Annotated in this window: 48 protein-coding genes (1 of these 48 only partly in view); 20 read left to right on the top strand and 28 right to left on the bottom strand. The window is 73.4% G+C overall.

Features of this window, described 5'->3' with window-relative positions; translation table 11 throughout:
* A protein-coding gene (locus tag ACIBEA_RS01305) for a methyltransferase domain-containing protein (RefSeq protein WP_399256633.1) crosses the window boundary here: on the top strand, positions 1-694 show its 3' portion. Its footprint begins 62 nt before the window's first position; 694 of the gene's 756 nt are visible here — the last part of the coding sequence; the start codon falls outside the window, past its left edge; it ends in the stop codon at positions 692-694.
* Positions 695-739: 45 nt separating this feature from the next.
* Here the strand turns inward: ACIBEA_RS01305 and ACIBEA_RS01300 are convergent, their stop codons facing one another.
* The 6 genes from ACIBEA_RS01300 to ACIBEA_RS01275 all read right to left on the bottom strand — a co-directional run bounded on the left by ACIBEA_RS01300 (position 740) and on the right by ACIBEA_RS01275 (position 8,249).
* Positions 740-1,396, bottom strand: a complete 657-nt coding sequence (locus tag ACIBEA_RS01300; RefSeq protein WP_399256631.1) for a hypothetical protein — start codon at positions 1,394-1,396, stop codon at positions 740-742.
* A gap of 230 nt (positions 1,397-1,626) precedes the next feature.
* On the bottom strand, positions 1,627-2,580 hold the full coding sequence (locus tag ACIBEA_RS01295) for an SDR family oxidoreductase (protein ID WP_399256629.1): 954 nt from the start codon (positions 2,578-2,580) through the stop codon (positions 1,627-1,629).
* A gap of 61 nt (positions 2,581-2,641) precedes the next feature.
* Positions 2,642-3,229 (bottom strand): TetR/AcrR family transcriptional regulator, encoded by a 588-nt coding sequence (locus ACIBEA_RS01290; RefSeq protein ID WP_399256627.1) that lies wholly within the window; start codon positions 3,227-3,229, stop codon positions 2,642-2,644.
* A gap of 79 nt (positions 3,230-3,308) precedes the next feature.
* A complete protein-coding gene (locus ACIBEA_RS01285) occupies positions 3,309-7,295 on the bottom strand; it encodes a hypothetical protein (protein ID WP_399256625.1) in 3,987 nt (1,328 codons plus the stop codon).
* A gap of 80 nt (positions 7,296-7,375) precedes the next feature.
* Positions 7,376-7,753 (bottom strand): hypothetical protein, encoded by a 378-nt coding sequence (locus ACIBEA_RS01280; protein WP_399256623.1) that lies wholly within the window; start codon positions 7,751-7,753, stop codon positions 7,376-7,378.
* A 157-nt stretch (positions 7,754-7,910) separates the two neighbouring features.
* The gene (locus ACIBEA_RS01275) at positions 7,911-8,249 is read right to left on the bottom strand and encodes a hypothetical protein (protein WP_399256622.1); all 339 of its coding nucleotides are present in this window, start codon (positions 8,247-8,249) and stop codon (positions 7,911-7,913) included.
* On the opposite strand from ACIBEA_RS01275, the gene ACIBEA_RS01270 reads away from it, so the two are divergent.
* Positions 8,248-8,589: a hypothetical protein gene (locus tag ACIBEA_RS01270; RefSeq protein ID WP_399256620.1), complete on the top strand. Its 342-nt coding sequence runs from the start codon at positions 8,248-8,250 to the stop codon at positions 8,587-8,589. The genes ACIBEA_RS01275 and ACIBEA_RS01270 overlap by 2 nt on opposite strands.
* A 103-nt stretch (positions 8,590-8,692) precedes the next feature.
* Here the strand turns inward: ACIBEA_RS01270 and ACIBEA_RS01265 are convergent, their stop codons facing one another.
* From ACIBEA_RS01265 to ACIBEA_RS01250, 4 genes are all read right to left on the bottom strand, one after another.
* Positions 8,693-9,253, bottom strand: coding sequence for a hypothetical protein (locus ACIBEA_RS01265; RefSeq protein ID WP_399256618.1), 561 nt, complete (start codon positions 9,251-9,253; stop codon positions 8,693-8,695).
* A 3-nt stretch (positions 9,254-9,256) separates the two neighbouring features.
* Positions 9,257-10,342, bottom strand: a complete 1,086-nt coding sequence (locus tag ACIBEA_RS01260) for an SCO0930 family lipoprotein (RefSeq protein ID WP_399256617.1) — start codon at positions 10,340-10,342, stop codon at positions 9,257-9,259.
* A gap of 176 nt (positions 10,343-10,518) precedes the next feature.
* On the bottom strand, positions 10,519-11,967 hold the full coding sequence (locus tag ACIBEA_RS01255; protein ID WP_399256616.1) for an NADH-ubiquinone oxidoreductase-F iron-sulfur binding region domain-containing protein: 1,449 nt from the start codon (positions 11,965-11,967) through the stop codon (positions 10,519-10,521).
* Positions 11,964-13,124: a hypothetical protein gene (locus ACIBEA_RS01250; RefSeq protein WP_399256614.1), complete on the bottom strand. Its 1,161-nt coding sequence runs from the start codon at positions 13,122-13,124 to the stop codon at positions 11,964-11,966. Before ACIBEA_RS01250 ends, ACIBEA_RS01255 begins: the two co-directional genes overlap by 4 nt.
* A gap of 355 nt (positions 13,125-13,479) precedes the next feature.
* Here ACIBEA_RS01250 and ACIBEA_RS01245 point away from each other — a divergent pair, with 355 nt between their 5' ends.
* Positions 13,480-14,646, top strand: coding sequence for a PucR family transcriptional regulator (locus tag ACIBEA_RS01245; protein ID WP_399256612.1), 1,167 nt, complete (start codon positions 13,480-13,482; stop codon positions 14,644-14,646).
* A gap of 156 nt (positions 14,647-14,802) precedes the next feature.
* Here ACIBEA_RS01245 and ACIBEA_RS01240 read toward each other — a convergent pair whose 3' ends face one another.
* Positions 14,803-16,197: a DUF1996 domain-containing protein gene (locus ACIBEA_RS01240; protein ID WP_399256610.1), complete on the bottom strand. Its 1,395-nt coding sequence runs from the start codon at positions 16,195-16,197 to the stop codon at positions 14,803-14,805.
* 14 nt (positions 16,198-16,211) lie between these two features.
* Positions 16,212-16,907 (bottom strand): DUF4142 domain-containing protein, encoded by a 696-nt coding sequence (locus tag ACIBEA_RS01235; protein ID WP_399257885.1) that lies wholly within the window; start codon positions 16,905-16,907, stop codon positions 16,212-16,214.
* A gap of 306 nt (positions 16,908-17,213) precedes the next feature.
* Between ACIBEA_RS01235 and ACIBEA_RS01230 the strand changes: the two genes are divergently transcribed.
* Both ACIBEA_RS01230 and ACIBEA_RS01225 read left to right on the top strand, forming a co-directional pair.
* Complete coding sequence (locus ACIBEA_RS01230; protein ID WP_399256608.1) at positions 17,214-17,846, top strand: hypothetical protein; 633 nt, start codon at positions 17,214-17,216, stop codon at positions 17,844-17,846.
* Between the two features lie 79 nt (positions 17,847-17,925).
* On the top strand, positions 17,926-18,600 hold the full coding sequence (locus ACIBEA_RS01225; RefSeq protein ID WP_399256606.1) for a DUF6445 family protein: 675 nt from the start codon (positions 17,926-17,928) through the stop codon (positions 18,598-18,600).
* Positions 18,601-18,658: 58 nt separating this feature from the next.
* Here ACIBEA_RS01225 and ACIBEA_RS01220 read toward each other — a convergent pair whose 3' ends face one another.
* A complete protein-coding gene (locus ACIBEA_RS01220) occupies positions 18,659-20,929 on the bottom strand; it encodes a HelD family protein (RefSeq protein WP_399256604.1) in 2,271 nt (756 codons plus the stop codon).
* A 180-nt stretch (positions 20,930-21,109) separates the two neighbouring features.
* Positions 21,110-21,544 (bottom strand): SH3 domain-containing protein, encoded by a 435-nt coding sequence (locus ACIBEA_RS01215; protein ID WP_399256602.1) that lies wholly within the window; start codon positions 21,542-21,544, stop codon positions 21,110-21,112.
* Between the two features lie 194 nt (positions 21,545-21,738).
* On the opposite strand from ACIBEA_RS01215, the gene ACIBEA_RS01210 reads away from it, so the two are divergent.
* A complete protein-coding gene (locus ACIBEA_RS01210; protein ID WP_399256600.1) occupies positions 21,739-23,445 on the top strand; it encodes an aspartate:alanine exchanger family transporter in 1,707 nt (568 codons plus the stop codon).
* 15 nt (positions 23,446-23,460) lie between these two features.
* Here ACIBEA_RS01210 and ACIBEA_RS01205 read toward each other — a convergent pair whose 3' ends face one another.
* Positions 23,461-24,729: a Gfo/Idh/MocA family protein gene (locus ACIBEA_RS01205; protein ID WP_399256598.1), complete on the bottom strand. Its 1,269-nt coding sequence runs from the start codon at positions 24,727-24,729 to the stop codon at positions 23,461-23,463.
* Positions 24,730-25,137: 408 nt separating this feature from the next.
* Between ACIBEA_RS01205 and ACIBEA_RS01200 the strand changes: the two genes are divergently transcribed.
* Both ACIBEA_RS01200 and ACIBEA_RS01195 read left to right on the top strand, forming a co-directional pair.
* Positions 25,138-25,770 (top strand): NADPH-dependent FMN reductase, encoded by a 633-nt coding sequence (locus tag ACIBEA_RS01200; protein WP_399257883.1) that lies wholly within the window; start codon positions 25,138-25,140, stop codon positions 25,768-25,770.
* 156 nt (positions 25,771-25,926) lie between these two features.
* Positions 25,927-29,355, top strand: coding sequence for an endo-alpha-N-acetylgalactosaminidase family protein (locus tag ACIBEA_RS01195; RefSeq protein ID WP_399256596.1), 3,429 nt, complete (start codon positions 25,927-25,929; stop codon positions 29,353-29,355).
* Positions 29,356-29,387: 32 nt separating this feature from the next.
* Here the strand turns inward: ACIBEA_RS01195 and ACIBEA_RS01190 are convergent, their stop codons facing one another.
* From ACIBEA_RS01190 to ACIBEA_RS01180, 3 genes are all read right to left on the bottom strand, one after another.
* Positions 29,388-30,209 carry an AraC family transcriptional regulator gene (locus tag ACIBEA_RS01190; RefSeq protein ID WP_399257881.1) on the bottom strand — a complete coding sequence of 274 codons (822 nt, stop codon included), beginning with the start codon at positions 30,207-30,209 and terminating at the stop codon, positions 29,388-29,390.
* A gap of 179 nt (positions 30,210-30,388) precedes the next feature.
* A complete protein-coding gene (locus ACIBEA_RS01185) occupies positions 30,389-31,354 on the bottom strand; it encodes an isopenicillin N synthase family dioxygenase (protein ID WP_399256594.1) in 966 nt (321 codons plus the stop codon).
* Positions 31,355-31,425: 71 nt separating this feature from the next.
* Positions 31,426-32,463 carry a PHP domain-containing protein gene (locus ACIBEA_RS01180; RefSeq protein ID WP_399256592.1) on the bottom strand — a complete coding sequence of 346 codons (1,038 nt, stop codon included), beginning with the start codon at positions 32,461-32,463 and terminating at the stop codon, positions 31,426-31,428.
* Positions 32,464-32,614: 151 nt separating this feature from the next.
* Here ACIBEA_RS01180 and ACIBEA_RS01175 point away from each other — a divergent pair, with 151 nt between their 5' ends.
* Positions 32,615-32,986 carry a cupin domain-containing protein gene (locus ACIBEA_RS01175; RefSeq protein WP_399256590.1) on the top strand — a complete coding sequence of 124 codons (372 nt, stop codon included), beginning with the start codon at positions 32,615-32,617 and terminating at the stop codon, positions 32,984-32,986.
* On the opposite strand, the gene ACIBEA_RS01170 is transcribed toward ACIBEA_RS01175, so the two are convergent.
* Both ACIBEA_RS01170 and ACIBEA_RS01165 read right to left on the bottom strand, forming a co-directional pair.
* Positions 32,968-33,390: a PaaI family thioesterase gene (locus ACIBEA_RS01170; RefSeq protein ID WP_399256588.1), complete on the bottom strand. Its 423-nt coding sequence runs from the start codon at positions 33,388-33,390 to the stop codon at positions 32,968-32,970. The two genes, ACIBEA_RS01175 and ACIBEA_RS01170, sit on opposite strands and share 19 nt — an antisense overlap.
* Positions 33,391-33,449: 59 nt before the next feature.
* Positions 33,450-35,465: an FAD-dependent oxidoreductase gene (locus ACIBEA_RS01165; protein ID WP_399256586.1), complete on the bottom strand. Its 2,016-nt coding sequence runs from the start codon at positions 35,463-35,465 to the stop codon at positions 33,450-33,452.
* Between the two features lie 179 nt (positions 35,466-35,644).
* Here ACIBEA_RS01165 and ACIBEA_RS01160 point away from each other — a divergent pair, with 179 nt between their 5' ends.
* Complete coding sequence (locus ACIBEA_RS01160) at positions 35,645-36,766, top strand: Ig-like domain-containing protein (RefSeq protein ID WP_399256584.1); 1,122 nt, start codon at positions 35,645-35,647, stop codon at positions 36,764-36,766.
* Between the two features lie 122 nt (positions 36,767-36,888).
* Here the strand turns inward: ACIBEA_RS01160 and ACIBEA_RS01155 are convergent, their stop codons facing one another.
* The 5 genes from ACIBEA_RS01155 to ACIBEA_RS01135 form a co-directional block, all read right to left on the bottom strand.
* Positions 36,889-39,915: an alpha-mannosidase gene (locus ACIBEA_RS01155; RefSeq protein ID WP_399256582.1), complete on the bottom strand. Its 3,027-nt coding sequence runs from the start codon at positions 39,913-39,915 to the stop codon at positions 36,889-36,891.
* A gap of 83 nt (positions 39,916-39,998) precedes the next feature.
* Positions 39,999-40,970 (bottom strand): carbohydrate ABC transporter permease, encoded by a 972-nt coding sequence (locus ACIBEA_RS01150; RefSeq protein ID WP_399256580.1) that lies wholly within the window; start codon positions 40,968-40,970, stop codon positions 39,999-40,001.
* Positions 40,967-41,938, bottom strand: coding sequence for a carbohydrate ABC transporter permease (locus ACIBEA_RS01145; RefSeq protein ID WP_399256578.1), 972 nt, complete (start codon positions 41,936-41,938; stop codon positions 40,967-40,969). Before ACIBEA_RS01145 ends, ACIBEA_RS01150 begins: the two co-directional genes overlap by 4 nt.
* Positions 41,935-43,257 (bottom strand): ABC transporter substrate-binding protein, encoded by a 1,323-nt coding sequence (locus ACIBEA_RS01140; protein ID WP_399256576.1) that lies wholly within the window; start codon positions 43,255-43,257, stop codon positions 41,935-41,937. The genes ACIBEA_RS01145 and ACIBEA_RS01140 overlap by 4 nt, the downstream gene beginning before the upstream one ends.
* Positions 43,258-43,583: 326 nt before the next feature.
* A complete protein-coding gene (locus ACIBEA_RS01135; protein ID WP_399256574.1) occupies positions 43,584-43,979 on the bottom strand; it encodes a hypothetical protein in 396 nt (131 codons plus the stop codon).
* A 236-nt stretch (positions 43,980-44,215) separates the two neighbouring features.
* On the opposite strand from ACIBEA_RS01135, the gene ACIBEA_RS01130 reads away from it, so the two are divergent.
* Positions 44,216-44,686, top strand: coding sequence for a universal stress protein (locus tag ACIBEA_RS01130; RefSeq protein ID WP_399256572.1), 471 nt, complete (start codon positions 44,216-44,218; stop codon positions 44,684-44,686).
* A 43-nt stretch (positions 44,687-44,729) separates the two neighbouring features.
* On the opposite strand, the gene ACIBEA_RS01125 is transcribed toward ACIBEA_RS01130, so the two are convergent.
* The 3 genes from ACIBEA_RS01125 to ACIBEA_RS01115 form a co-directional block, all read right to left on the bottom strand.
* On the bottom strand, positions 44,730-45,650 hold the full coding sequence (locus tag ACIBEA_RS01125; protein ID WP_399256570.1) for a serine/threonine dehydratase: 921 nt from the start codon (positions 45,648-45,650) through the stop codon (positions 44,730-44,732).
* Between the two features lie 102 nt (positions 45,651-45,752).
* On the bottom strand, positions 45,753-46,400 hold the full coding sequence (locus tag ACIBEA_RS01120) for a TetR/AcrR family transcriptional regulator (protein WP_399256568.1): 648 nt from the start codon (positions 46,398-46,400) through the stop codon (positions 45,753-45,755).
* Between the two features lie 224 nt (positions 46,401-46,624).
* A complete protein-coding gene (locus ACIBEA_RS01115; protein ID WP_399256566.1) occupies positions 46,625-47,047 on the bottom strand; it encodes a hypothetical protein in 423 nt (140 codons plus the stop codon).
* Between the two features lie 283 nt (positions 47,048-47,330).
* On the opposite strand from ACIBEA_RS01115, the gene ACIBEA_RS01110 reads away from it, so the two are divergent.
* The 9 genes from ACIBEA_RS01110 (at position 47,331) to ACIBEA_RS01070 (ending at position 56,864) form a co-directional block, all read left to right on the top strand.
* Positions 47,331-49,037 (top strand): ricin-type beta-trefoil lectin domain protein, encoded by a 1,707-nt coding sequence (locus tag ACIBEA_RS01110; protein ID WP_399256564.1) that lies wholly within the window; start codon positions 47,331-47,333, stop codon positions 49,035-49,037.
* Positions 49,038-49,314: 277 nt separating this feature from the next.
* Positions 49,315-49,635: a hypothetical protein gene (locus ACIBEA_RS01105; RefSeq protein ID WP_399256562.1), complete on the top strand. Its 321-nt coding sequence runs from the start codon at positions 49,315-49,317 to the stop codon at positions 49,633-49,635.
* Positions 49,628-50,659 (top strand): polyprenyl synthetase family protein, encoded by a 1,032-nt coding sequence (locus ACIBEA_RS01100; protein ID WP_399256560.1) that lies wholly within the window; start codon positions 49,628-49,630, stop codon positions 50,657-50,659. The genes ACIBEA_RS01105 and ACIBEA_RS01100 overlap by 8 nt, the downstream gene beginning before the upstream one ends.
* A 95-nt stretch (positions 50,660-50,754) precedes the next feature.
* Positions 50,755-51,945 carry an oxygenase MpaB family protein gene (locus tag ACIBEA_RS01095; RefSeq protein WP_399256558.1) on the top strand — a complete coding sequence of 397 codons (1,191 nt, stop codon included), beginning with the start codon at positions 50,755-50,757 and terminating at the stop codon, positions 51,943-51,945.
* A gap of 81 nt (positions 51,946-52,026) precedes the next feature.
* Positions 52,027-52,599, top strand: a complete 573-nt coding sequence (gene sigK / locus ACIBEA_RS01090; protein WP_399256556.1) for an ECF RNA polymerase sigma factor SigK — start codon at positions 52,027-52,029, stop codon at positions 52,597-52,599.
* Positions 52,596-53,426 carry an anti-sigma factor domain-containing protein gene (locus ACIBEA_RS01085; RefSeq protein ID WP_399256554.1) on the top strand — a complete coding sequence of 277 codons (831 nt, stop codon included), beginning with the start codon at positions 52,596-52,598 and terminating at the stop codon, positions 53,424-53,426. Before sigK ends, ACIBEA_RS01085 begins: the two co-directional genes overlap by 4 nt.
* Before the next feature lie 117 nt (positions 53,427-53,543).
* A complete protein-coding gene (locus ACIBEA_RS01080) occupies positions 53,544-55,148 on the top strand; it encodes a molybdopterin-dependent oxidoreductase (protein WP_399256552.1) in 1,605 nt (534 codons plus the stop codon).
* Positions 55,149-55,288: 140 nt separating this feature from the next.
* Entirely contained in the window at positions 55,289-56,413 is a 1,125-nt protein-coding gene (locus ACIBEA_RS01075) for an alpha/beta hydrolase (protein ID WP_399256550.1), read from the top strand.
* A 103-nt stretch (positions 56,414-56,516) separates the two neighbouring features.
* A complete protein-coding gene (locus tag ACIBEA_RS01070; protein WP_399256549.1) occupies positions 56,517-56,864 on the top strand; it encodes a hypothetical protein in 348 nt (115 codons plus the stop codon).
* The last annotated feature ends 90 nt before the right edge of the window (positions 56,865-56,954 follow it).

Genomic DNA, 56,954 nt, shown 5'->3' with positions numbered 1-56,954 from the left:
CGTGCGCAGCACCAACAGCCGGGGCGGGGTCGATGACTTCCTGCCCTTCGAGGCGACCGTGCGGGCCGCGCGGTCGGCCGGTCTGTCGGTCGGTGACTACATCGACGAGGTCATGAACGGCACTCCCGGCGCCACCCAGGCCACCATCGACGAGCTGCGCGCGCTCGGCGTCTTCGCGGCCGACCCCAGGACGGTGCTGGAGATCGGCCCCGGGTCCGGCCGGTACCTGGAGAAGACGCTCAAGGAGTGCTCTCCGGACCGTTACGAGATCTACGAGACGGCGGCGCCCTGGGCCGGTTACCTCGTGGACAGGTTCGAGGTGGTCGCCCGGCCGACGGCGGAGTGCAGCCTCGCTCCGACGCCCGACGGGAGCGTCGACCTCGTCCAGGCCCACAAGGTCTTCAACACCGTGACCTTCCTCAGCGCTTCGCGCTACTTCCTCGAAATGGCGCGCGTCACGCGGCCCGGCGGCCGGATCGTCTTCGACGTCATGACGGAGACCTGTCTGGACCCGGCCACGATGCGCGCCTGGGCGGCGCAGGGTGGTGCGGGACACGACTCCTACCCGGCCGCGATGCCCCGCCGGGCGTGCGTGGACCTCTTCGCGAGCCTCGGCTGCACCTTGGAGGCCAGCTTCCCGGCCCGCATGGGCTTCGCCTCCACCGAGGTCCTCGTGTTCGGCAAGGGGGCCTGACCCCGGACCGTGCAACGGTCCGGGGTCCCGGCCGATGGCGTCCGGTCAGACCTTGCGGATGTTGTACGACATACCGCTGCCGACACACCCGGAGTTCTGGTACGAGCCGGTGACGACCCACCCTGCCGGGATCGGGGAGAAGGAGCACACGGAGGCGTAGCTCGCGGCGGACACGTTGCTGATGCTGTAGGCCACACCCGAACCGGCGCAACCAGCGCTCGAATACGAGCTCGTGACCACCCAACCCGCCGGAATCGGCGAGAACGAACACACCGTCGCGTAGTTCGCAGCCGACACGTTGCTGATGCTGTACGCCACACCCGAACCGGCACAACCAGCACTCGAATACGAGCTCGTGACCACCCAACCCGCCGGAATCGGCGAGAACGAACACACCGTCGCATACTTGGCCGCGGCCATGTTGCCGATGCTGTACGCGACGCCCGAGCCGGCGCAACCAGCGCTCGAATAGGAGCTGGTGACGACCCAGCCCGCCGGGATCGGGGAGAAGGAGCAGACGGTGATGGCGTTCTGCCCGGCCGAATCGGCGATGGTGTAGGCGACGCCTGTGCCGGGACAGCCGGCGGATCTGTACGAGCTGGTGATGACCCACCCTGCCGGTATGGGGGAGTTGGAGCAGACGGTCGCGCTGGCGGTGATCTTCTGCGCTGCCGCCTGCGACGGCGCGGTCATGGCGGTCATCACGCCCAGCATCAACAACACGACCGTCACCAGGTGCGGGACGCGGTTCCGTAAGGTCTTCAAGGCCTGCCTCATGTCTTCTCTACGTTCTACGAATGCGTGGATGCGTGGATGCGTGTGAGATGAGGCGGGGGCTCGATGAGGACTCGGCCCAACAGCGGTCCATCTCGGGTGAGATGGTGTCAGAGTCACCCGAGGGGCACCAGTGGTGCCATGGGTACCAGAACCGGTCAGAGTGCCTCGCCCAGGGGCCCGAATTCGTCCTCCAGGTTCGCGGCCCAGTGCGCGGCGAAGTCGGGCTGGGTGCCGTCGGCATCGGTGAACCCGTACTCCTGGTACAGGCCCCATGTCGCCAGCGCCCGACCTGACTTGGCCATGACGTGGGGGTCGGCGGCGAGTGCGGCGACCGCGCGGCCGAGGTAGGCGGGGCTTTCGGAGTGCGCGAAGTTCGGGTCCTGCGCCGCGCCCTCGCGCCAGGTGTCCTCGGTGACGCCCAGGTGTTCGAGCATGGCTTCGGAGCGCAGGAAGCCGGGGGTGAGGGCGACGGCCGCCACGTCGTACGGCCTCAGCTCGGCGGCTTGGGCGACGGCGAGGCGGATCACGCTCGACTTGGCCAGGTCGTAGAAGAAGGAGCCCCGGTAGCGGGCGGTGTTGCCGTCGGTGACCTCGACGACCAGCCCGCTCCTGCGGGCGGTCATCAGGGGCAGGGCGTAGCGACTGGTGATCACGTGCGTGTCGACGGCCTGCCGCAGGAGCCGGAAGCCGGCGTCGAGGTCCTGCTCCCACAAGGGGTGTTGCCAGTCGGTCAGCGGGTCACCGCCCCAGACGCAGTTGACCAGCACGTCGAGCCGCCCGTCCTGCTCGGCCGAGATGCGCGCCACGAGGGCCTCGACCTCGTCGGCCCGGCTGTGGTCCACCCGGGCCGCGATGCCCCTGCCGCCGGCGGCGGAGACCCGGGCGGCGGTCTCCTCGATGGTCTCCGGACGGTCCAGGTCGGAGCGTCCGGCGGCGCTGCTGCGACCGGTCACGTAGACGGTCGCGCCGGCGGCGCCGAGTGCGAGGGCGATCCCCCGCCCCCCGCCCCGGGTTCCACCGGCGACCAGGGCCACCCGACCCGTGAGCGGCTGCGTGTGCGTGCCCGTGCCCGTGCCCGTGCCCGTGTCCGTGTCCGTGTCCGTCGTCATGATTCCTCCAGGTGTGACGTCATGCGGCCGAACGTCATGCGGCCGAACGTGATGCGCCGGATCACGCCGGTACGTGCGGGGACAGCGCGGTGTCCAGCTCCTGCCGCAGGCGCTGCGCGAGGCCGCCCTCGCGCACGACCGCCCAGGTCACGCCGGTACCCGCGATGACGACCTGGACCGTGCGGGCCAAGGCCGCCGCGTCCGTGCCGGGGCGCAGCTCGCCCGCGGCGACCGCCTCCGTCAGCAGGCCGAGGATCGCCTCCGTCTGGGCGCGGTGGACCGTGAGCGCGCGCTCGTACAGCTCCGGGTCCCCGAGGTCGGCGCACCAGAACGCGAGGTGGTGGGCGAAGGTCTCGGGGGTGTCCATGGCCGCGGTCCACTCCGCGATCAGGGACGCCAACGCGTCGAGCGCACCTTCGTGCACCGCACGGACCCGGGCGATCAGCTCACCGATGTCCTCGACCGTCCGGTCGGCCAGGGCCACCAGCAGACCGCGCTTGGACCCGAAGCGTTGGGTCAGCGTCGCCGGCACCAGGGCGACCTCGCGCGCCACGGCGGCCAGCGTGAAGCCGGCCGGACCCACCCGACCCATGACCTGGGTCGCCGCGCGCAGGATCGCCAGGTCGTCCACCCCGCGGGGTCGCGCCATCGCCGTCACCCCCGATTAATAAATGGCTGTTCATTTATTAAAACAGTCAGATCCCGCACACCACAAGCGGCGCGGCGGATCAGGCGTCCAGGACGTCCCGCACCAAGGTGCGCAGGGCGTGGGCGTCCATGGCGGCGAGGTGGGCGACGAGCGCCGGGTCGAACGAGAGGGCCAGGGCCTCCGCCAGCAAGCGGGGCTCGCCCGTGGCGCGGGAGATCCCGCCGAGGGCGCGCGCCCGGTGCCCGGGGTGGGGCAGCGCACGGGCGAGGGCGAGGGCCTCGGACGTCAGGCCCGCTCCGGCGAGCGCCACGGCGATGTCCGTCCGCGTGGCCTCCCGCAGCTTCGGGGGGAGGTCGAGGACGGTGTCGAGCGCCGCGCTCGACTCCCCCGCCGTCGCCGCGGCGACGGCGATGCCGGCGAACGCCTCGGCCCGGTCGTCCTCGTCGGTGAGGGTGCGGGTGACTTCGGCCGCCGCTGCGCGGTCCCCGGACTCCGCCGTGGCCACGGCGACGACCGCGAGCGCCTCGGCCCGCAGTTCGGCATGGGGGATGGTGTCGACCAGCGCGAACGCCTCCTCCTGCTCCCCCGCCGCCGCCACGCACCGTGCGACGGACGCCAGGGTCCGGGCCTGGAGGACCGGAAGGGTGAGGGTGGCGACGTGCGCGACGGCCGCATCGCGATCCCCGGACTCCGCCAGCGCCACGGCGATGAGGGCGCGCGCCTCCTGCCGCCGGGTCGGGTGGGTGAGCGCACCGGCGAGCGCGAGGGCCTCATCGACCTTCCCCGATCCGGCCATCGCCGCCGCGATGCGTCCGGTGGCGCGGGCCCGCCAGGAGGGGACGGAGATCAGGCCGGTGAGGTCGACCGCCGCCTCGTGCCGTCCCTTCGCGGCCAGGGCCACGGCCACGTCCTCGAACGCCCGGGCCCGGGCGTCGGCATGGGTGATCGCGCCGGCGAGTTCGACCGCGGTGTCCGCCGCGTCGGCCGCGGCCAGTGCCCCGGCGACGTCCGTCAGCGCCCAGGCCCACTGCTCGTGGTCGGAGGCGGCACCGGCAGAGCCGAGGACGGACGCGACGAGACCCGTGGTGTCGAGTGCGACGGGGGGCTCGGCCGCGGCCGACGCGGCCACGGCGACCGCCAGGAGCCGCAGTTGGTGCGTGGCGGCGCTGCTGTGGGCCAGCCGCGCCGTCGTCTCGGCCAGCTGTTCGGCGGCGGCCGCGTTGCCCTCCTCGGCCATCGTCTCGGCCGTGCGCCCGAGCACGTTGAGGTCGGTGACCAGATCGGTCACGAGATCGGTGACGAGGTCGGTCACGAGATCGGTCACGAGATCGGTGACGAGGTCGGTCACGAGATCGGTCACGAGATCGGTCACGCGACCAGTCGCCTCCCGGCCCGCGTCGACCTCCCGGCCCGCGTCCACCTCCGCGACTTCCGCGACCTCCGCGCCTTCCGCGACCTCCGCCCCGTCGTGGCCGGTCCTGGCCGCGGCCATGACGATGCCCTCGTACGCACTGGCCCGGGCATCGGCGTCGGTGATCGAGCGGGCGAGCGCCACCGCTGCGCCGCGGTCCCCGTTCTCGGCCATCGCCCGGGCGATTCCCGTCAGCGCCCACGCCTGCTGTTCGGGTTCGGCGATGGATCGGGCCAACTCGACGGCCCCGTCCCGTTCCCGGGCCGCCGCCATCACCCTGGCGACCTCGGCGAGCGCCCACACCCGTTGTTCGGGGACGGCGACGGTACGGGCCAACTCGACGCCCTCCTGGTGGTTCCCCGCCGCCGCCATCGCCCGGGCGACCTCGGCGAGCGCCCACGCCCGCTGTTCCGGATCGGTGATGCCACGGGCCAACTCGCTTGCCTTGCGACCCTGTTCGCCGGACCCCGCCATGGCGACGGCAATGCCCCTGATCGCCTGCGCACGTTGTTCGGGATGGCCCAGGGTGTGGGCGAGCTCGACCGCGGGACCGTACGCCCCACCGTCCGCCATGATCACCGCGATGCCGGAGAGCGCCCGGCCCCGCTGTCCGGGATCGGTGATGGCTCCGGCGAGTTCGACGGCGCCGCCGTGGTCGCCCCCTTCCACCACGATCCACGCCACGACCATGAGCGCCGTCGCGCGGTGCTCGGAGTCCGGGATCGTACGGGCCAGCTCCGCCGCGCCGCCGTGGTCGCCCGATTCCGCCATCGCCCCGGCCACGCTGGTGAGGGCCTGGGCCCGGAGCACGGGGTGGACCACGCTGCGGGCGAGCCCGGTCGCGGGCCCGAACTCGCCGGCCGCGCACATGGCCACGACGATGCTCGTCACGGCTCGGGCCGACTGGTCGGGATCGGTGACGGACGAGGCCAGCCCGATCGCCTCGTCCCACCGGGAGCCGGCCGCCAGGGCCTGGGCGATCTCCGACAGCGCCCGCTCCCGCGCCTGCGGGGTGGTGAGGGCCCCGGCCGCCTCGATGACCTGCTCCGTCGCCTCCGCGGTGGTGCCGGCCGCGGTCAGGATGCTGCCCAGCAGGGTCTGTCCCGGCGCCAGGGGCGGGTGGCTCCGGTGCGTGGCGGCGGTGATCGCCCGGCGCAGGTGCCCCAGCCGGGCCCAGGTGGTGATGACGGTCGCGGGCAGGACGTCGGCCGTGTGCTGGAGGCTCTCGCGGCGGTGGGCGAGTCGGACGCAAGGGACGAGGTCGGGGTCGTCCGGGGCCGCGAGGTGGAGCTGGAACGCGGCGGCGATCTCGCTGAACGCCTGGCTGTCGGTACCGGTCGTCTGCCACAGGCGTTCGTGCCGGGCCCGGTCGGTGGCCAGCGCGGTCAGACGTGCGGTGTCCGCACGTTCGTGGAGCAGCCGGGGATACCCGCTCAGCAGGTAGTCGGCGCAGGCGGCCGGCCACGCGTCCTGTCGGGCCCGTTCGGCCCAGGCGTGGACGCGGGCCCGGTGGGCATCCAGCTCCGCGGGGTCGAGGAGGCCGCGGGCGCCGGTGAGGAGGTCCTGGTGGGCGAAGGAGTAGAGGGGCTCCACCCGGCCTTCGGCATCGGTGGCCCATTGGGCGGGCCGGTGCTGGAACGCCCGTCCGGTGCTGCCGCCGAGCACCAGCTCGACGCGTCGCCGCGAGGCGGTGGTCAGGTCGGCGAAGTCGGCGGGGCTCAGACCGCCGCCGGCGGCGGCCGTGAGGCCGACGAGTTCCAGGCCGAGGCCGCCGGAGGCGATGAGGGCCTCCAGGTTCCGTTCGGCATCGGCGCGCACCGCCTGCGCGGCGGGTGACACGGCGAGGGGGTGGTCGATGGCGGTCGTCAGGAGCGGGCCGGTCCGGACGTCGGCGGGGACCGGCGGGTGGGGGCGGCCGGCGAGGACGACCCGCATGCCGGGCGGCGGCACCTGCGGCAGGCAGGCCGCGATGCTCTGGCCGCCCACCGCGGTGGGGACGCCCATGTCCTCGTCCATGCCGTCCACGACCAGTACGAGCCGGCGCCCCGCGCCGCGGGCCCGGGCGGCCGCCCGGTCGAGGCCGTCGAGGAACCCGCCGGGGGCGGTGCAGTCGACGTCGCCGTCCTGGAGGTAGGTGCGCAACTGCCCCTGGAGGGTGGTGAGGAAGGCGGTGCGGTCCGCCCGGCCGGTCATCCGCGCGGTGATGAAGAAGGCGAGCACGTCGACGCCGTCGGGTGGATGGAGGGCGAACTGGGCCATGAGCGCGGTCTTCCCGGCCCAGGCAGGCCCCAGCCACCGCCAGTACCCGCGGAGCCCCGCCGCGCCGTCGCCGTCCTCGCCGTCGCCGTCCTCGCCTTCGCCGTCCTCGCCTTCGCCGTCGTCCCCGCCGTCGTGGTCCCCGCCGTCCGGCGCGCTGGCGAAGGCGGCCATGGCCGCGAGTTCCTCGACCCGGCCCTCGAAGCGGGTGACGGCCGCGAGGTGGCGGATCTCCCGCCAGTACGCCGACCTCGGCTGCGCGGGCTGCTGGCCGAGGACCACGTCGCCGTCGATCCGGATGCGGTTGCCGTCTCCGCTGACCCCCAGCCCGATCGCACCGCCGGCGGCGATCGCGTGCTCACCGCCCACCACCGGTACGTACGCCGGCGCCCCCGGCACCCCTTGCGTCCCCTTCGGCAGGATCGCTACACGGGCGGGGGAAGGACTGCGCGGCCACCACCCCCGGGGTAACCAGCCGTTCACCGCTGTTCGTTCCCGTCGCCGGTGACCGCCTCACCGATGCCACCGGCGGCAGCGACACCCCGCTCCCCCGGAACGGGCGGCCCGGCGGGCGGAGCCACGGGCGGTAAGGACGCCGGGGCCGGCACCGCCGGGGCCGGACCGCGGAAGTGGTTGGCGTCACCGGTCACGGCGCGTCCGATGCCTTGGCCGGACTGCACCGAACGACTGCCGGCCGCCGCGGGACCGGTCCGCGCGGGGCGGCTCAACCCGTGCGCGGCGAGGGCCACGCCGCCGACGCCGGCCACCGCGCCGACCACGCTGGCCACGCGGTCTCCCGTGTCCAGGTCCACCACCAGGGCGACGATCACCAGGCCCACGGCCACCGCTGCCGACACCGCACAGACCGCTCGCCAGATCCACCGGTTCCCCGGACCAGCCATCCCCGCCACCCCTCTTGGCACACCGTCACCAGTGCGTCCCCACGAACGTCCGGCCTCAACCACGGGAGCACCGGCACGTGGACCGGCCGGCGCTGACCGTGCGGGAGGCGACCTAAGGAAGGTAGACCTCGTCCAGGGTGTCGATGACCCCGCCGGCGCCCAGGTGGTAGCGGAAGGGGAGGCCGGAGTTCGGGTGGGCGACGAGCCACGCGGTGAGCTCGTGCACCGTGACCGGCTTGCTCGCGGAGCCGGCGAGGATCGGGGCCGTCGCGGTGATCTTCGCGGTCTCCGCGAGCGGGAGGTACGTCTCCACGCCGACCGGGGCGAAGGAGGCTCCGTCCGCGTCCGGCGAGCCGCCGCAGGTCCAATTGCCGTACTTGACGATGAGACCGTGCGATCCGCCCTCGGGCGTGTAGCGGTAGAGCGCGATGGTGTCCGGCGAGATCGGCATGACGTGGTCACAACTGGGCTTCGGGGCGGCCGGGGTGGGCTTCTTCACCGGGGCCGCGCTCGCCGACCCCTTCGGTACGGGCGGTACGGACGACACGGCGGCGGACTTCGTCGGCGCGGGCCCGCCGCCGGCCGGGGTCGCGGGGACGGCCGTCGCGGCGGGCCCGGGCGGGGTGGCGCCGGGCTTCGCGCCCGGCGCCACCCCGTTGTCCTGGCAGCCGGTCAGCGCCACCACCCCGCACACGGCGAGGGCCGCCCACGCCCCGCTGGTCCGTCTCCGGCTCCGTACTGCCCGCATGGTCGTCTCCCTCTGCCGTGCCTGCGCGTCGGCAGCACCGTAGCAAGCGGGATCAGGCCATGGGGGCGGCCGGATCCGCATCGTCACCGGCTCGGGATCACGTTGTTGCGGAGTGCGGACGTCCGGACGTACCCGGCCGCGGCCTGTCAGGAGTGCCCCGCGTGCGAGGGCTGTACGGACCCCCCGCCCGCGGGGTCGGGGGACGCCGGGGCGGCGGAACCCGGTTCGGGGGACCCCGCGTGGGAGCCGGTGTGCGCGGCGCCGGAGCGGATGGTGCCGCCGAGGTGCTCGCGGGCCGGGGCCAGTGCCTCGGGCGAGGCGGCGGTGACGACCCAGCGCTCCCCCACGAGGTAGGTGCCGCCGTAGGCCTGCGATTCGGCCAGCCAGGCCGCCTGACCCGCGTCGGCGGTGAAGGTGGCCATGCGGTAGCCCTCCTTGCCCGCGCCGCAGGCGCCCTCGCGCAGTTCGTCCGCCTCGACCGTCACCTCCGCCGTGCAGCCGAGGGCCGCTGCGAGCTCCTGGATCGTGCGGGATCCGGACCCGGCGGGAGCGGCGGGCGCGGCGCGCACGACGGGCGCGGAGGACCCTTCGTGCGCGGCGGACCCTCCGTGCGCCGTGGGCGCACCGCAGGCGGCGCACAGGAGGGACAGGGACAGGGCGGTCGCCGCGAGGACACGGCGGCCGGTGGTGCGCGGCCGGTTCGGCACGGATCAGCCCGCCGCCGGGGCCTTCTTGCCCGCGTCGGTGACCGCGAACCAGAGCCCCTGCTTGTTGTGCCCGTTGGTCTGGCCGGGCGCGGTGTCACCGGTGAAGGTGTAGACGGGCCAGCAGTCGATCGTCAACTGCATCGAGCCGTCGGGCCGTTTCACCGATCCGACCAATGCCTCGGGAATTCCGTTCACCTTCTTCTTGTCCACCGCCGCGGCCGGCTTCCACGTATCGAGACAGGCGCCGAGGCAGCCGAATTTCATCGGCCAGGCACTGTCCTTGTTGAATCGATAAAGGGTGCGGCCCTGTCCGTCCACGAGGATGTTCCCGAGCTTCGCGTCCTTCGTGACGGAGAGTTCCGCGCCCTTTTGGTCCGCGCCGCTCTGACCAGCGCCCTGCTGGTCCGCGCCCATCTGACCGGCGCCCATTCCGGCCATGGTGGAGCCGTCCGCCGGTTTCGCCCCCGTCCCCTTCTGGTCCACGGCCTTCTTCCCGTCGGCCGCCAGCGCGTGCCAGGTGCCGCCGACCCCCTCTCCCTTCGCCTCGCCCGCCTGGGTGTCCTTGGCGTACCGGTACACGGGCCAGCCCGCGAGGGTGAGCTGGCGGCTCCCGTCCGGCCGGACGACCGCGCCCAGCAGGTCGGCCGAGATGCCCGCCGAGGCCGTGGCGTCGTCCGCCGGTACGGCGGGCCAGGTCGTGGCGCAGGTACCGTCGCAGGCGGACTTGGGCGGCTGGGCGGTGTCCTTGTCGAACCGGTAGAGGGTGGCGCCGGCCCCGTCGGTGACCACGTTGCCCACCGACTGGATCGCCCGTACGGCCAACTGCCCGGCCGGGGCGCCCTTCGCCCCGGCGGCGCTCCCGGAACCGGCGGCCGGGTCCGCCGCGGAGTCCGCTCCGTATCCGGATCCCGATCCGTAGCCGGAGCCGTACCCGTCACCGTTCCCGTTGCCACCGCTCGGGGATTTGCTGCCGGCCGGCTGCGCCGCGTTCGCCGTACGGAAGTTCTCCGTGTCGCTCCCGCAGCCCGCGGCCAGCAGTACCACCGCGGCCACCGATCCCAGCATGACCCCACGACGCTTGTTGTTCACGATTTCTCCTTCTGCCGAAGACATCCGGTGAATAGGGATGGTGAATGGGGGTGAAGGGGGCCCTATGAAGGGACCGACGCTTTCACGCCCTGTTCCATTCATAGGGCCCGCGGACCCCCGCACCTTCGGATCTCCCGGAATTTGTCAGATCGCGCCAAAGGGTGAACTGCCGAGAACTACTCCTGAATACGCAGAGCGAGCGCGGGACAACGCCGCACCGCGCGCAGGGCCTTCGGGCGCAGTTGCACGGGGACCTCCATGACCCCCTGCGCCGGATAGCCGTCGCCGTCCAGCCGGACGACGTCGGGCAGCAGGTCCACGCACAGGCCGTGGCCCTTGCACAGGGTCCAGTCCACGACGAGGCGTTCGGGGTTCGCGTCGGCGGGCAGCGGCAGGGCGCCCAGCACGCGGCGCCCGCAGCCGCTGCCCACGGCGTGGTCGCGGAACTCGTCCGGGAAGACGGCGAGCGCCGAGGCCACGAAGGACGACGTGCCGTCGGGGTGGCTGCACGCGCCGCGGCGGCGCACCGCCCGCATCCGGGCCTCCACCGCTTCGAGTGCGGCCCGGCCGCCGCCGGCCACGAGGTCGGCGACGGCTCCGGCGAGCGATGGCAGCCCCCGGACGCACGGGCCGCACTGTCCGGCGCTCTCGTCGGCCATCCAGCGCACCACCCGGGCCACTTCGCCCGCCGGACAGGTGTCCTCGGGCAGCGGCAGCACGGCGCCGGCGCCGAGCACCGCGTCGTACGCGGCCAGGGACTCCCGGGAGAGCGCGGCGGACAGCGCCGCCCCCGGGGTCAGCCAGCGGCCGTGGAAGCCCCCGACCAGGACGCCCTGGCCGGGTCCCGTTCCGCACAGCCCCAGTACGTAGGCGAGGGAGGTCCCCGTGGGCACCTCCACCACCGTCGAACCGGCGACCGTCAACAAGATGGTGCCCGGTTCCGCGGGGAGCCCGACGGCCCGGTAGTCCAGTGCGCCGAGCCGGGCGGCGACGGCGAGCTGGGCGTAGGTCTCGGTGTTGGACAGCAGCGTCGGCAGGCCGCCGAGCCCGCGTTCGCTCGTGCGGACCTTCTGCCCGGACGGGAGGGCCTTGCCGCCGTCCAGCCCCGCGATCAGGGCGGTCCCCTCGCCCGTGACGAACCGCTCGGGCAGCCGGGTGACGCGGACCCGGCTGCCGGTGGCGCCGCGTTCGGCGACGGCGGCGCGCGCGGAGCGTTCCACGTCCTCCCGGGTCACGCCGACGACCACCTCCTCCGCGCCCAGTGCGGCGGCGGCGAGCAGGGCGCCGTCGAGCACGAGGTGCGGGGCGTGCAACCACAGCGCGGCGTCCTTGAGGCAACTCGGTTCCCCTTCGGTGCCGTTGACGACCACCGCGGTGCGGCCCTCGCGCCCGCGGGCGGCGCGGGTCACGGCCCGTAGCTTGCGGGCGAAGGGGAAGCCCGCCCCGCCCCGCCCGCGCAGGTCCGTGTTCTCGGCCAGGGCGAGCAGTTCGTCGGGGCGGTACCGGGGCGGGCTGCCGTGTACGGCGAGGTGGCCGCGCCGGTCGAGCCGCTCCGCGACGTCGAGCCCGGCCAGCAGCCGGGGGTGCCCCACGCAGCCGAGGGCCGGGTGGGGCGCGTACGTCACTGCCGGCCCCGGATTCCGTCGAGGGGTCCGACGGGCCGGTCGGCGCCCGCCACGAAGCCGGTGACACCGAACACCGGTTCGTACGGCTGCGGTTCGGGCCAGGGCAGTACGGGCATCGGAGCCGGCGCGGTCCGGCCCGCCACCACCGGCGCGGCGGCCATCGTCGGGGTCAACGGCGCGGGGGGCGCCAGTGGTGCGGGAGGTATCAGCGGCGGGGCGAGCGGGGCCGGGGGGCCGACCCGTACCTCCTGCGGGGATCCGGGCCGGTCCGGTCGGCCCGCGAGGCGGGCGGTCGGGCGGTCACCGGGCCGTTCCGCGGTCGGGTGGACGAACGAGCGGGTGGCAGCGGGGCCTTCGCCCGGTACCCCGGGGGCCGCGGGCGCGGGGGCGGCGGCCGTCCGGGCGCCCTGGGCGGGCTCGGCGCGCAGCCGGCCGCGCAGTCGCAGGGCGAGCACGCCCGCGACCGCGATCAGGCACAGGGCGTACGTGACGGTCACCCACCCGCTGGCGGGGCGGCCCGACTTGAGCCCGTGCACCAAGGAGGCGCCCCAGGCCGGGTAGGCACCCATGTGCAGCGCCCGCCACCACATCGACCGGCCCTTGGTGGCGAAGGCGCTGCGCACCGCGCCGGAGACCGCGACCGCCACGAAGAGGTACCCGGCGAGCGTGCCCAGCCCGATGAGCAGGGCCTGGTCGGGATCCGCGAAGGGGACGACGACCGCGGTGGCGGTGGTGTGCGACTCGGCGACCTTGACCCAGACGTGCAGGGCGAGGAAGCCCAGCCCCGCGACGGCGAGGCCGCGGTGCGCGCCCTGGGCCGCGAGCCGGTGGCCCGAGGCGAAGAGGGTCCGGTCGGTGGCGGCCAGGCCCCACAGGACGGCGGAGGTGAGCGAGACGAGCGAGAGCACGCCCGCCCCGTAGTCGAGGAAGTCCCACAGGTGGGACAGGGCGCCCGCCTGGGCGGCCACGCCCAGGGAGACCAGGGCCGCGAGGGCGGCGGCGGCCAGGGCACCCGGGTGCGGGCCGCCCCGCGCGGAGAGCAGGGGTGGCCGTCGCAGGGCGCGGCGGCCGACCGCGGCGGCCGCGGCGGCGCCGGCGTGGCGTCTGGTGCGCAGGGCCCGGTGGGAGCGGGGCGCACGGATCTGGGACAAGGGCATCGAGTTCTCCCATACGCCAGGACCGAGCACTCCACGTCACGCGCTCGGCGCCCGGGGTGATCGTCGGAACTGCTCGGCAGCGGGCGGCAGATGGGTGCCTCGCCGACCGGGAGCGGGGGCCGGAGTGCATGAGCATCGTGGAGCTTCGCAACGTCTCCACAGGATTTATCGAAACGTGACAACTTCTGGTGCCCACAGCGTCATCGCATCGAGTATCCCCGGAAGATTCCCTTCCAGTGGTGCGGATGTGACCGGGTTGACGCCCGGTTCGCCGCTACACAGGGGGAGGCGGGCCCCGACGGGGCGTGCCACCCTCCCACGGGACAGGCCGTACCCCGGCATGAACGAGGTAACAATGTGCGAACTTCTCAACCGCATCTGGTCCCGCCCGCGCGGCGAATGGACCCGGGTCCTGCGAAAGGAACTGCCCGCCCTGGCCGCCAGCATCATGGAGGAACTCCGCGACGGGCTGCCGGAGTTCTCCACGCTGGTCGAGGACCTCGGCGACGACGTGGTCAGACAGCAGGTGGAGGCGGCCCTGCTCACGGTCCTCGGTTACCGCGAGAGCGCCACCGGCACCTGCGGCGGCGAGGCGGAACCCGATCAGGGGGTCGCGGACCGGCAGGACTTCCCGGAGCGGCCCCGGATCCCCAAGCAGCGCGACGACGAGCCCGGTGCCCGAGCCCCGCGCCCCGCCCTGTCCGCCGTGCCCACCCAAGGCTCCGGCAACGCCGCCGACCGCGCGCGGCGGGAGCTCTTCACCGTCCTCACAGGTGACATGGCCATGGCTGACGTGCTCCTCGCCGAGCTCGCCGAGGCCGCGCACTGGCCCCTGCCGGACAGCGTGCGCGCCGTCGTCCTGGCCACCCCCGGAGACACCCAGCAGCTGGCGTCCGTACTGGACGACGGCCTCGTGGGCATGGTGGGTGGCCAGCCGTGCCTGCTCGTCCCCAGCCCCGAGCCGGACGCCCGGGGCGCCCTGGAGGGCGCCCTGCGCGGCCGTTTCGCGGCCGTCGGCCACCCCGTCGCCCTGCGCGACAGCGCCTCCTCACTGCGTTGGGCACTGCGGCTGCTGGCCCTCACCCCGACCCGTGCGGGACTGGACGCGCGGGCCGTCTTCGTGGACGACCACCTCTCGACCCTGTTGCTGCTGCAGGACGAACCCCTGGCGCACGCGCTGGCCGCGCGCTGGCTGCGGCCCTTGAACGACCTCACCCCCCGCCAGAGCGAGCGGCTCGAAGTGACCCTGCTGGCCTGGTTGGAGGGCGGCGGCGCGCCCGAGGCGGCGAAGGCGCTGAGCGTGCACCCGCAGACCGTCCGCTACCGCATGCGGCAGCTGGAGAAGCTCTTCGGCCCCGGGCTGCGGGACCCGCGCACCCGGTTCGAACTGGAGATGGCCCTGCGCAGCCGCCGCCTGATGGCCCAGGTGCGGCGCCAGCACTCGCGCGTGGGCCGCAGGGCCCGCACCGTCACGGCGGACTTCCGCCCGCTGGACGTCATGGCCCGCGTCAACGGTCTCTGACCCGAACCCCCGACCGCTCCCCCACCCACGGGCTCCGGCCCCTCCCCCGCCCGTACGGCGGAGGAGGGGCCGGAGCCGCACTCGGGACGGCGCTGGGGAGGTGGAGGGGGACGCCGCCCCGAGGGTCTGGTGCCCCCGGGACCCGGGGGCCGCCCGTCAGCGGCAGGAGCGCCCGCCGTTGATGCAGCGCACCGCGTTCGCCATGAGCCCGTCCGACATCACGTTGATGAAGTCGCCGTGGTCGGTGACCGGCTTGTGCAGCTGCTCCGGGAAGCTGTCCACCGCGAACCGCGAACCGGCCGGCACCCCGTAGACGATCCGCTGGACCAGCTGCGGGATCGCCTTGAAGCCCGCGGGGCAGGCCCCGTTCGCCCCCGCGAAGGCCACGTGGGTACGGTGGTTGGCACTGTCGGTGTTGCGGCCGTCCCAGCAGCTCTGGAAGGTGAAGGTCCGCACGACGTCACTGCCCTTGGGGCAGATCGGGTACTTGTCCTTGAGCTGGCGGTTCTCGAATCCGGTGCAGCTCCAGGAGGCGTTGGCGTTGGCGACGCCGTTGGTGAAGGCCTTGGCGTCACCGGTGATGATCCGCAGGAACCGCGGCATGGCCGTGACCTTGGCCGCCGGGCTGCCCTTGAAATCGGTCGTCACCTGCTTCGGCTTCAAGATCGTGCCCACGTTCGCGTCCTTGCCGCCGCCGGGCGCCTGCGCGTCGCGTTCCGCCCGGCCGTCGCGCAGCCGCAGCACCGGCCAGTAGTAGGTGGACTGGTCGCCGTTGGTACAGGTGGTCCCGGCCGCGGCCAGGCTCTGGTTGGTGGAGAAGGCGTCCGTGGTCTTGTTGCCGACGTAGTCGTGCATGTGGTGGGCGCCGTTGCCGACACCGGGCGCGACGATCACGTTGTCGGGGTTCAGGTGGCGGTTCTCGTTGCGGCCGCAGTTCACGGCGAGGGATCCGGTCGAGGCGCGGGACGAGGGCGCGGGGGTGCGCACGTTCGGACGGACGGTGTTGATCGCGACGAAGTCGCTGCGCGCCGGGCCCCCGCTGCCCGCACCGCCCTTGCGGGCCGCGTCCTGGGCGTCGCCCCCGGCGTCCGCGGCGGCCCGGGGTTCGTCCGCCGGGTCCGCGGCCGCGGCCTGCTTCATCACGCAGGATCCGAGCGCCTCCAGACCTTCGGGGCGGGCCGAGGCCCGGCCGAGCGCGTCGGTGAGCCGGCCGATGGTCGTACCGCGCTGCTGCTTCAGCGTGCCGAGCAGGGCGTCGCCGCGGGCGCGGCCCGAGGCCAGTTTCGTGTAGGCGTCGGCGACCTGGGCGTCGAGCTGGGCGAGGTTGTCGTCGACCTCCGCGCGGGCCTGCTCGGGGACGGTGCGCAGCTTGTCGCCGACGTCGGGGCAGTCGATGGTGGCGGTCACCGGGGCGCTCCGGGTCGAGTCCTGGCCCGCGGAGGCCTGCTGGGTGACGATCACGACTCCCCCGCCGCCCAGGACGAGGGCGCCGGCGAGGGCGAGGGCCTTGTGCGTCGGCCTCAGACGGCGTTTGTGGCCGTTCTTGCTCATGCGATCACTTCACTTCACTTCGTCGGTCGGGGGACCTGGGAGGGGGAGGGGGTGGGGGTGGGAGCGGCATCGGCGAGCCCGTCGAAATCGACCAGCCCGCTGGCTTCGAGGACCGAAATGTGGTCCAGCACCGTGGTGTTGGCGTCGGTGGCCAGCTTCCGGACCATGGAGTTGCGGGTCTGCGCGCGGATCTGGGCCACCAGGGCGAAGACCTTGCCGTGCGCCCGGCGCAGCAGCTGGACGAAGAGCCGTTCGTACTCGGCGCCCTGGGCGCGGTCCAGTTGGCCGAGCCAGCCCTGCTGCTGGTCGCTGGGGCGGTCGGGCAGGTCGATTCCGAGGGCCTCGCCCACCTCCAGGACGCGCCGGTCGAGTTCGGTGTGGCCTTCGACCAGGTGCTCCCCGGCGGTGCGCACGGCGGGCCTGGTGCCGCGCTGTTGGGCCTGGCGTCCCGCGGGCAGCTCCCACAGTCCGGCGAGCCGCACCTTGCGGACGAAGTCCCGGTCCTGGGGGCTCAGCGGACCGAAGGCCGTGCTCAGGGTCCCGGCGCCGTCGTCGTCCGCGGCCGGCGCTTTGGCGGACGCGGCCGCGGCCGCCGTGGCGGCGTTCTTCCCGCCGAACTTCTGCACCGGGATCAGCAGGGCGACCAGGGTGAAGGCGAGGGCTCCGATGACCACGCCCGTGCCGATCACCTGGCGCGAAGCGCGCGACATGCCGGCGAGGGACGAGCGGCGGAATGACAGCACTGTGCCTCCTTGTGCGGGTCCGGGAAGCCGCGCCGTGTCTGCCTGCGGCGCGGTGCTCCCGGGTGCCAAGGGACGCTAGGCGAGTTGGGGGGCCCGTACGGAAGGGCCATCACGAACGGACAAAGATCCGGGCGGTCCGCCGGGCGGATGGTACGGTTCCGCCCGGCCGTCCCCGGATCGCCCGGGCAATGCACCCGTTCCCAACTCCTGCGTCGTGCGGCGTGGTTGAGTGGCAGCGAGCCATGTGTAAGCCCCCGTGACAGGAGACGCGCGATGCGCCGGTACGGACCCGCCCGCCCCGCCCTCACCGCCCTGACGGCCCTCGCGCTCGCCCTCGTCGCCACGGGCTGCGGCGGCGGCGACGGCGCGTCGAAAGAGGTCTCGCAGGAGGGCAAGGGGGGCTATCCGTGGGTGGCCACCGACGAGATCTGCAACGCCCTGCCCTACGGGAAGCTCACCGACCTGCTCGGCAGCCGCGAGGAGGTCGCCGACCGGGCCAAGCGGACCGGTGGCGGCGCCCCCGGCTTCACCTGCACCCAACCGCTGGCGGAGCGCGGCGCCGTCACCTACGGGGGCGTGAAGGTCGAGGTGGGGTTCAGCTTCACGGAGGGCGTCGACTTCGCCAAGCAGGTCTTCGCCGCCGGCCGCAAGGACACCCCCACCACCGTGCCGGACGGCCATCTGGTGGACGTCGCGGGCGTCGGCCGGGAGGCCATCCGGTTCGGCTACGACAAGCCGACCGAGCTGCACCAGGTCAGGGAACTCCAGGTCAGGGACAGCAACTTGCTCCTGACCGTGGTGCTCACCGCGGACGCCCGCCAGCAGCCGACGCCGGAGAGCCTGGGGAAGCTGGACGCGGCCGTCGACTCCTTCGCCCGGGGCGTCCTGGACGCCGTAGCGAAATGACCGTACATGAACAACCCTTGACGCAAGGTTGACGCTCCCTTCGACCGCCCCGACCGCCCCGGCCGTTACGGTCCCTCCCATGTCCACACGACCGACCGCCCTCCCGGTCCTCCCCTACCGCAAGCCCACCCGGGGCCGCGACTACTGGATCCTGGACGACGTGCTCCCCGACCCGGACGCGGTCCGGGAGCGCGCGCTGGCCCGGGACGACTGGACCGAGGGGTACCCGCACAAGCCCGAGAGCTGGCCCGGGCTGCGCGTCATGCCGGGGCTGGACCCGGGCGAGCTGGAGCGGGTGGAGCGCCTGGTCCGCAAGGCCACCGGCGCCCGCGAACTCTGGGCCGAACGGCCCGCCGGCGGCGGCACCTTCAACCACAACTGCGTGCAGGTCGTCGGCGCGGGCGAGTGCGAGCCCCGCCCGCACACCGACTCGCGCAGCCTGTGCCGCTACGCCGCCGTGCTGTACCTCAACCCCCGCGTGCCCAAGGGGTGCGGGACCAGCTTCTACCGCCAGAGCCTGCCCGGCGGGGTGCTCGGCGGCAATCAGGTGATCGCCCCGCACAACACCCTGGTCGACGCCCTGGGCACGCGGTTCGTCGCGCCGGACTCCTTCGTCCCCGACGTCGAGGTCCCGCACCGCGCCAACCGGCTGCTGCTCTACTCCGCGAACATGATCCACAGCGCCACCGACTACTGCGGCGCCACCCTGGAGGACAAGCGGATGACCGCCGTCTTCTTCTGGAAGGCGGCCTGACCCCGCCCGCACGGGTGCGGGCGGGAACGGGCGGCGACGGTCACGGCCCCGGATCGGCTCAGCCCAGCCCGGCCGGGAGCCGGCCCGTGTGCAGCACGCCCAACATCTGCGTGGCGCGCGTCAATGCCACGTACAGGTCGCTGGACGACAGGTCCGCGGGCTCGACCACGACGACCGTGTCGAACTCCAGCCCCTTGGCCTGGCGCGGGTCGAGCAGGACGACCGGCCGGGTCAGGTCCGGCTCCTCCCCCGACCGTACGTCCACGTCCGTGGCGGCCAACGCCGCTGCCAGCGCCGCGTGCAGCGGCCGGGGCGCGATCACCGCGAGCCTGCCCTGCGCCGCACCGTGCTCGGCGACGGCTCCGGCGACCGCACCCGGCAGGTCGTCGGCCTCCCGGACCCAGGGCGCGACCCCGGTGGAGCGCACCGAGCGGGGCGGTTCGAAGCCGGGGTGGTGGGCCCGCAGCACGGCCGCCGCGAGCTCCATCACCTCCGCGGGCGTGCGGTAGTTGACCCCGAGCCGGGCCAGCTCCCAGCGATCGCCGACGTACGGCTCCAGGATCCGCTCCCAGGAGCCGCAGCCGGCCTCGTCGCCCGTCTGCGCCGGGTCGCCGACCAGGGTCATCGAGCGGGTGGGGCAGCGGCGCATCAGCAACCGCCAGGCCATTTCGGACAGTTCCTGGGCCTCGTCGACGATGACGTGTCCGAAGGCCCAGGTCCGGTCGGCCGCGGCGCGCTCGGCCGCGCCGCGGTGGTCCTCCTCCTCCTGCCGCTCGGCCATCCGCTCGGCGTCGATGAGGTCGTGGGCGGCGAGGAACTCGCTCTCCTCGTCCTCGAACTCGTAGGACTCCGAGCCCTGCGAGAGGTCGAGCACGCCCTGCGCGTACGCGACGCGCCGCTGGCGGTCGCGCTCCTCGGCGGCGCGCAGCGCGCTGTCGTCGGTGCCGAGCAGCTCGGCGGCCTCGTCCAGCAGCGCGACGTCCGCCGGGGTCCACGCGCCGTCGGTGCGCCGGACCAGGTCGGCCTCCTCGGGTGCGAGGTGCGTGGGATCGGCGAGGAAATCGGTGATCAGCCGCTCCGGGGTGAGGGAGGGCCACAGGACGTCGATGGCGGCGTGCACCGCGCCGCTGGTGGCGATCTCCTTGCCCAGTTGGGCGACGTCGTCGGGGCCGAGCAGGTTGGGGCCGCCGTACGGGTCGGCGCCGAGCCGGTCGGCGAGCTGCTCGGTGAGCGCGTCGATGATCCGGAAGGCGAAGTAGGGGCGGGCGAGGTTGTGCGGCAGGCCGGTGGCGCGGGCCCGGTCGCGGGCCTCGTGCGCCATCGTGCGGTGCAGCAGCAGGGTCCCGTAGTCGTCGTGGTCGATCTCCAGCGCGGCCTCGGGGACGGTGTCCGTGTCCTCGCCGAGCCCCTCGGGCACGTGCTCCGGCAGCGTCTGCCGGTCGCTGACGACCCGGGCCAGTACGTCGGCCATGGCGGCGCGGCCCTTGACGGCCGCGGCGCCGGGCCGGTCGGCGGCGGTGGCGTGCACCCCGGGGAAGAGCTCGCCGAGGGTGGCGAGCAGGACGCCCGTCTCGCCCAGGGCGGGCAGCACCTGGCCGATGTAACCGAGGAACGCGGGCCCCGGGCCGACGATCAGGACGCCGCGCTTGGCGAGCAGTTCGCGGTGCGCGTAGAGCAGGTACGCCGCCCGGTGCAGGGCGACGGCGGTCTTGCCGGTGCCCGGGCCGCCCTCGACGACCAGCACGCCGCGGTGCGGCGAGCGGATGATGCGGTCCTGCGCGGCCTGGATGGTGCGCACGATGTCGTGCATGCGGCCGGTGCGGGCGGCGTCGAGCGCGGCGAGCAGTACGGCGTCCGCGTCGGCGCCCTCGTGGCCGGTGCGCTCGGCGTCGGTGAGGTCGAGGATCTCGTCGTGCAGGGCGGTGACCAGGCGGCCGCGGGTGGTCAGGTGCCGCCGGCGGCGCAGCCCCATGGGATGGTGGCCGGTGGCGAGGTAGAAGGGGCGCGCCACCTCGGCCCGCCAGTCCAGGACGAGGGGGGTGCGGTCCGCGTCGTCCCGGCGGATTCCGATGCGGCCGATGTGGTGGTCACGGCCGTCGGAAAACTCCAGCCGGCCGAAACACAGGCCGTTCTCGCCCGCGTTCAGGGCGGAGAGCAGCCCGGATTGTTCGGCGACCATGACATCGCGCTCCAAGCGGGCCTGGAAACCGGTCCCGATGTCGCGCAGGGCGCCCCGTACGGTGTGTTCGGCCTGTTCGCGCAGGTCGTCGAGGCGGTCGTACAGCTCGGTGATGAATTGCTGCTCATTCTCGAATTCCGTGGTTGACAATTCCACTCCCGACGCGATACAGTGTTCCCATAAGCTTGTTCATGGCTTTCGCATGCCCCATGAGGCGGCGAAGTCGTGAATCATCAAATATACGCAGAGAAATACCCCGGTCGTCAATCCGACCGGGGTATTTCTCTTATGCGGAACCCAGACGCTTCAGGCCTTCAGGCATTCGACCGCTCAGAGCCGGCACCACTTCACCGGGGTCAGGTCCTTGACGTAGCGCGCGGCGACCCACGCCTCCACCTTGGTGTTGAGGCGGTACCAGAGGTGGTTGTCCCCGACCTTCTCGCCGCGCTCCTTGCAGAGGATCTCCAGCTTCTGGTGCGGGTGGACCCGGCCCAGGTCGCGCGAGTGGGTGGTCGGCCTGCTGCGGACGGTCAGCGGGCCCTTCGAGATGACCTTGCCGAGCGCGTACTTGCGCTGCGGGTCCTTCTCGGGCTCCGGCATGGCGCCCGGGTGACCCGCCCCCCACTGCTCGTTGGACATGATCTGCGTCGCCGGACCCTCGTCCGCCACCGCGGCGCCCGCACCGCTCAGACCGAGCAGCAGACTGCCCGCGGCGAGGGCGAGGACCGTCCTGGTGGGCTTCGACGTGATCGAGGTGATCGACATGTGCGGCTCCCGTGCGAAGACTTCCGGCGACCCGTCCGGTCGCCCGGGACGACTATGGCCCTGCGCCCCCGCCCGCCCCGGCCCGCCGCGCGCGTCCGATCGGGTGGACCCGGCCGGGGAGCGGGGATCCGACGCCGCCGGGCTCGCGGGGCGCACGGAAGATGGGCGGACGCGGACCGGGGAGGCGGACGTCCATGGACTGGCTGCGCGCGCACGTCTTCGAGCCGTACCCGGAGCTACTGGTCTTCCTGACCGTCGCCGTCGGCTTCCAGATCGGCCGGATCCGCTACCGGACCTTCGCGGTCGGGGCGGTGACCGGCTGCCTGGTCGCCGGGCTGCTCATCGGTTCGCAGACCCACGTGGAGATCACCGGACCGATCAAGTCCGTCTTCTTCCTGATGTTCCTCTTCGCCCTCGGCTACGACGTGGGGCCCAAGTTCTTCCGCTCCCTGCGCAAGGACGCCGCCCCGCAGGTCCTCCTCACCCTCGTCGTCTGCGTCAGCGGACTCGCCGTCTGCTGGGGCCTCGCCCACCTGCTCGGCTACGGGCCCGGGCTGGCCGCCGGACTGCTGGGCGGGGCCCTCACCCAGTCCGCCGTCATCGGGGTCGCCGCCGACACCATCGGCCAGCTGCCCGGCCTCGACACCGCCGCGGCCCAGGAGCAGGCGCACCTCGTCGCCGTCGCCTACGCCGTCACCTATCCGCTGGGCACCGTACTGCCCGCGATCCTGCTGCCCACGGTGTTCCCGCGGCTGCTGCGCCGGGACCTGGCCGTCGACAGCGCGCTGCTCGGCGCCGAGCTCGAAAGCAGCGGGCCGGATCCGGACCTGGACGCCGGCAAGGGCTACTACCAGCACGTACTGCGCGCCTACGACGTGGACGTGGAGGGGTTCGCGGGCCGCGGCATCGGCGAGTTCGAGGCGGAGCAGCGGGAGTTGGACCGGCGGATCTACATCACCCGGGTGCGGCGGGACGGGAAGGTCGTCGACCACGACCCGATGACCCTGCTGCGGCTCGGGGACACCGTCGCGGTGAGCGCCGTGCGCGGGGACCTGGTCGCCTTCGACGCGCGGACGCACATCGGCATGGAGTCCGACGACATGGAGCTGCTGGGCTACCGGACGGAGACCCTGCACATCGTGCTCACCGACCGCGCCTACGACGGCACCACGATCCGGACCCTGCGCCACGCGGACTTCATGACCGGGGTGTTCATCGTCAGCCAGGAGCGCGCGGGGGCCGAGCTGCCGATGGGGCGGGGCAACGCGCTGCGCCGCGGCGACACCCTGGTGATCACCGGACCGCAGCCGCTGGTGGAGACGGCCGCGGCGCACCTGGGCACGGCGGTGCCGACCACCTTCGCGACCGACATGGTGTGGATCGCCAGCGGGCTGTTCATCGGCGGGTGCATCGGCATTCCGGCCCTGCACGCGGCGGGCGCCCCGCTGTCGCTGTCCACTTCGACCGGGGCCCTGCTGATGGGGCTGGTCTTCGGTCACGTCCGCAGCAAGCGGCCGACGTACGGGAACCTGCCCTCGGCGGCGCAGTGGCTGCTCGGCACGCTGGGGCTGTGCATGTTCGTGACCATCGTCGGGCTCAACGCCGGACCGAGCTTCGCGAGCGGGCTGGTCCGGGCGGGGTGGCCGTTGCTGGTCGGCGGGGCGGTGGCGACCTCGGTACCGCTGCTGGTCGGCTTCGCCTTCGGCCACTTCGTCCAGCGCATCCCGCTGCCGACGCTGATGGGCGCGCTGTCCGGGGCGCAGACCACGACGGCGGCGATCGGCGCGCTGAACGAGCGGGCGCGCAGCCAGATCCCGGGGCTGGGGTGCACCGTCCCGTACGCGCTCGGCAACGTGCTGCTGACCCTGTGGGGTTCGGCCATCGTGCTGCTGACGGGCTGAGCCGCGCGAGCGCGCTCACCGCGGTACGTCGACGGGCGCACCGAGGGCGCGTGCGCGCTCGGCGGCCCAGACCAGGCGGTGCGTGGCCAGGCTGGTGCGGGGTCCGGAGAGCAGGAGGTCTCCGTCGCCGGTCGCCACCGCGGCCAGGAACGCCTCGGTCAGGGCCAGGTCCCCGCCCCCGTGGCCGCCCTGCGGCGACCCCCCGGCGGGTGCGACCAGCTCCTCGCGGCCGGTGCGGAAGTCGGTGACGCGCAGGGTGGCGCCGTCGCCCTCGATGTGGCCGTGGGTGCCGAAGAGCCGGGTACGGCGGTCGCTCATGGGCGTGAAGGCGCTGACGGTGAAGGTGGCGGTGGCGCCGTCGGCGAATTCCATCGCGACGACCTGGTGGTCGGCCGCGTCGTTGTCGCAGGCGTACACGCAGCGGCCGTACGGCCCGGTGCGCAGTGCTTCGCGCACGGCGGCCCCGGTCGGTTCGGGCGTCACCGCGGACAGCGGCCAGAACTCGCGGCGCGGATCCCCGAGGCAGTCGAGGTAGAGGCGGGGCGCGGAGTAGGGGCAATCGGGCTCGACCGCGCAGTCGGTGCAACGGGCCGCGGCGCCGGGCGGGGCGCCCTCGGGCCGGAAGTGCGTGCGGCGGCCGTAGGACATGACGGTCGCCGGGGAACGGCCGAAGAGGTGCACGAGCCAGTCGAGGTCGTGGCAGGCCTTGGTGAGCAGGAGCGGGCCCGAGGTGTCGGAGCGGCGCCAGTTGCCGCGGACGAAGGAGTGCGCGAAGTGCCACCAGCCGACGGGCTCCAAGTGCTCGGCGCCGACGAGGCGGCCGATCCGGCCCTCGTCGAGGAGCGCTTTGAGGGTCCGGGTGTAGGACGTGTAGCGCAGCACGTGGCACACGGCGAGGAGGACGCCGTGGCGCTCCGCGGCGGCGGCGATCCGCTCGGCCTCGGGCTGCTCGGCGGCCATCGGCTTCTCCACCAGGAGGTGGTGGCCGGTGGCCGCCAGGGCGACGGCGGGCCCGGTGTGCATCCGGTCCTGGGTGGCGATGATCGCGGCGTCGGCGTGGCGGCCGGCGGCGGCCAGGGCCCGCCAGTGGGGGTGGACCCGGTCGGGCGGGACGCCGAACTCGGCCGCGGCGGCGGCGCGTCGGGTCGGGTCGGGCTCCGCGAGGGTGGTGACGCGGCCGGCGCCGGTCGCGTGCGCGTGCCGGGCGTAGGTCAGGCCGCGCAGGCCCGCTCCGACCAGGGCCAGGGTCACTGGCGTGGCCGGGGGGCGGGGGTGCGTCGTCATGCGGGCCTCCTGTGACGGGGGTACGGGGTACGGGGGTACGGGGGTACGGGGGTACGGGTTGTGCTGGCCGCGGAGCGGTCGGGCCGGTGGCGGTCGGGTCGGTGCGGTCCGTGGGGCCTCCGGCGGCGCCTCAAACGCCGGCTGGGCTGGATGGGGCGGTCCGTGGGGCCTCCGGCGGGGCTGAATTCGGCATGGGGTTGCTCTGCCCCGGGTGGGGGGTGGTGAAGCGTTGGTCGCTCGGCGCGGTGGGGGCGGGGGTGGGGGGCGTCGCCGTATTGTCGGCGCGGGGAGGGTCCGGGGTCGTCCGGCCACGGGATCACGCAGCGGCAAGGAGCAGCAGTGGCGCCGACCGACCTCCTCCACTTCCCCAAGGACCCCGGCGGTCCCGAGGGCCGGGGCCACGAGCCCCTGCACGTGTTCGTGCTCTCCGGCTCCTCCCGCACGGGCTCGGTCAACGCCCGCCTCGCGGCGCTGGTCGCGCAGCTCGTCGTGCGCGCTGGGGCGACCGCGGACCTCGCGCACATCGGTGACTTCCTGATGCCCCCGTACGACGGGGACGACGAGTCCGAACAGGGTCCGCCCGCCGCCGCCGGCGCGCTGCGCGACCGGCTGAACGCCGCCCAGGCACTGGTGATCGCGTCCCCGGAGTACAACGCGTCGGTGCCCGGGGTGCTGAAGAACGCGGTCGACTGGGTGTCGCGGCTGCGCCCGCAGCCCTTCAAGGACAAGCAGGCCCTGCTGGTGTCCGCCTCCCCGTCGATGGTCGGCGGCAACCGCGGCCTGTGGGCGCTGCGGGTCCCGCTGGAGCACCTCGGGGCGCGCGTGTACCCGGACATGTTCAGCCTGGCCATGGCCCACCAGGCGTTCGGGGCGGACGGCGCGCTGACGGACGCGGAGCTGGGCGAGCGTCTCGGGTCGACGGTGGACTCGTTCCTCGCCCTGGTCGAGGCCGACACGCGCTACCTGAGCCTCCAGCGCCGCTGGTACGAGTTCCTGGGCGACCGCAGCGACGCGACGGTCACGGCCCGCGCGCAGGACTGAGGGGCGCGCCGGCGCCGTAAGTCCATGACAGCACGCGGGTTTGTCCATGGGCCTGCCGCGGCAGCGGTCCGCAAGCTGACGTGATCAGCGAGCGGACGGCCGGCCTCCACGTCGTGCGGTTCCGCGCGCAGGAAGCGCCGAACTCCCGGAGGTCCGATGCGCACCCCCCTCTGGCCGGCCGCAGCCGCGGTGGCCGGCCTCGTCGCCACCCTGGTCGTGGCCGTGCCCACCGCGATGGCGGCGACGCCCGTGACCCTGACCTCGCCCGAGCTGTCCGTGAGCGTGGACCCCGCCTTCCCCCGGGTGATCGGCTACACCCGACGTGCGACGGGTGACGTGCTGAACGGCAACGAGGACCCGCTCTCCGCCGTGGTGGTCAACGGGACCACCTACACCCCGACGGTGACCTCCAGCGCGGGGGCGTCGGGGATCGACTACGTCATGTCGTTCTCCGGCGTGACCGTCAAGTCCTCGCTGTCGGTGACCGGTTCGGTGGTGGACTTCAAGGTCACCTCGATCCAGGACACGGCCGCGCTGCGCGTGCGCAGTTTCTCGATACCCGACCACACCCTCGTCAGCGTGCGCAGCGACCAGCCGGGCGCCGCCCTGTCCACGGCCTCGATGCACACGGCCACCACCGGTACGGGCGACGCCTTCACCCCGATCACGGCGAGCACGCCGGTCGACGCGACCGCCAGGACGGTGATGTACGGGCTGGTGAACACCGGGAAGCTGGCCGCCGCCATCGACACCAACGCCCGGTACGACCAGCCGTCCGGCGCCACCGCCCGCGAGAACGGGCGGATCAGCGAGCGGGTCACCGACAAGGGGGCCTACCGTCGGGCGGGCCTGTGGAGCGGGGACTGGCTGTACCGGCCGAGCGGCGCTCCGCTCGACGATCCCGAGCCGCTGCCGTACGCGCGCGTGGCGATCACCGCCGACCGCAACGCGGACGCGGTGGTGGACTGGCAGGACGCCGCGATCGCCTACCGGGACGTGTGGACCCCGCCGACGGGCTGGCAGCAGACCGCGGATCGGGTGGTGCAGCGGATCCCGTTCAACTTCGCCTCTGCGGCCACCCATCCCTTCGCCGAGACGCTCGACGAGACCAAGCGGGTGGCCAGGGCCACCGACGGCCTCGGCCAGTTCGTGCTGCTCAAGGGGTACGCGTCGGAGGGGCACGACTCGGCGCACATGGACTACAAGAACATCGGCTCGAAGCTGGGCGGCGCCGCCGGTCTGAACTCCCTGATCACGGCCGGGCACGCCTACAACGCGGACTTCGGCGTGCACATCAACGCGACCGAGGAGTACCCGGTCTCGGCCACCTTCGACCCGGCGCACCAGAGCGGCGGGCTCGGTTGGGACTGGCTGGACCAGTCGTACTACGTCGACACCCGCAAGGACGGCCAGTCGGGCGACCGGCGCAGGCGCCTCCAGGACCTCAAAGCCGCGGCTCCCGGGCTGGACTTCCTCTACGTGGACGTCTGGTACGGCGACGGGTACGTGTCGCGGAAGCTGGAGCGGGAGATCGGTTCGCTCGGCTACCAGTTGGCCACTGAGTTCCCCAACACGCTGACCGAGCAGTCCCTGTGGCACCACTGGGCGGCGGACGTCGACTACGGCGGCAGCGACCTCAAGGGCATCAACTCGACCATCACCCGCTTCATCGCGAACCACGCCAAGGACGACTGGATCGCGCGCAATCCGCTGCTCGGCGGCGCCGAGGTCACCGCCTATGAGGGCTGGCAGGGCAAGAAGGACTACGCCGCCTTCCTCGACACGACCTTCGCCACCAACCTGCCGACCAAGTACCTCCAGGAGTCGCCGATCGTGAAGTGGACGGCCGACACGGTCACCCTCGCGAGCGGCACCTCGGTCACGACGGCCGGCGGCACCCGGAGGATCACCACGGCCGGGCGCACGGTCCTGGACGGCTCCGCGTACCTGCTGCCGCGCGACGGGAAGCTCTACCACTGGAACGACAAGGCCGCCGCGACGACCTGGACCCTGCCGGCGGGCTGGAGCGCGCCCAAGCTGTACCAACTGACCGATTCCGGCCGCCGTTTCGTCAAGGACCTGCCGGTCACGGGGGGCCGGGTGACCATCGACGCCGCGGCCCGTACCCCTTACGTCGTCACCGACGGGGCCGCCCCGGCGCAGGGCGACCCGCAGTGGGGCGAGGGCACGCCGGTGAAGGACCCGTCCTTCTACTCCGGCGACCTCAACGCCTGGAACGTCACCGGGGCGGGCGCCGCGGTGACGCGCAACGCCCAGGGGCAGAACGAGCTGACCCTGGCCGCGGGCACCGCGCCCACCGTGTCGCAGCAGCTCACCGGCCTGACCCCGGGGACCTACGCCGCCTCGGTGTGGGTGTCCACCGGCACCGGGCGGGCCGCCACCCTCACGGTGTCCCCCGCCGGGGGCGCGGCCGCGTCCGTGTACGCCGACTCCTCGCCGCTGGTGAACAACCTCGGCGGCAGCGAGAAGAACGGCACGAGGATGCAGCGGATGAAGGTGTTCTTCGACGTGCCGGCGGGCCGGTCCACCGCCACCCTCCAGCTCTCGGCCGCCTCGGGTGCGGGCACCGTCGTACTGGACGACGTCCGCGTGGCGCGCAGTGCGCGCACCCCGCTCGGCGGGCACTGGTTCACCGAGGACTTCGAGAACGTCGACGCGGGCTGGGGGCCCTTCGCCTTCGGCGGCGCGGGCGGCTCGGCGACCGACCCGCGCACACACATCGCCCAGCGCAACGCGCCCTACACGCAAGCTGGTTGGAGCGGCAAGCTGGTCGACGACGTGATCGGCGGCCAGAATTCGCTCAAGTCGCACGAGGAGCGCACCGGCTTGGTCTACCGCACGCTGCCGCAGACCCTGCGGCTGGTGCAGGGGCGCTCGTACAAGGTGAGCTTCGGCTACGAGAACGGTTTCGCGGGCGACTACCAGTTCGTCACCGGTGCCGGGAGCACGGAGAGCGCCACCGCGCTGGGCCAGGCCCGGACCGCGACCACCTTCACCAAGACCTTCACGGCCGGGGCGGACGCCTGGATCGGGATCCGGAAGGTCAGCGCCGAGGACTCGCACAACGAGGCCGACTTCGTGCTCGACGACCTGGCGGTGGACGATCTGGGACCCGCGGGCGGCGGTGAACTCCTGGTGCCGCAGTCGCAGATGAGCGTGAAGGCGGTGGACAGCGAGGAGAGCGCCGGTGAGAACGGCCGGGGTGCGAACGTCCTCGACGGGGACCCGGCCACGATCTGGCACACCCAGTGGTACCGGGCCACCGCGCCGATGCCGCACGAGATCGCCCTGGACCTGGGGGCCTCGTACGACGTCTCGGCGCTGCACGTCCTGCCGCGGCAGGGCCAGAGCAACGGCCGGATCGCGGACTACCAGGTCCTCACCTCCACCGACGGGGTCACCTGGAGCGCGGCGGCCACGGGGACCTTCCCCGACACCACGGCGCAACAGGACGTGGGCTTCACGCCCCGCTCCGCGCGCTACGTCAAGCTCAGGGCGACGCGGGAGGTGGCGGGCAACGCCTGGACCTCGGTCGCCGAGCTGAACGTCGGCTACCGGCCCTGAACCGTCAGGCTTGAACCGTCGGGTCTGGAGCGTCAGGCCTGCGCCGGCTGGCTCGGCAGCGACTGCTGCTCGCGGAAGCGACCGGGGGCCACTCCCACCCGGCGGCTGAACAGGCGGCTGAAGTAGGCCGCGTCCTCGTATCCGACCCGCCGGGCGACTCCGGCGACCGGCAGGTCGGTGCGGGCGAGGAGCTCCTTGGCCCGGCTCAGCCGGATCCCGAGGAGGTACTCCTTGACCCCCTCGCCGGTGCTGCGCCGCACGGCGCCGCGCAGTTCGTGCAGCCCCATCCCCAGGCGCGCGGCGTGCTCCGCCACCGAGATCGGCAGGAGCGCGTCGCGCGCGAGGGTGTCCATCACGGCGTCCCCGTGCCGGGAGACCTCCGCACGGGCGTAGCGCAGGGCGACGAAGAGGCCGTGGACGGCGGCCGCGGCCTCCACGTCGAGCAGCGGGCCGCCGCGCCGGGCGGCCCGGATGATCCCGTCGATGACGTGGCGCACCCCGGCCGTCTCGGTCAGCGGGACCACCGGCCGGTCCGGGGTGATGTAGCCGAGGTCGGTGTACGCCTCGACGCTGCGGCCCGCGAAGTCGACGAAGCCCTCGTCCCAGCCGGTGGCGGGGTCGGGCCCGTAGTGGTGCACGACCCCGGGCATCAGCCACAGCAGCGCGGGCGCGACCACCTCCTGCGGCGCCCTGCCGCCGTGGCTGAACCAGCCGCGGCCCGCCGTGACGACCACGGCCACGTGGTGGTCGAGGACCCGTGGCCCGACGACGGGCAGCGCGCCCCGCTGGAGGCCGACGCCGAGGCAGACCAGGCCGAGGCGGCGGTGGTTGGCGGTGGGCGCGAAGTACCGCATCCAGCTGCTGTAGGGCGGCGGATCGGAGGGCGGCGGCGTGGGCTCGGGCGTGGACTCGGGCGTGGGGGCGGACATCTGCGGATTGTGATCCACGACCGTGCGCGCCCTCAAGGGGCCCGCTCCCGCCACCCTGGTGGGGCCATCCGGCGGGGCGGGCGCCGAGGGCCGCGCCGGCCCGGTCAGGTGACGGTGATCGCGTCGAGTTTCGCGCGCAAGTAGTGGTGGGAGTCGACCGGTTCGTGGACCACCCGGCCGGTGGGTGCGGGCAGGGATTCCACCCGGGTGTGCGGGTCGCACTCGTAGAAGTAGACGAGGGAGACCAACTCCTCCGCGGGCGCTTCGGCGGGCGGCGGCAGCACGCGGTGGCGGCCCGCGCGCCAGCGGTCCCCGGTCCAGCGGGCCATCAGGTCACCGATGTTGACGGTGAGGGCGGCCGGGTCCCAGGGCGCGTCCTGCCAGCCGCCCGCGTCGGTGTGGATCTGGAGCCCTCCCGCGCCCCGTTCGCGGTCCAGGACGGTCACGGTGCCGAAGTCGGTGTGCGCGCCGATGCGGAACTGGCCGGGCAGGGGCGGTCCGGTGTGCTCGGCGCCCGGGTACCAGTTGACGTTGAAGCCCCAGGTGGGGTGGCCCGTGTGGCGGGTGAAGAGGTCCGGGCCCGCGCCGAGGGCGAGTGCGAGCAGTTCCAGCAGTTCGTCGGAGAGGGCGCGCATCCGGCCGAGGTACTCCGTGACCAGGGCGTGCAGTTCGGGGACTTCCGCGGGCCAGACGTTGGGGCGGAACCACTCGGCGTCCACGGCCGGCCGGCCGGTGGGTTCGTCGGCCGCCCAGGACCAGGACTCCTTGAGGTCGGGTGGGGAGGGGGCGCCCTCGGCGTAGCTGTTGGCCTCGGCGCCCGGGCCGAGCCAGCCGCGCTCGCCGACGGCCACGGCGTACGGCTGCTTGGCGGTGGCGGGCAGCCGGAAGAAGGTGCGGGCGGCCGCGCGGATCCGGGCGGGCAGGGCGGGGTCGATGCCGTGCCCGGCGACCAGCAGGAAGCCGGCCTCCTGGAGCGCCCGGTCGACGCGGTCGGCGGTGCGGGCGCGGGCGTCCGGGCCGTCGGAGCGCCAGGGCCCGAGGTCGATCACGGGGACGGGCGAACGCGTCATCTGCGGCCTGCTTTCCGGTCGGTGCCCGGGGCCGGTCGGTGCCGGGCACGGGCGGGCGTCACGGGTGGGCGTCACGGGGGACGGCGGGTGCGGGTCCATGTTCGCAAGCCCTGTGCCGTCCAGGTGTTGACGACGCGCTCGGCGCTCACCCCGCATTCCACGGCCCGTTCGCAGCCGAGCGGCTGCCAGTCCAGCTGGCCGGGTGCGTGGGCGTCGGTGTCGATCGCGAAGAGCGTGCCCGCTGCCACGGCGCGGCGCAGCAGTGCGCGGGGCGGGTCCAGGCGCTCCGGCCGGCTGTTGATCTCCACGGCGGTGCCGGACGCGGCGCAGGCCGCGAAGACGGCGTCCGCGTCGAAGGTGGACCCGGGTCGGGTCCGGCCGGTCACCAGGCGTCCGGTGCAGTGGCCGAGGACGTCGACGAGGGGGCTTCGGACGGCCGCGAGGAGGCGGCGGGTCATGGCGGCCGATTCCATCCGGAGCTGGGAGTGCACGGAGGCCACGACGAGGTCGAGGGCGTCCAGCAGCTCCGGTTCCTGGTCCAGGCTCCCGTCGGCGAGTATGTCGCACTCGATGCCGGTGAGCAGCTGGAACGGAGCCCAGGTGGCGTTGAGTTCGGCCACCGCGGCCAGCTGTTCGCGCAGTCGCTCCGGGGAGAGTCCGCGGGCGACGGTCAGCCGCGGCGAGTGGTCGGTGAGGACCGCCCACTCGTGGCCGATCTCCGCGGCGGCCCGCCCCATGTCCTCGATGGGGCTGCCGCCGTCGGACCATTCGGAGTGCAGGTGGCAGTCGCCGCGCAGGGCCGCGCGCAGGGCGGCGGCCGCGGGGCTGGGCGGGGGTTCGCCCTCGGGGTGGGCGGCGACCTCGTCCTCCAGCGTTCGGAGGTAGGCGGGGACCGTCCCGGCGAGGGCCTCCTCGATGACCCGGGCGGTCTTGGGCCCGATGCCCTTGACCTCCTCCAGGGTGCCCGCGGCGGCCCGCTCGGCCGTTTCCCGCGGGCCCATCGTGGTGAGGGTCCCGGCGGCGCCGCGGAAGGCGCGCACCCGGTAGGTGGGGGCCTGCGCGCGCTCCAGCAGGAACGCGATCCGGCTCAGCGCCGCCACCGGGTCCATGCGCCACCTCCTGCCGTCGGCCTCCTGCCGTCATCGCCGCGCGGGAGCCCGTACCCTCCCCCAGTCTGGCAAGGGACGCGCGGTGGAGCACCCCGACCGCGCGTAGGCTGGGACGTGGACTCGGGTGCGCTCCGCCGGGAGGCGGTGGATCATGACCGGACTGGTGTACCGGAGCTTTGACTCCGCGGACGAAACGAGGCCGTTCGAGGACGGCAAGGGCAGGCTCGACCTGTTGCAGACGGACGGCGGCCCGGTGGGACGCGCCGTGTTCGAGCCCGGCTGGCGCTGGTCGCAGCACATCAAGCCGCTGGCGGGCACGGAGAGCTGCGAGTCGGCGCACACCGGGTACATCGTGAGCGGCCGGATGAGCATCGTGATGGACAGCGGCGAGAGCGCCGAGGTCGGCCCGGGCGATTTCATTCAGATCGCGCCCGGGCACGATGCCTGGGTGCTGGGCGACGAGCCGTGCGTGGCCTTGGACTGGACGGGTTACGGAAACTACGCTCAGCCCAGCAGCGCGTAGACCGTGGAGGCGGTCGCCGCGGGTTCCGTGGCGCCCTCGGGGGTCATGGTGACGTCCGCGAAGGCCATCCGCTTGCCGAGCTTGGTGACGCGGACGCTGACCAGGACGTCCGCGCCGACCACCGGGCGCTGGAAGCTGCTGGACTGCTGGACCGTGGTCATCGGGCCGTAGGCGCCGCGCGCCGCGGAGATGGCGATGACGGTGGCGGTGTCGGCCGCGGCCATCAGGGCCTGGCCGCTGAGGCCGCCGCCGTCCCGGGCGAGCCGCTCGGACCAGGGCAGGCGCAGCACGGTCCGGTCCGGGCCGGTCTCCTGGACGACGAGGCCGAGGTCGAGCACCCAGGGGGCGAAGTTCTCGGCGAGGATCTTCTCGCCGTCGGCCGGGGTGAGGGGTGTCTGTGTCACAGGGTGAATTGTGGCGGCCGGGACCGGCCGCCACAACACCCCGGTGCGCGGGCGAACCGTCAGAGGGTGGCGGCGAGTTCGGTGCCCTGGCGGATGGCGCGCTTGGCGTCGAGTTCGGCGGCCACGTCGGCGCCGCCGATGAGGTGGGCGTCGATGCCGGCCGCGATCAGCTCGTCGAACAGGCCCCGGCGCGGCTCCTGTCCGGTGCACAGGACCACGGTGTCGGCGGGGATCAGGCGCTGTTCGCCGCCGACGGTGATGTGCAGGCCCTCGTCGTCGATGCGGTCGTAGGCGGCTCCGGCCACCGAGACGACCCCGCGGTGCTTGAGCTCGGCGCGGTGGATCCACCCGGTGGTGGTGCCGAGTCCGGCGCCGACCTTGGTCTCCTTGCGCTGGAGCAGGTGGACCTGGCGCGGGGAGGCCGGGCGGTCGGGGGCGGCCAGCCCGCCGGGGCCGCTGTACGTCGTGTCCACGCCCCAGTGCCGGAAGTAGACGGCGGGGTCCTGGCCGGCGCCCTCACCGCTGTCGGTGAGGTACTCGGCGACGTCGAAGCCGATGCCGCCGGCGCCGACGACGGCGACGCGCTCGCCGACGGGCGCGCCGTCGCGCAGCACGTCGAGGTAGGTGAGCACCGAGGGGTGGTCCACGCCCTCGATGTCGGGGGTGCGCGGGGTGACGCCGGTGGCGACGACGACCTCGTCGTATCCGCCCAGGGCGGCCACGTCGGCGCGGGTGTCGAGGCGGACGTCGACGGCGAGGCGCTCCAGCTGGGTGGCGTAGTAGCGGATGGTCTCCTCGAACTCCTCCTTGCCCGGGATGCGGCGGGCGATGTCGAGCTGGCCGCCGATGTGGCCGGAGGCCTCGTAGAGGGTGACGGCGTGGCCGCGCTCGGCCGCGGAGACGGCGCAGGCGAGTCCGGCCGGCCCGGCGCCGACGACGGCGACGCGCTTCTTCGACCGGGTCGGGGAGAGGACGAGTTCGGTCTCGTGGCAGGCGCGCGGGTTGACCAGGCAGCTGGTGATCTTGCCGCTGAAGGTGTGGTCGAGGCAGGCCTGGTTGCAGCCGATGCAGGTGTTGATGGCCTCGGGGCGTCCGGCCGCGGCCTTGGCGACGAATGCGGCGTCGGCGAGGAAGGGGCGGGCCAGCGAGACCAGGTCGGCGCGGCCGTCGGCGAGCACCTCCTCGGCGATCTCCGGGGTGTTGATGCGGTTGCTGGTGACGAGGGGCACCGAGACCGCGCCCATCAGCCGCTTGGTGACCCAGGTGTAGGCGGCGCGCGGGACGGAGGTGGCGATGGTGGGGATGCGGGCCTCGTGCCAGCCGATGCCGGTGTTGATGATGGTGGCGCCGGCCGCCTCGATCTCCTTGGCGAGGTGGACGACCTCGTCGAGGGTGGAGCCGCCGGGGATCAGGTCCAGCATGGAGAGCCGGTAGATCAGGATGAACTCGGCGCCGACGGCCTCGCGGGCCCGGCGGACGATCTCCAGCGGGAAGCGGACGCGGTTCTCGTACGAACCGCCCCAGCGGTCGGTGCGCCGGTTGGTCGCGGCAGCGGTGAACTCGTTGATCAGGTAGCCCTCGGAGCCCATGATCTCGACGCCGTCGTAGCCCGCGAGCTGCGCGAGGCGGGCGGCGCGGACGAAGTCCTCGACCGTCTCCTCGACCTCGTCCCCGCTCAGCTCGTTCGGGACGAAGGGGCTGATGGGGGCCTGGAGGGCGCTGGGGGCGACCAGGTCCGCGTGGTAGGCGTAGCGGCCGAAGTGGAGGATCTGCATCGCGATCTTCCCGCCCTCGGCGTGCACCGCGTCGGTGATCACCCGGTGCTCGGCGGCCTCGGCCTCGGTGGTGAGGCGGGCGCCGCCCTCGAAGGGGCGGCCCTTGTCGTTGGGGGCTATGCCGCCGGTGACGATGAGGCCCGCGCCGCCGCGGGCGCGCTCGGCGTAGAAGGCGGCGAGGCGCTCGAAGCCGCGCTCGTGCTCCTCCAGGCCGGTGTGCATCGAGCCCATGATCACGCGGTTCGGCAGGGTGGTGAAGCCGAGGTCCAGCGGGCTCATCAGGTGCGGGTACTGGCTCATGCGGGGGCGCCTCCTCGCGCGGGGGTGATGACCCTGTTGTAGCGAGCCGCAGAACCTTTTGCAACTAGGTGCATAACAACACCGGGGTGCCGTTGGTCCCGACATCGCAGGTCTTTCGGCCCTGCCGGGTGGGACTTGTGGCGGACCTCACGCCCCAAGGAATGGCAAAAAATGAGGGAATGCCCGCTCTTCCAGCCCCCGACACCGGCCGCCGCGGCCCCGCCCACAGCCCCGCCCCCAGCCCTGCCGACACCCCCGCCCGCTCCCGCGTGCTGCGCACCGCCGTCGCGGCCGCCGCCACCGTCGTCACCACCGCGCTGCTCGGCTCCTGCGGCGCCGAGCGCTCCGACAGCGACCGCATCGCCGAGAAGGCCGCCGCGGCCGCCGACACCGGCAGCGCGCCCCTCGCGCCGCCCTCCCCCACGGCGGCCCCCGACCCCACCCGGGCGCCCGCGCCCCCGGCCCAGCTGCTGCCCGGTGCGGCGAAGACCGTACGGCCCGCACTGGCCCCCGAGAACGGCGAGACCGTCGGCGTCGGACAACCGGTCTCCCTGGTCTTCAAGGGGCAGCGGGTGGACCCGGCGCTGCGCGCGGGCATCGAGGGCCGGATCCGGCTCACCACCTCCACCGCGGTGGTGGGCGCCTGGCACTGGGCCGAGGCCAAGGGGGACACCCACCTGCACTTCCGGCCCCGGGAGTACTGGCCCGCGGGGACCAAGGTCTCGCTGAAGGCGCCGTTGCAGGGGGTGCGGCTCGACGCCCGCACCGCCGCGTCCGGGGACCGCACGCTGGACTTCACCGTCGGGGCCTCGATGGTCAACAAGGTCGACCTCGCGGCGCACACCCTGACCGTGGTCAAGGACGGTACGCCGCTGCGCACGATCCCGGTCAGCGGCGGCGAGGCGAAGTACCGGACCCGCGAGGGCGTCAAGACCATCCTCAGCAAGGACGGCACCGTGCTGATGGACTCGCGCACGATCGGCATTCCGCGCGAGCACCCGGACGGCTTCTACGGGCGCTACGAGTGGAGCATGCGCGAGACGATCAGCGGCGAGTACGTCCACGCGGCGCCCGACAACGCCGAGTCCTTCGGCCGCGCCAACGTCAGCCACGGCTGCATCGGCATGTCGACCGCGGACGCGAAGTGGCTCTACGGGCAGAGCCGCAAGGGGGACGTCGTCGAGGTCACCGGCACCACGGGCAAGCCGATGGACCGCTTCGGCAACGGCTACGGCGACTGGAACCTCGACTGGGACACCTGGTTGAAGGGCAGCGCCCTGGGCGCCTTCAAGACGACCTGAGGCCGCCCCGGCCCCACCGGCTCCCCGGCCCGCCCCGATCGGTGTCGACGGGGCGAGGGTCGGTGTCGGGGGGCGGGCGCGGTGTCGGGGGGGCGGGCGCGGCGGAGCTCCGGCCGGTGCGGTCAGGCCCGGCGCAGGCGGACCGTGAGGATCTGGAACGGGCGCAGCGCGAGGGTGACCGCTCCGTCCGACCCCGGCCCGGTGACCGCCGCGGACCCGGGCAGCGGGCGCTCCAGCAGATCGCTCTCGACCGCGGCCGAGACGGCGAAGCCCGGGGTCAAGGTGGCCCGCGCGCGCCCGCCGCGGGACTCGTAGAGGCGGACGATCACGTCGCCGCCGCGGTCCTCGGCCAGCTTGACCGCCTCGACGACCACCGCGTCGTCGTCCACCACGACCAGCGGGGCCACCGGGGCGGCGCCCCTGCGGGTGCGCTCGGGCAGGTTCAGCCAGTGCCCCTCGCGCACCGCGTCCCCGACCGCCGCGCCCGGGGCGAGCGAGAAGCGCAGCGTGTGCTCGCCCTGGTCGGTCTCCGGGTCGGGGTAGCGCGGCGCGCGCAGCAGGGACAGCCGGACCGTGGTGGTCTGGCCGCCGTCCGCGCGCACGTCACGGGTCACGTCGTGGCCGTAGGTCGAGTCGTTGAGGACCGCGACGCCCCAGCCGGGCTCCTCCGCGTGGATCCAGCGGTGGGCGCAGATCTCGAACTTCGCCGCCTCCCAGGAGGTGTTGGTGTGGGTGGCCCGGTAGACGTGCCCGAACTGGGTCTCGGAGGCGGTGCGTTCGGCCTTCACGTCGAGCGGGAAGGCGGCCTTGAGGAACTTCTCGGTCTCGTGCCAGTCCACCTCGGTGACGATGTCCACGGTCTTGGCACCGGCCCGCAGGGTCAGGGACTGGACCGCCTTCGAGGCGCCGAAGGAGCGCGTGACCCGGACCGTCGCGGCCTGCGGGGTGTCCTCGCGGAGCTCCATCGCGTCCAGGTCGACCAGGTCGGTGACGTTGTTGCGGTAGAAGGCGTCGATGTCCCAGGCGTCCCACATGTTGGGGAAGTCGGGGTGGATCTGGAGCAGGTTCGCAGCCCCGCCCGGTGCCAGCGACTCGCGGCCCGCCTCGACGTCGTACGCCGAGACGATCAGTCCCCGGGCGTCGACGGCGACCCGCAGCCGCCCGTTGTCGAGGACGTGGCCGCCGCCCTCCCGGTCGCGTGCGCTCACGGGCGCGGGCGCCGCGACGGCCGGCGCCGCGCCGCCGGCCGGGACGCCGCCCCGGGCGTGCGGGGCGCAGTTGAAGACCAGCTCGGTGCTCCCCTCGCCGGCCAGGGCGCGCTGGGCCGCGTCGGTGATCGCCTCCAGTTCCGCCCGTACCTTCGCGTAGGTCGCGCGGGCCTCGCGGTGCACCCAGGCGATGGAGGAACCGGGCAGGATGTCGTGGAACTGGTGGAGCAGCACGACCTTCCAGATCCGCTCCAGGTCCGCGTGCGGGTAGCGGAATCCGGGGACCCGGACGGCGGCGGTGGCCGCCCACAACTCCGCCTCGCGCAGCAGGGATTCGCTGCGCCGGTTGCCCTGTTTGGTCTTGGCCTGCGAGGTGTAGGTGCCGCGGTGCAGCTCCAGGTACAGTTCGCCGGCCCAGACGGGCGCGTCCTCGTACTCGGCGTGCGCCTTCTCGAAGAAGGCGTCGGGGCGCTCGATCTCGACCCGGGGCGAGCCCTCCAGATCGCGCTGGCGCCGGGCGCGGGCGAGCTGTTCGCGGGTGGGGCCGCCGCCGCCGTCGCCCCAGCCGAAGGGCGCCAGGGAGCGGGAACCGCGGCCCTTCTCCTGGTAGTTGCGGGCGGCGTGCGCCATTTGCTCGCCGCCCAGGTCGCTGTTGTAGGTGTCGACGGGCGGGAAGTGCGTGAAGACGCGGGTGCCGTCGATGCCCTCCCACCAGAAGGTGTGGTGGGGGAACTTGTTCACCTGGGACCAGGAGATCTTCTGGGTCAGGAACCACTTGGAGCCGGAGAGCTTGACGATCTGCGGCATGGCCGCGGTGTAGCCGAAGGAGTCGGGCAGCCAGACGTTCTGGGTCTCGATGCCGAACTCGTCCAGGAAGAACTTCTTCCCGTAGAGGAACTGCCGCGCCATGGCTTCGCCACCGACCATGTTGGTGTCGGACTCCACCCACATGCCGCCGACGGGCACGAACTGACCGTCCGCGATCTTCTTCTTGATCCGCTCGAAGAGTTCGGGTCGATAGGTCTTGATCCAGTCGAGTTGCTGGGCCTGCGACATCGCGAAGAGGAACTCGGGGTGCTCGTCCATCAGGCCGAGCATGTTGGAGGTGGTCCGGGAGACCTTGCGGACGGTCTCGCGCAGCGGCCACAGCCACGCCGAGTCGATGTGCGCGTGCCCGATCGCGCTGATCCGGTGCGCCGAGGCGTTGGCGGGGGCGGCGAGGACCCGGGCGAGCCGGGCGCGGGCGGCGCCCGCGGAGCCGGGGACGTCGGCGAGGTCGACCGCGTCCAGGGCGGAGTCGATGGCGCGCAGGATCTCGTACCGGCGGGCGTCGCCCTCGGAGAGCTCCACCATCAGGTGGTGGAGGACTTCGAGGTCCTGGACCAGCTCCCAGACCTCGGTCTCGAAGACGGCGAGGTCCATCCGGGCGAGCCGGTAGAGCGGCTGGTCGCCACTGGTCTGGAGGTCGCCCTCGTAGGTGACGCTGTGGTCGACCAGGACGGGGTTGGAGGCTCCCTCCACGTACCATTCGACCCGCTCGCCGCCCTCGGCGCGGTCGGCGACGCGGACCCAGTCGTTGTAGGGGTTGAGCGCCTTGACCTCGGCGCCGTCCGCCGTGTGGACCAGGCCCTCGCACTGGAAGCCGGGCATCATCCGGTCGAATCCGAGGTCGAGCACGGCCTCGACGGTACGCCCGGCCCACTCGGCCGGGACGGTCCCGGTGAGCCGGAACCAGGTGGTGCCCCAGGCCGGCCCCCACGCGTCCCCGACCGCGCAGGGCCCGTACGGCGCCGCCAGCCCCTCGGCCACGGGGACGGGCTCGCCGGGGGCCTCCCAGCGCTCCACGGTCAGCGGGACGGAGCGGGAGCGGACGGCGGGCTTGATGCGCTCCTTGAGGACGCGGCGGAGGCGGTGTTCGGTGATGCTGCGGTCGTCGTGCATGACGGCTGCTCCAGGTGAGGGGGGCGGCGGTGGTGGTGACGGGGCTCGGTCGTTGTGGCAGGGGCGCGGTGGCGGGGCGCCGCTCAGGTCTTGACGGCTCCCTCGCCGACGCCTTTGAAGAAGAAGCGCTGGAGGGCGAAGAAGAGCAGCATCATCGGGATGAGCGCGGCCATCGCACCGGCCGCGATGATCCGCTGATCGTTGACGGTGGTGGCGCCGGCCAGGGACTTCAGGCCGAGTTGGAGGGTGTAGTGGTCGCTGTCGGTGAGGACCAGCAGGGGCCACAGGAAGTCGTCCCAGGCACCCATGAAGCTGGTGATGCAGACAACGGCGAGCGCGCCCTTGGCGGCGGGGAGGAAGACCCGGGTGAAGCGGGTCCATTCGTTGGCGCCGTCCAGGACGGCGGCTTCCTCGACCTCCTTGGGCACGGAGAGGAAGGACGCCCGCATGATCATGATGTTCAGGACGGAGACCGCGCCGGGCAGCCAGACCCCGACGAGGGTGTCCACCAGACCCATCTCGCGGACCGTGAGGAACATCGAGATCATCACGGACTCGAAGGGGAACATCAAGGTCGCCACGAGCACCGTGAAGACGGCCTTGCGGCCCTTCCAGCCGGCCCGGGAGAGGGCGTAGCCGCCCATCGCCGCGAAGAGCATGTTCGAGGTGATCGCGAGCACCGCGACGGTGAGCGTGTTGCCGACGTACTGCAGGAGCGGGAAGGAGTCCGCGACGCGGACGTAGTTGTCGAGCGTGGGCTGCGAGGGCAGGACGCCGTCGTAGACGTTCTCGGTGCGGCCGCGGATCGAGGTGAGGAACTGCCAGACGATCGGCCCGAGCATGACGACGAGCATCAGGACCAGCGTCAGGTAGCGGGCGCTCAGGCCGAGCAGGTGCCGGGTCCGGTCGCGGCCGACGCGCTTGACGACCTTGACGGTCCTGGTGCGCTTGGCGGGCCGGGCGCCTTTGGCGGGCCGGGTGGACCCGGTGCGTTCGGCGGGCTCGGTGGGCTCGGTGGGCTCGGCGCTCCTGGAGTGGGCCGGGGCGGCGCTCAACTCTCGTCTCCCTTCGAAAGACGGCGGCCCAACAGGCTGAAGACCAGCGTCAGGAGGAACAACAGGATGGAGATGGCGGCCGCGTAACCGGTCTCGCCGGCGAACCCGAGGCCCACCTGCCGGATGAGGAAGGGCAGGGTGCGGGCGCCGCCGCCGGGACCGCCGCTCTCGCCGCCGAGGATGTAGATCTCGGTGAAGACGCGCAGCGCGGAGATCGCGGAGAGCGTGCCGACCAGCAGCATCATGGGCTTCACCTGGGGGACGGTGATGCTGAAGAACCGCCGGACCGGCCCCGCGCCGTCGATCGCGGCCGCCTCGTAGAGGGAGGTGGAGACGTTCCCCAGGGCCGCGAGGTAGAAGACCATGTAGTAGCCGAGGCCCTTCCACACGGTCACGATCATCGCGGAGACCAGCAGCATGGTGCTGTCGGTCAGGAAGGGGATCGGCCCGGATACCACGCCGATCTCCTGGAAGACCGTGTTGACCAGGCCGTCGCTGCGCAGCACCCACTGCCAGATCAGGCCGACGACCACGGCCGAGGCGATCACCGGGGTGTAGAAGGCCGAGCGGAAGAACCCGATGCCGGGGATCTTCGTCTGGACCAGGACGGCGAGGGCGAGCGGCAGGAAGACGAGGCACGGGACGACGACCACGAGGTACAGCACGCTGTTGCCGGTGGCGACCCAGAAGTCCGGATCGGCGAAGGCCCGGTCGTAGTTGTCGAAGCCGACGAAGGAGCCGCCGCGCAGGATCTGGGCGTCCGTGAAGGAGAGGATCACGGTGTTGACGAAGGGCCAGAGGCTGAAGAGCACGACCATGACCAGGCCGGGGGCGAGGAAGAGGTACGGGGTCCACCAGGCGCGGTGACTCAGGCCCGGGTCGCCGCCGGCGTCCGGCTTCGCCTTCCGCGGGCGCCGCGTCGGTTCCCCGGCCCGCGCCGTCGGCGTTCCCGGTGTCGTCGCCGTCATTTGCGTGCCGTCTTCGCCAGCAGCGCGTTGGCTTCCTCCTGCGCCTTCTTCACCGCGGTACGGGCGTCCTGCTCCCCGTTGATCGCCTTCTGCACCTCGCGGACCACCGCGTCGCCGACCTGGTTGGTCCACTGGACGGGCGTGTTGGCGTCGAGCTGGGCGGTCTTCAGCGATTCGGCGCCGATCGCGCGGGCCGTCGTCTCGGCGTCCGTGCCGTCGCCCCGGTCCGCGAAGTACGGGTCGGCGAGCCCCTTGGCGTTGGACGGGTAGATGGTGGCGTTCTTCGAGAAGGCCACCTGGTTGGGCCCGTCGGTGACCCACTTGGCGAACTCGGTCGCCGCGTCGAGGTGCTTGGTGTCCTTCTTGATGCCGAGGGACTGGGCGTAGATGCCGATGTGGCCGAGGGTGCCGGTCACCGTCCCTGCGACCTGGGTGTGCGCGTAGACCTGCGGGGAGTTCTGCTTGACGTCCTTGATGAAGCCCGGGGAGCCGGGGCCGAACACCAACTTGCCCGCGCCGTAGAGCTGGTTGATGTCGTCCGACTTCAGCAGGGACTCCTTGGGCATCGCCCCCTTGGCGTACAGGTCCTTCATCCGCTCCACCCAGGCGACGGCCTTGTCGGTGTCGAAGACGAAGCCGTCCTGCTTCTCGTTGAGGATCGGGACGCCCATCTTCTGCCAGTCCCCGGGCAGTCGACCCTTGGGGTCGGCCATGAAGGCGGAGTACTGGCCGCCCGACGTCGCGGCTATCTTCTCCGCGTAGTCGAAGAACTGCTCGACGGTCGTGGGTGGCTTGGCCGGATCGAGTCCGGCCTTGACGAAGAGGTCCTTGTTGTAGGTGAGGATCTCGGGCGTCACGTACCACGGGTAGGCGAACACTCCGTCGCCCTTGCCCGGGAGCTTGAACTGCTCCCAGGCGCCCGGCACGTAGTCCTTGGCCACCTCGCCGTCGAGCTTCGCCACGTCGGCGAGCATCCCGCGGTCGCCGAGGAGCTGGAAGGAGTCGGTGGACAGGTTCACCACGTCCGGGAGGGCCCCGGCCTGGGCGTCCGCGACCAGCTTCTCGTTGTACCCGTCGCCCGGGACGTCCTCCCACTTGACCTTGACGTCCGGGTACTTCTTCTCGAAGGCGTCGATGACGCCCTGCACGTACCCCGTGAACTTCGGCTTCAACTGGAGGGTCCGGAAGGTGATCTCACCGGCCACCTTGCCCGTCTTCTCCGCCTCCTTCACGTCCGCCCCGCCGCTCAGGCCGCACCCGGAGAGGGCGCCGGCCAGAGCCACGGCAATGGCCATACGGGTCAGGTTCGAACGGGTCATCGTCGCCGCCTTCGGGGAGTCCCGGCCTCGCTGCCGGTGAGCGATGCCCACGGTCGTCCGAAATCAAGATCGCGTCAATGTGCCCAAGGTCCCGACGGCCGGTTGTCCGTACGTCCCGAATCGCTACGGGCCCCTTCCATAGCGCGCAAATGCCCCTCAATCAATAGCGCCCTGACCTGCACTGATGCGCTTTAGTTCACATGCGCAATGAAGTGGTATCGATTCGATAACGAACCTGCCGCGATGTCAGCGCCCAGCCCCTTTCGGACAGTTCCGGAGCCTCGCACTAATGCGCTTTACCAACGGGCCCACAAAACCGCTTTACCTCACTCCACGACCTGGGTGTGGGCCGGCCCCGAGTCGTAGCGGTCGAGGAACTCGTCCGCCGTGAGGTCGAGCGCGTGCAGCTTGGAGAACACCTCGGTGCCCTCCCCCACCGTCTCCTCGCCGTCGGAGATCCGGTAGACCTGCACCATGTCGAGGACGTCGAATCCGCCCTCCCGCGCGTACGCGGCCGACTCCCGCTCGGCCAGCTCGACGGCCGCGTCGAGGGACCGCGCCCGGAACAACACGACGCGCTCCTCGTAGGGCCGGGTCTCCCAAGTGGCCCACCGGTAGAAGGTCCTGGCCCCGTACCACTCCTTCGGCCCATCCGACCCCTTCGGCCCCTTCGGCTCCTTCGGCCCCTTCGGCCCCTGCGACCGCTCCACCTGCTCCTCCATCGCCCCTCCGTCACCTCTACGCGGCGCACCGCGATCGCCACCGCGGAAGATCCGCCGAGCCACCGACCCTAGGCCGTCCCCAGGCCGTCCCTGGGCCGCCCCTATGCCGTCCCTCGCGGATGGCCGGAGGCCGCTGGTGGCGCAGGGGGCTGGTGGCCGGCGTTGCCGGTGTGCGGGGGGAGGGGGGGAATAGGGTGCTAAGCGGGAGTATCGGCACGAAACGTGAGGAAGTCATCGTGGTGGAGCAGACCGAGCCCGTGATCGTCGTCGGCGTGGACGGTTCGAACCATTCCAAGGAGGCCCTGCGCTGGGCGGCCGGCCAGGCGCGGGCCGTGGGCGGGCGGGTGCTGGCCGTCATGAGTTGGGACTGGAGCCGCAATCCCTTCGACTTCGGCCCCGGCCTGGCCGACGGCTCGGGGGACGCGGAGGCCGAGCTGGTCGGGGCGGAGGAGAAGGCCCGGCAGAAGCTGAAGGAGACGATCACCGACGCGCTCGGCGCCGAACCCGGAGTGACGATCCGTCAGCGGGTGGTCCGGGGAGCACCGGCCCAGGTGCTGGTGGACGCCTCGAAGGGCGCCTCGCTGACCGTCGTCGGCACCCGGGGCTACGGCGGGTTCAAGGGCGCGCTGCTGGGCTCGGTCAGCCAGCAGGTGGTGCAGTACGCGGCGAGCACCGTCGTGGTCGTGCGCGACAACGGCGACGGCTGAGGGCCGCCGCGCCGCCGCGACCGGGCGGGCGAACGGGTGCCGTTCAGAGGTCCCCGGGGTCGGTGTTCGCCCCGCACAGGACGACGGCGACCCGCTCGCCCGGCGGGGTCGGCAGGACGCGCAGCGCCGCGAGCGCGGTCGCCGCGCCCGCTTCGACCACGATCCGGTGTTCCTCCCACAGGGCCCGGCGGGCGGCGGTGATCCCCGCGTCGGGGACCAGGACGGAGGTGACGTCCGGGTGCCGGGCCGCGGCCAGGGCGTCCGCGGAGGCGCGCGTGGCGCCCAGCGAGTCGGCGGCCACCGACTGCACCGGTACGTCCACCACGTGACCCGCCGTCAGGGCGGCGTTCAGGGCCCGGGAGTTCTCCGGCTCGGCCGCGATCACCCGTACGCCGTGCTCGCGCGCGGCGGTGGCGACCCCGGCGAAGAGCCCGCCGCCGCCGACCGCGACGACCACCGCGTTCAGCCCGGGCAGGGCGGCCCGGATCTCGTCGAGCAGGGTGCCCGCGCCCGCCGCGATGAGCGGGTGGTCGTAGGCGTGGCTGCTCAGGGCGCCGGTGGCCGCGGCGAACTCCTGGGAGGCGGCGAGCGCTTCGGCGTACCGGTCGCCGACGAGCCGGACCTCGGTCCCGTACCCGCGGAGCCGCTCGACCTTGACGCGCGGGGCCGTCTCCGGGAGGAAGACGGTGGCCCGTACGCCCTGGGCGCGGGCGGCCCAGGCGCAGGCCAGGCCGGCGTTGCCGCCGGAGGCTATGGTCACGCCGGCCTCCGGCAGGGTGCCCGCGGCGCCGTGGGCCGCGAGGAAGTTGCGGGCGCCGCGCGCCTTGAAGGAGCCCGTGTGCTGGAGGTACTCCAGGGCGAACCAGAGCCCCTCGGCCGCGGGGACGACGGCGGCGGGGCGGACGGCCCCGGCGATCCGGTCCGCGGCGGCCCGGACGGCGGCGTAGTCGAGCTGCGTTTCCATGCGGGTGACGCTCCGATCAGGTGGGACCGTTCAGGGTGGCGCCGCGCAGGGCGCACAAGGCGTGCGAGGCGGGCAAGGCGTGCGAGGTGTTGCCGTCGCGGCCTACGGGCGGCGGGTGGGGTCCGCCGCCTCGATCAGCTGGCGCAGGGCGCCGTAGTAGACCTCGTGGTCGGTGAGCGGGGGCAGTACGTCGGCCACCGCGGCGGTCAGCGCGGGGAAGCGGGCCGGGTCGAGCGCGGCCAGCGCGGCCCGGGACGCCTGGGTCGCCCCGACCGGGTCGCGGTGGTCGACGAAGGCGGCGCTGCCGAGGGTCAGCAGGTACATCCGGCGGTAGCAGGTCATCGCTTCGCCGGCGCTCATGCCGGCCGCGATGCTGTCGGCGATGGCCGGTTCGACCAGCCGGGCCAGCAACTGCCGGCCGAGCCAGGGGCGGCCGCCGCGCAGCACGAGCAGCCCCGGATGGGCGGTGAGCAGTTGGTAGAAGCGGGTGAAGCGCAGCTCCGCGGCCTCGGCCCAGCCGGTCCCCTCCGGCACCTGCGGCAGCTGGCCCGCGAGGTGTTCGGTGCACAGGTCGAGCAGACCCGCGAGGTCGTTGCAGCGGCGCTGGACCGTGGCGTGCGAGACGCCGAGCCGGTCGCCGAGGGCGCGGAAGCTCAGGGCCGCGGGCCCCTCGTCGTCGAGGATCCGCAGCGCGGCCACGGCGATGACATCGGGTGTGGCGCGATCCAGGGCCATTGATCGTCTCGGCATGAGATACACCGTAACATACGTCGTATCCCGAGGCTGGACGGACTTGGCCCGCCGCCCTGACCGCTCTCCCCCAGCGGGTTTGACCCGTCTCAGCGAAGGCTGGTCGTTCTCACCGAAGGTTGAGCGCCGCCCTACCGGGGGTGGGTCGCCGCGGCCGCCACGGCGGCCTGGATCTCCGCAGTGAGCCGGGCCGCATCCTCGGTGTAGCCGGTCAGCAGCAGCCGTCAGCCGTCCCGGAGCCGGATGACCAGGTGGACGTCCCAGCCCATGAGTCGGCCCAGGGCGTGGTCCTGCCCACGTTCGACCACACTGCGGACCGCTGTCCAAGGCAGTACCCGGGTCTCCCCGGCCCGCCGGTAGACCAGTCCGTCCTTGCGCAGCACAAAGACTTCGCCGTGCCGCCCCAGGGCCCGCAGCCCGCCGGAGACGCCGCCGTAGAGCCCGATGAGCGCGCCGCCCCACAGCAACCCGACAACTTGCGCGCCATCCCCGCCCTCGGAGAAGAGGGCGACGGTCACCGGGATGGCGACGGCCGCGAAGATCAGGCCCACCAGCAGCGCGCCAATCGCAACGCGCCCGCGACGCGCGTTGTCCGTCGGATGGTTACGGATGAAGGTGCCCAGCGCGCGCTCCGCCTCCGTGGCCACAGATCCCTCCCCTGGAGTCTCTTTCGCCGTGCCGTCAGTCTGTGGGACGGCCGGTCGGGGGACAAGGGAAGGGCGACGCGAGCGGAAAGGCGGCCGCGTGCAGGTGCTGCCCATGGGGCTCGCCTCGATCGCCGCGGGGCAACTGCCTTCCCGCGCCCGCGGCTACACCCATATTGCTGGTAATCGATCCCTACACATCGACATATGTTGACACTGGGTAGTCACCCGGCTGCACTGGGCGCACGACAGCCCCTGTCGGTACGCCCCACGTCAAGGAGTCTCCGTGCCGCCTCGCCTGCGTGCGTCGCTCCCCTGTCTCATCGCGGCCGCCCTGCTCGCGCTCCCGCTCGCGTCCGGTCCCGCCGCGGCCGAGCCCACCGCGACCTGGGACACCCCGCTCGCGCTCACTCCGCCCATGGGGTGGAACAACTGGGCGCACTACATGTGCGCCATCGACGAGCAGACCGTCGTCGCCAACGCCGACGCCCTCGTCAGGACCGGACTGGCCGCCAAGGGCTACGACACGGTGACCGTCGACGACTGCTGGATGACGAAGGCCCGGGACAAGAACGGCGACCTGGTCACCGACCGGGCCAAGTTCCCGCACGGCATGGCCTGGCTCGGCGAGTACCTGCACGGCAAGGGACTCAAGTTCGGCATCTACGAGGACGCCGGGTACCTCACCTGCGAGCGCTACCCCGGCAGCGGCACACCCAACGGCGGCGGCCGGGACCACTTCGCGCGGGACGCCGAGCTGTTCGCGTCCTGGAAGGTCGACTACGTGAAGATGGACGGCTGCAACCTCTACGTGCCGCCCGGCACGACGAAGGAACAGGCCTACCGCGACGCGTACGGGGCCGCCGCCCGCGCCCTCAAGGCCAGCGGCCGCGCCATGGTGCTCTCCGCCTCCGCCCCGGCCTACTTCCAGAAGGGCGAGTGGGGCAGCGCCGACTGGCACAGGGTGCTCGGCTGGGTCGGCGAGAGCGGGCAGCTGTGGCGCGAGGGCAAGGACATCCAGGTCTACAAGCCCGCCGCGCCGACCGCCTCGCGCTGGGCCTCGGTCCTCGGCAACTACGGCTACAACCGCTGGCTGGACCGCTACGCGAGCCCCGGCAACTGGAACGACCCGGACTTCCTGCTCGCCGGGGCGCCCGGCCTGACCGACGCGGAGGGACGCAGCCAGGTGGCCCTGTGGGCCATGATGGCGGCGCCGTTCATCCTCTCCTCGGACGTCTCGCAGCTGACGCAGGGCGGGCTCGACGCCCTCGGCAACGAGCGGCTGATCGAACTGGACCAGGACCCGATGGGTCGTCAGGGCGCCGTCGTGGCCTCCAGCGGCGCGTACGACGTCCTGGTGCGTCCGCTGGAGAACGGCGACCGGGCCGTCGCCGTGCTCAACCGCTCGGGCAGCGCCCGGAACGTGTCGCTGCCGCTCGCCGACCTCGGGCTCACCGACCGCGGTCTCGCCCGCTGCACGGCGTCCGCGCGTGACCTGTGGTCGGGCTCGGAGGAGGACGTGGTGCACACCCTGGCCGCCACGGTCGACGCGCACGACACGGCCGTCTGGCGGCTCACCCCGGGCGCCGGCTGCGCCGAGCCCGTGCCCACCGGGCAGCTCACCGGCGACGGTGCGCGGTGCCTGGACGGGATGAACACGGTGGGCACGGACGCGGTCGTCCTGTCCGCCTGCACCGGGGCCGACGACCAGCGCTGGGTACTGCGCCAGGACGCGACCGTGCGGCTCGGGGGAAAGTGCCTGACCGCGACGAGCGCCGACGAGCCGGTGACGCTGGGCGCCTGCCCGGCCGGGGACACCGGTACGACGGCGCGCAGCAGCCGGCACTGGATGGCGCAGCGCGACGGCTCGCTGGTCGAGAGCGGCACCGGCAAGTGCCTCCAGGCACCGGGCGCGGCCGACACCACCGGGCAGCTGCGGCTGGCCGACTGCGGTGACCACCGGATCGACCAGACCTGGGCGTTGCCGGTCTGACCCGGGCATTGCCGGTCCGACCCCGGCACGCCGGCGTCATTTGCGTACACCACCACCACTGCGGTGATCACGTCATACGGTGATCATCACCCTCCCGTGGGAATCTCGGAACCCGTGCGGGGGAGATGACCGCATCCGGTTGGCCCCGCGGGCGGCCGTACGGGTTCACTGGCACGGAAGCGATACAGGGGCGGTCGTCGGAGACATCCGGCGGCCGCCCCTTGTGACGCCCGTGCATCCCATCCCGCCACCATCCCGCCACAGGAGTGAACCCATCATGTCCGAAACCGATCAGGAGCGGACGGCGCCGACGGATCCGGCCGCCGACGGGAGCCGGCGGCCCGCAGCGGCTCTGGAACTGCTGACCTTCCTCGCCGCCGGAGTCGCCGACCTGGCGCTCGACCAGTTACGCCAGTCCAGCGAGCGGGCCCAGGACGTGATGCGCCGCTCCGATCTGCGCGAGCTGCTCACCGACGGCGTCGTCGAACTGCGCAAACGCGGCGAACTGGCCACCCAGCGCGCGACCGTGGGCTCCGAGAACTACCTGGAGACCATGGCACGCCGGGCCGCCGAGCGGGCCGGTCACCCGCGTGCATGACCACACCGGCTTCAAGGTGCGCATCGACGAGGTGCTCGTCCGGCTCGCCGACGAGGAGGAGGCCGCGCTCCTCGGGCTGCACGTCGAACTCTCGCCGCTCTCCGAGCAGTTGCGCCGCTCCTTGGCCCGGGGGAAGCGGATCCGGGCCGCGTTCCTGTACTGGGGGTGGCGGGCGGCGGGGCAGCCCGACTGCGAAGGCGTGATCCGCGCCGCGGCGGCGATGGAGCTGGTGCACGCGGCGGCCTGCACCCACGACGACATCATCGACGACAGCCGGATGCGGCACGGCCAACTCACCGCGCACGCCGCCTTCGCCGCGTCCGGGCAGCGGTCCACCGCCCTCGCGATGATCCTCGGCGATCTCCTGATGGGGTACGCGGGGCACGTCTTCACCTCGTGCGGACTCCCCGGCGCCTACCTCGCCCGCACCGGACCGCTCTGGTCGGCCCTGCTGCGCGAGACGATGGCGGGCGAGTTCCTGGAGGTCCTGCGCACCGACGCGCCGGCCCGCCCGCTCCAGGTCGCCGAATCCCTGGAGGTGGCCCGGTACAAGACGGCCAAGTACACGGTGGAACGGCCGCTGCACCTGGGCGCCACGCTCGCGGGCGGATCACGGGCCCTGCTGGACGCCTTCTCGACCTACGGGCTCCCCCTCGGCGAGGCGTTCCAGCTGCGCGACGACCTGCTCGGCACCTTCGGCGACCCGGCCGAGACCGGCAAGTCGAACCTGGACGACCTCCGGGACGGCAAACCGACCGCGCTGCTCGCCCTCACCGCGGCGGCCGCCGACGAGGACGACCGCAGGCTGCTCGCCAAGCTCGTCGGCAATCCCGCCCTCGGCGAGGAAGAAGCGGCGAGCGTGCGGGAGTTGATGGAGCGCTGCGGCGCCCGCCAGCAGGTCGAGTCGATGATCGCCGAGCGCATCGCCCGGGCCGCGGGCGCGCTGGACGCCGTACCGATGCCCGCCGAGGCCCGCTCCGCGCTGCGCGGACTGGCCGATGCGGCGGCCCTCCGGACGATCTGACCCCGGCTCCGCGGATCCGGCGCCCCGCGCGCGTCCCCGGGGCGTCCCCGCGCGTCCCCGCCCGCCCCTCCCCCGTACCGAAGAGAAGGACTCACGTGAACGCGAACACCACCGCTCCACCCCGCGCCCGTTACGACGACGCCGCCCTCGACGCCCTGCGCGAGCAGGGGGATCCGCTCGCCGACGAGACCGTCGCCGCGATGTTCGAGCGCAAGGAGGTGGGGGACCTCAACACGCTGATGCGGTTCTTCTCCACCACCGGGGACAAGCTGCCCGAGAAGCTCCCGGCCGCCGCCGCCGCGTACTTCGAGGCGACCGCCATGCCCCCCAGCTGGGTGGACTGGGACGTCATGGAACAGGCGCGGCTGTTCTTCATGGACAACGCGGCCCACATCAATACCGGCCTGTCCTTCGCCGCGATGCCCGCCACCTACGCGATCCCCCGGCTGTCGCGGCTGCTGTCCTCGACGCACTCGCTCTCCTACCCCTCCCGGCGGATGGCGAACACGGGCCAGTTCGTCACCTACCTCATGCAGACCAACTCCTTCGCCGAGGGGAGCAAGTTCATCCCGGCCGCCCAGAAGGTGCGGCTGCTGCACGCGGCGATCCGCCACCACCTGCGCAGCGGCGGCCACTGGGACGTCGCCCGGGACGGCCTGCCCATCTGCCAGGAGGACATGATCGGGGGGCAGATCTGCTTCTCGATCCTGGTCCTCGACGCCATGCACCGGCTCGGGGTGCACATGAGCGAGGACGGCGCCGACGCCTACTTCTACGCCTGGCGGGTCGTGGCGTACATGCTCGGCTGCGACATGTCGGCCGTCCCGGAGAACCTCACCGAGGCCCGCGCCTACTGCGACCTGTACCTGCTGCGCAACCTCGGCCCCTCCCCGGAGGGCGTCGTGCTCAACGCCCAGCTGATGCGGATGTACGAGGACGTGGTCCCGGGCACGCTCTTCGACCCGATGGTGCCGGCCACCGTCCGGTTCCTGGTCGGGGACACCATCGCCGACTGGCTGGAGATCCCGCGCAGCGGCTGGGACACGGCGGCGAAGGCCGTGCCCGTCGTCCTCGGGCTGCTGGAGACCATCGAGGACAGCAGCCCGTACGCGGAGTGGGCGCTCGACAAGGCGGGCTCCCTGCTCGCCGGGTTCGAACTGACCTCGCTGACCCGGGGCCGCGTCATGCACCACGCGATCCCGGCGGAGCTGAAGACCGAGTACGACGTGCGGCCGCCGCGCACCGGCCGCTGGGTCCCGCCGCCGCCGACCTCCGTCGGCCTGTAGCCGGCAACCCCCGGTCGGTCCCGGCCGAGCTCCGGGTGGCGTCGACGGGTACGGCCCGCCGTACGGTGGCAGGATCGCCCCGTGGAAGACGTGCTGCGCGCCGACGGGGCCCTGTCCGCCCTCCTCGGACGGGTCGCCGAGGGTGACGAGGCCGCCTTCGTCTCGGTCTACGAGGCGGTCAGCGGCTCCGTCCTGGGCCTGGCGCGCGCGGTGCTGCGCGACCGGGCCCAGGCCGAGGAGGTGGCCCAGGAGGTGCTGGTCGAGGTCTGGCGCACCGCCGGGCGCTACCGCAGTGACCGGGGCGGCGCGATGGCCTGGATCCTCACGATGGCCCACCGCCGTGCCGTGGACCGGGTCCGCTCCGCGCAGGCCGCCGCCGACCGGGACCGCCGGGCGGCCCGCCTGGAGGCCGCGCTGCCGGCCTTCGACCAGGTCAGCGAGGCGGTGCAGGACCGGCTGGAGCGGGACCGGGTGCGCCGCTGCCTGGCCGCGCTCACCGACTTGCAGCGCCAGTCGATCGCTTTGGCGTACTACCGCGGGCTCACCTGCCGCGAGGTGTCCGACGCGCTGTCGGTGCCCTTGGGTACCGTCAAGACACGGCTGCGCGACGGGCTGCTGCGGCTGCGGGGCTGCCTGGGGGTGAGCGGGGAATGAGCACGGACGGGACCGCCTCGGGCCGCGCGGACGGAGCCGGACACGACGACCCGCACGGGGCGACCGGCGCGTACGTCCTGCACGCGCTCGACCCGGCGGAGCGCGCCGCCTTCGAGACGCACCTGGAGACCTGCCCGGCCTGCGCGCGAGAGGTGCGGGAGCTGTCCGGGACGGCGGCCCGACTCGCCCTCGCGGTCGCCGTCCCCCCGCCCCCGGAGCTGCGCGAGGCCGTGCTGCGGCGCATCCGGGCCGAGGGTCCCCCCGTACGGACCCCCGCAGCCGGATCGGCGTCCGCGCCCGGGGCGACCCCCGGCCCCGCGCACCGCAGGGCACCCGGCCGATCGCGCGGGTGGACCCGGTGGGCGCTGGCCGCGTGCCTCGTGGCGGCGGCCGGGCTCGGCGGGCTGGCGCTGTGGCAGTACCAGCGGGCGGACGACGCCGCCCGGGCGGCCCGGACCGCGCAGGCCCGGGCCGCCGACCTGGCCGGGATCCTGTCCGCACCGGACGCCCGGCTGGCCACGGGCCGGCTCGGCCCCGGCGGCGCCACCGGGACGGTGGTGCTCTCGCGGGAGCGGGACCGGGCGGCCTTCGTCGCCGCGGGCATGGCGGCCCCGCCCGCGGGCCGGGTCTACCAGCTCTGGTTCGCCGATCCGGCCGGGTCGATGCGCCCGGCGGGGCTTATGGACCCGGCCCGGCCCGACGCCCCGGCCCTGATGGCGGGCCCGGTGGGCGCGGCCACGGGTGTCGGTGTCACCCTGGAACCGGCGGGCGGTTCGCCCGCCCCGACCTCGCCGCCCCTGATGGTGCTGGCCTTCCCGGCCCCCTGAGCGGTCGACCGGACGGCCCCGGAGGGTCGGTTCCGACCGGGCGGCGCGGGCGCGGCAGCGGTGTGCGGTCGTCGGGTGTGCGGTCGTCGCACCAAACCGGGCGGGCGGTGGCTCCGAATGACCCGTGTGAAGGCGGTCGGACAGCGACGGCAACGCGTCTACGGCGCCCTCGGCGGTGTGGTCGCCGGCTGCGCGGGGCTGAGCCTGTCGGAACTGGCCGCGGCGGCCGTGCGGCCCGAAGCGGGCCCGGTCACCGCGGTCGGGGGCGCGCTGGTCGACCGCACTCCGGCCGCCGTCAAGGAGTGGGCGGTCCGCCAGTTCGGCGCCGCCGACAAGACCGTGCTGCTGCTCGGGGTGCTCGCCGTCCTGGCGCTGGTGGCCGCCGCGGCCGGGGTCCTCGCGCTGCGGCGGCGCGCCGCCGGGGCCGCCGTCGTGTGCGGCTTCGCCGCCGTCGGGGCGGTGGCCGCGCTGAGCCGACCCGAGGCGACCTGGCAGGACGCGCTGCCCTCGCTGGCGGGCGGGGCCGGCGCGATGTGGGTGCTGTACCTCCTGACCGGCGCGCTGACCCGCCCGACGGGCGCCCCGCCGACGCCCGGCTCCGGCGCGGACCGGGGGCCGGCGCGGGGGCTGGACCGGCGGGGCTTCGGCCGGATGGCCGCCGCGGCGCTGGCCGGGTCGGCCGCGGCCGGGTACGCGGGCCGGCGGCTGACCGCCCACGGCTCGGCCGGCGCGACCGCCTCCCGGGCCGGGCTGCGGCTGCCGCCGCCCGCACGGCCCGCGCCGCCGGTGCCGGCCGGCGCCGACGTGGGCGTCCCCGGGGTGTCGGCGTTCCTCACCCCCGTGTCCGACTTCTACCGGGTGGACACCGCCCTGGTGGTCCCCCGGATCGACGCCGACAGCTGGCGCCTCGACATCCACGGGGACGGGGTCACCCGGCCCCTCGGCCTCGACCTGCGGGGGCTGCTGGCCCGACCGCTGGTCGAGCACGACGTCACGCTCACTTGCGTGTCCAACGAGGTCGGCGGACCGTACGCGGGAAACGCCCGCTGGCTCGGCGTGCGCCTCGCCGACCTGTTGCGCGAGGCCGGGGTCCGGCCGCCCTCCGAGGGCGGCCCGGCCGACCAGCTGGTGGCCCGTTCGGTGGACGGGATGACCTTCGGCACCCCCGTCGAGACCGTCATGGACGGCCGGGAGGCGCTGCTGGCCGTCGGGATGAACGGCGCGCCGCTCCCCTTCCGGCACGGGTTCCCCGTGCGGATGGTCGTACCGGGCCTGTACGGGTACGTCTCGGCCTGCAAGTGGCTGCGCGAGCTGCGGCTGACCACCTTCGACGCCTACGACGCGTACTGGGTGCGCCGTTCCTGGGCGGCCCGGGCCCCGATCAAGACCCAGTCGCGCATCGACACCCCGCGCCCTTCGGCCGAGCCCCGCGCGGGCCGGGTGCCGGTGGCCGGGGTGGCGTGGGCGCAGCACCGCGGGATCGCGCGGGTCGAGGTCCGGGTCGACGGCGGCGCGTGGCAGGAGGCCCGGCTCGGGGCCGAGGACGGCACCGACACCTGGCGCCAGTGGGTGTGGGAGTGGCCGGCCGTCGCCGGCCGCCACACCTTGGAGGTCCGCGCGACGGACAAGGCGGGCGCCGTTCAGCCGGGGCTGCGCTCCGACACGGTCCCGGACGGGGCGACCGGCTGGCACGCGGTGGAGGTCCGGGTGCGCCCCGCCTGAGCGCCGTCCGCGCCCCGCGAACGACCGCCCGGGTCCCGCGCGCCCGCCGCGCCGGGGGCGCCCGACCGTCGTAAATTGGCGGGACAGGCGCGTCGCACCGCGGTCGGGCGGGCGCGTCACGCACGTCAGGAGCCGATGCCGTGGAGCTGACCAGCACGTCGTTCCTCGTCACGCTGGTCGTCGTCACGGCGCTCGCCATGCTGGCCGCGCTGCTGCTGTGGAACCGCGTCCCCGGCCCGGCCTGGGTGCGGTGGCCCGCGCGGTTGCTGATGCTGGGGCTCTGCCAGCTGACCGCCATCTGCGTGGTGGCCACCTGGATCAACGGCAGCTACGGGCTCTACGCCTCCTGGGACGACCTGCTCGGCACCGAGAACGGCCAGGGCCCCTCCGTGATGACCGGGCCGCCGCCGGGGCGCGCCAAGTTCACCCTGGGCTCGGACGGCACCCGCAGCACCTATTTCCGGGGCACCCACTCCAAGCTGGCCGGCCAGGTGATCGTGTGGACTCCCCCGGAGTACGACGCCCCGGGCGCGGAGAAGACCCGCTTCCCGGTGCTGACCCTGCTGCACGGGTTCCCCGGAACGCCCCGGTCGTGGTTCGAGGCGGGGTCCATGCCGGGGGCCCTGCAACAGCTGGTCCAGCTGGGCGCGGCGCACCCGTTCATCCTGGTGGTGCCGGAGATGTATCCGGGCGGGGTGAACACGGACTGCAGCGACACCCCGGGGCACAAGGTCGCCACCTGGCTCGCGGACGACGTCCCGGCGCTGGTCGCGCGCAACTTCCGGACCCTGCCCGAGCCCAAGGGGTGGGGCCTGATGGGCTACTCGACGGGTGCGTTCTGCGCCGCGAAACTGCCCTTGCAGTACCCGAAGGTGTTCGCCGCGGGCGCCGCCCTGGACCCGGACCCGCTGACCGGGGATCCGGAGGTGCTCGCGGACCCCGTACTGCGGGAGCGCAACAGCCCGCTGTGGCTCGTACGGCACGCGCGGAAGGCGGACGTCGGACTCTTTCTCGCCACCTCGGCGCAGGACAAGGACAGTCCGCCGCAGCAGTTGGACGTCTTCGTCAAGGCGGCGGCGGGCACCGGGGTCCGGGTCAAGACTCTGGTCCGCCCGGCGGGCGGTCACAACTTCCAGACCTGGGCCGGGATGTATCCGGACGCCCTCGGCTGGCTGAGCACGGAGCTCTCCCCGCCGGGCGGTGGTCGAGCCGTGGAGGGCCGCGGGCGGACCGGCCGGGGGCCGCTCGATGATCGCCGGAACTGATCGCTGCACTTGATTCAACTCCCTTGAACGACAAGCCCGTTCGGCTAGCGTTTGGCCGCGGCAGCCGACCGGCGGCCGAACTTCGAAACGGGAGACCCCCCACATGTCGTTCATACGCAAGGCCGCCGTCGTGGCCGCTTCCATGATCGCCGCAACGGCGGCCGCCGTCATGCCGGCGAGCGCCGCGGGCCCCGCCCAGGTGCTCGTCATCACGCCCGCCAACGCGGCGGCCGCCGGGTGCTCCTACCAGGTGTCGGCCGACCAGCACTTCGCCCAGACCAGGTGTTACGACGTCAACGCCCGGTACTACGCCGTCATGGTCAAGGTCTGTGACGGGCGGGCCTGCGCGGACCGTCTGGGCCCCTGGCGGGAGATGAACAGCGGCCAGTGGTCGGCGTACTCGGACAGCGGCACCTGGATCGTCCAGGGCGGCAGCGCCTACGGCAACTAGCGGCCACGGCAGTGCCGTCGGGGGGGGGGGGGGCGGGCCGGCCGGGGGGCGGGGGGGGGGGCCCGGGGGGGCGCAAAAAAAAGGGTGTGG

It is taken from the genome of Streptomyces sp. NPDC051555 (genome assembly GCF_044454405.1).
In the GTDB taxonomy this organism is placed as follows: Bacteria; Actinomycetota; Actinomycetes; order Streptomycetales; family Streptomycetaceae; genus Streptomyces.
This window is presented reverse-complemented; position numbering and strand designations above follow the sequence as displayed.

Coding starts and splice junctions, on each gene's coding strand:
- ACIBEA_RS01300 (WP_399256631.1), bottom strand. CDS start 1,396: ATGACCGCCATGACCGCGCCGTCGCAGGCGGCAGCGCAGAAGATCACC.
- ACIBEA_RS01295 (WP_399256629.1), bottom strand. CDS start 2,580: ATGACGACGGACACGGACACGGACACGGGCACGGGCACGGGCACGGGC.
- ACIBEA_RS01290 (WP_399256627.1), bottom strand. CDS start 3,229: ATGGCGCGACCCCGCGGGGTGGACGACCTGGCGATCCTGCGCGCGGCG.
- ACIBEA_RS01270 (WP_399256620.1), top strand. CDS start 8,248: ATGACGTGGTCACAACTGGGCTTCGGGGCGGCCGGGGTGGGCTTCTTC.
- ACIBEA_RS01275 (WP_399256622.1), bottom strand. CDS start 8,249: ATGCCGATCTCGCCGGACACCATCGCGCTCTACCGCTACACGCCCGAG.
- ACIBEA_RS01250 (WP_399256614.1), bottom strand. CDS start 13,124: ATGCCCTTGTCCCAGATCCGTGCGCCCCGCTCCCACCGGGCCCTGCGC.
- ACIBEA_RS01245 (WP_399256612.1), top strand. CDS start 13,480: ATGTGCGAACTTCTCAACCGCATCTGGTCCCGCCCGCGCGGCGAATGG.
- ACIBEA_RS01240 (WP_399256610.1), bottom strand. CDS start 16,197: ATGAGCAAGAACGGCCACAAACGCCGTCTGAGGCCGACGCACAAGGCC.
- ACIBEA_RS01235 (WP_399257885.1), bottom strand. CDS start 16,907: ATGTCGCGCGCTTCGCGCCAGGTGATCGGCACGGGCGTGGTCATCGGA.
- ACIBEA_RS01230 (WP_399256608.1), top strand. CDS start 17,214: ATGCGCCGGTACGGACCCGCCCGCCCCGCCCTCACCGCCCTGACGGCC.
- ACIBEA_RS01225 (WP_399256606.1), top strand. CDS start 17,926: ATGTCCACACGACCGACCGCCCTCCCGGTCCTCCCCTACCGCAAGCCC.
- ACIBEA_RS01215 (WP_399256602.1), bottom strand. CDS start 21,544: ATGTCGATCACCTCGATCACGTCGAAGCCCACCAGGACGGTCCTCGCC.
- ACIBEA_RS01210 (WP_399256600.1), top strand. CDS start 21,739: ATGGACTGGCTGCGCGCGCACGTCTTCGAGCCGTACCCGGAGCTACTG.
- ACIBEA_RS01205 (WP_399256598.1), bottom strand. CDS start 24,729: ATGACGACGCACCCCCGCCCCCCGGCCACGCCAGTGACCCTGGCCCTG.
- ACIBEA_RS01195 (WP_399256596.1), top strand. CDS start 25,927: ATGCGCACCCCCCTCTGGCCGGCCGCAGCCGCGGTGGCCGGCCTCGTC.
- ACIBEA_RS01190 (WP_399257881.1), bottom strand. CDS start 30,209: ATGCGGTACTTCGCGCCCACCGCCAACCACCGCCGCCTCGGCCTGGTC.
- ACIBEA_RS01185 (WP_399256594.1), bottom strand. CDS start 31,354: ATGACGCGTTCGCCCGTCCCCGTGATCGACCTCGGGCCCTGGCGCTCC.
- ACIBEA_RS01180 (WP_399256592.1), bottom strand. CDS start 32,463: ATGGACCCGGTGGCGGCGCTGAGCCGGATCGCGTTCCTGCTGGAGCGC.
- ACIBEA_RS01175 (WP_399256590.1), top strand. CDS start 32,615: ATGACCGGACTGGTGTACCGGAGCTTTGACTCCGCGGACGAAACGAGG.
- ACIBEA_RS01165 (WP_399256586.1), bottom strand. CDS start 35,465: ATGAGCCAGTACCCGCACCTGATGAGCCCGCTGGACCTCGGCTTCACC.
- ACIBEA_RS01160 (WP_399256584.1), top strand. CDS start 35,645: ATGCCCGCTCTTCCAGCCCCCGACACCGGCCGCCGCGGCCCCGCCCAC.
- ACIBEA_RS01155 (WP_399256582.1), bottom strand. CDS start 39,915: ATGCACGACGACCGCAGCATCACCGAACACCGCCTCCGCCGCGTCCTC.
- ACIBEA_RS01145 (WP_399256578.1), bottom strand. CDS start 41,938: ATGACGGCGACGACACCGGGAACGCCGACGGCGCGGGCCGGGGAACCG.
- ACIBEA_RS01140 (WP_399256576.1), bottom strand. CDS start 43,257: ATGACCCGTTCGAACCTGACCCGTATGGCCATTGCCGTGGCTCTGGCC.
- ACIBEA_RS01135 (WP_399256574.1), bottom strand. CDS start 43,979: ATGGAGGAGCAGGTGGAGCGGTCGCAGGGGCCGAAGGGGCCGAAGGAG.
- ACIBEA_RS01125 (WP_399256570.1), bottom strand. CDS start 45,650: ATGGAAACGCAGCTCGACTACGCCGCCGTCCGGGCCGCCGCGGACCGG.
- ACIBEA_RS01120 (WP_399256568.1), bottom strand. CDS start 46,400: ATGCCGAGACGATCAATGGCCCTGGATCGCGCCACACCCGATGTCATC.
- ACIBEA_RS01105 (WP_399256562.1), top strand. CDS start 49,315: ATGTCCGAAACCGATCAGGAGCGGACGGCGCCGACGGATCCGGCCGCC.
- ACIBEA_RS01085 (WP_399256554.1), top strand. CDS start 52,596: ATGAGCACGGACGGGACCGCCTCGGGCCGCGCGGACGGAGCCGGACAC.
- ACIBEA_RS01080 (WP_399256552.1), top strand. CDS start 53,544: ATGACCCGTGTGAAGGCGGTCGGACAGCGACGGCAACGCGTCTACGGC.
- ACIBEA_RS01070 (WP_399256549.1), top strand. CDS start 56,517: ATGTCGTTCATACGCAAGGCCGCCGTCGTGGCCGCTTCCATGATCGCC.